General features: G+C 41.1%; 51 protein-coding genes and 4 tRNA genes (1 of these 55 running past the window's edge). 17 read left to right on the forward strand and 38 right to left on the reverse strand.

The annotated features are described in order from the left end of the window. Positions 1-244: 244 nt before the first annotated feature. The 4 genes from ACNQGS_RS22125 to ACNQGS_RS22140 all read left to right on the forward strand — a co-directional run bounded on the left by ACNQGS_RS22125 (position 245) and on the right by ACNQGS_RS22140 (position 4,336). Positions 245-1,192, forward strand: a complete 948-nt coding sequence (locus ACNQGS_RS22125; RefSeq protein WP_491489232.1) for an SDR family NAD(P)-dependent oxidoreductase — start codon at positions 245-247, stop codon at positions 1,190-1,192. A gap of 175 nt (positions 1,193-1,367) precedes the next feature. Beyond that, a complete protein-coding gene (locus ACNQGS_RS22130; RefSeq protein ID WP_491489233.1) occupies positions 1,368-2,033 on the forward strand; it encodes a hypothetical protein in 666 nt (221 codons plus the stop codon). A gap of 49 nt (positions 2,034-2,082) precedes the next feature. Further along, on the forward strand, positions 2,083-3,627 hold the full coding sequence (locus ACNQGS_RS22135) for a glycine betaine uptake BCCT transporter (protein ID WP_491489234.1): 1,545 nt from the start codon (positions 2,083-2,085) through the stop codon (positions 3,625-3,627). Between the two features lie 199 nt (positions 3,628-3,826). Continuing rightward, positions 3,827-4,336 carry a hemerythrin domain-containing protein gene (locus tag ACNQGS_RS22140; protein WP_491489235.1) on the forward strand — a complete coding sequence of 170 codons (510 nt, stop codon included), beginning with the start codon at positions 3,827-3,829 and terminating at the stop codon, positions 4,334-4,336. 108 nt (positions 4,337-4,444) lie between these two features. Here the strand turns inward: ACNQGS_RS22140 and uidA are convergent, their stop codons facing one another. After that, positions 4,445-6,256, reverse strand: coding sequence for a beta-glucuronidase (gene uidA, locus ACNQGS_RS22145; protein ID WP_491489236.1), 1,812 nt, complete (start codon positions 6,254-6,256; stop codon positions 4,445-4,447). A 229-nt stretch (positions 6,257-6,485) separates the two neighbouring features. Between uidA and ACNQGS_RS22150 the strand changes: the two genes are divergently transcribed. After that, entirely contained in the window at positions 6,486-7,727 is a 1,242-nt protein-coding gene (locus ACNQGS_RS22150; protein WP_491489237.1) for a helix-turn-helix transcriptional regulator, read from the forward strand. 90 nt (positions 7,728-7,817) lie between these two features. Here the strand turns inward: ACNQGS_RS22150 and ACNQGS_RS22155 are convergent, their stop codons facing one another. Continuing rightward, a complete protein-coding gene (locus ACNQGS_RS22155; protein WP_491489238.1) occupies positions 7,818-8,816 on the reverse strand; it encodes a MerR family transcriptional regulator in 999 nt (332 codons plus the stop codon). A 159-nt stretch (positions 8,817-8,975) separates the two neighbouring features. Between ACNQGS_RS22155 and ACNQGS_RS22160 the strand changes: the two genes are divergently transcribed. From ACNQGS_RS22160 to ACNQGS_RS22170, 3 genes are all read left to right on the forward strand, one after another. After that, positions 8,976-10,043: an ABC transporter permease gene (locus tag ACNQGS_RS22160; protein ID WP_491489239.1), complete on the forward strand. Its 1,068-nt coding sequence runs from the start codon at positions 8,976-8,978 to the stop codon at positions 10,041-10,043. Between the two features lie 3 nt (positions 10,044-10,046). Then, positions 10,047-10,754, forward strand: coding sequence for an ABC transporter ATP-binding protein (locus ACNQGS_RS22165; RefSeq protein ID WP_491489240.1), 708 nt, complete (start codon positions 10,047-10,049; stop codon positions 10,752-10,754). 355 nt (positions 10,755-11,109) lie between these two features. After that, a complete protein-coding gene (locus tag ACNQGS_RS22170; RefSeq protein ID WP_213147859.1) occupies positions 11,110-11,268 on the forward strand; it encodes a hypothetical protein in 159 nt (52 codons plus the stop codon). A 102-nt stretch (positions 11,269-11,370) separates the two neighbouring features. Here ACNQGS_RS22170 and rlmH read toward each other — a convergent pair whose 3' ends face one another. The 22 genes from rlmH to ychF form a co-directional block, all read right to left on the reverse strand. After that, on the reverse strand, positions 11,371-11,850 hold the full coding sequence (gene rlmH / locus ACNQGS_RS22175) for a 23S rRNA (pseudouridine(1915)-N(3))-methyltransferase RlmH (RefSeq protein WP_491489241.1): 480 nt from the start codon (positions 11,848-11,850) through the stop codon (positions 11,371-11,373). Positions 11,851-11,951: 101 nt separating this feature from the next. After that, on the reverse strand, positions 11,952-12,143 hold the full coding sequence (locus tag ACNQGS_RS22180) for a CxxH/CxxC protein (protein ID WP_464492179.1): 192 nt from the start codon (positions 12,141-12,143) through the stop codon (positions 11,952-11,954). A gap of 105 nt (positions 12,144-12,248) precedes the next feature. Next, complete coding sequence (locus tag ACNQGS_RS22185) at positions 12,249-13,484, reverse strand: S1C family serine protease (RefSeq protein WP_491489242.1); 1,236 nt, start codon at positions 13,482-13,484, stop codon at positions 12,249-12,251. Between the two features lie 178 nt (positions 13,485-13,662). Next, the gene (locus ACNQGS_RS22190; RefSeq protein WP_464492181.1) at positions 13,663-14,460 is read right to left on the reverse strand and encodes an MBL fold metallo-hydrolase; all 798 of its coding nucleotides are present in this window, start codon (positions 14,458-14,460) and stop codon (positions 13,663-13,665) included. 5 nt (positions 14,461-14,465) lie between these two features. After that, positions 14,466-15,263 (reverse strand): two-component system regulatory protein YycI, encoded by a 798-nt coding sequence (locus ACNQGS_RS22195; RefSeq protein WP_464492182.1) that lies wholly within the window; start codon positions 15,261-15,263, stop codon positions 14,466-14,468. Continuing rightward, positions 15,250-16,572, reverse strand: a complete 1,323-nt coding sequence (locus ACNQGS_RS22200) for a YycH family regulatory protein (RefSeq protein WP_491489243.1) — start codon at positions 16,570-16,572, stop codon at positions 15,250-15,252. The genes ACNQGS_RS22195 and ACNQGS_RS22200 overlap by 14 nt, the downstream gene beginning before the upstream one ends. After that, positions 16,569-18,398 carry a cell wall metabolism sensor histidine kinase WalK gene (gene walK / locus ACNQGS_RS22205; protein WP_491489244.1) on the reverse strand — a complete coding sequence of 610 codons (1,830 nt, stop codon included), beginning with the start codon at positions 18,396-18,398 and terminating at the stop codon, positions 16,569-16,571. The genes ACNQGS_RS22200 and walK overlap by 4 nt, the downstream gene beginning before the upstream one ends. Positions 18,399-18,404: 6 nt before the next feature. After that, positions 18,405-19,115, reverse strand: a complete 711-nt coding sequence (yycF, locus tag ACNQGS_RS22210) for a response regulator YycF (protein WP_213116976.1) — start codon at positions 19,113-19,115, stop codon at positions 18,405-18,407. A gap of 291 nt (positions 19,116-19,406) precedes the next feature. Beyond that, positions 19,407-20,861: a peptidoglycan DD-metalloendopeptidase family protein gene (locus tag ACNQGS_RS22215; protein WP_491489245.1), complete on the reverse strand. Its 1,455-nt coding sequence runs from the start codon at positions 20,859-20,861 to the stop codon at positions 19,407-19,409. 358 nt (positions 20,862-21,219) lie between these two features. Beyond that, positions 21,220-21,292, reverse strand: a tRNA-Phe gene (locus tag ACNQGS_RS22220). A gap of 159 nt (positions 21,293-21,451) precedes the next feature. Continuing rightward, positions 21,452-21,528: transfer RNA gene (locus ACNQGS_RS22225), tRNA-Asp, on the reverse strand. A gap of 68 nt (positions 21,529-21,596) precedes the next feature. Beyond that, positions 21,597-21,668 (reverse strand) — tRNA-Glu (locus tag ACNQGS_RS22230). Between the two features lie 12 nt (positions 21,669-21,680). Next, a tRNA-Lys gene (locus ACNQGS_RS22235) sits at positions 21,681-21,756 on the reverse strand. Between the two features lie 283 nt (positions 21,757-22,039). Continuing rightward, entirely contained in the window at positions 22,040-23,332 is a 1,293-nt protein-coding gene (locus ACNQGS_RS22240) for an adenylosuccinate synthase (RefSeq protein ID WP_423800250.1), read from the reverse strand. Positions 23,333-23,531: 199 nt separating this feature from the next. Then, positions 23,532-24,884, reverse strand: a complete 1,353-nt coding sequence (gene dnaB / locus ACNQGS_RS22245) for a replicative DNA helicase (protein ID WP_213147851.1) — start codon at positions 24,882-24,884, stop codon at positions 23,532-23,534. A gap of 172 nt (positions 24,885-25,056) precedes the next feature. Then, on the reverse strand, positions 25,057-25,506 hold the full coding sequence (gene rplI, locus ACNQGS_RS22250) for a 50S ribosomal protein L9 (protein ID WP_464492187.1): 450 nt from the start codon (positions 25,504-25,506) through the stop codon (positions 25,057-25,059). Beyond that, positions 25,503-27,476, reverse strand: coding sequence for a DHH family phosphoesterase (locus tag ACNQGS_RS22255; RefSeq protein ID WP_491489247.1), 1,974 nt, complete (start codon positions 27,474-27,476; stop codon positions 25,503-25,505). The genes rplI and ACNQGS_RS22255 overlap by 4 nt, the downstream gene beginning before the upstream one ends. Positions 27,477-27,501: 25 nt before the next feature. Continuing rightward, on the reverse strand, positions 27,502-28,446 hold the full coding sequence (locus ACNQGS_RS22260; RefSeq protein WP_491489248.1) for a YybS family protein: 945 nt from the start codon (positions 28,444-28,446) through the stop codon (positions 27,502-27,504). A 199-nt stretch (positions 28,447-28,645) separates the two neighbouring features. After that, entirely contained in the window at positions 28,646-28,885 is a 240-nt protein-coding gene (gene rpsR, locus ACNQGS_RS22265; protein WP_173062335.1) for a 30S ribosomal protein S18, read from the reverse strand. A 52-nt stretch (positions 28,886-28,937) separates the two neighbouring features. After that, positions 28,938-29,453, reverse strand: a complete 516-nt coding sequence (gene ssb / locus ACNQGS_RS22270; protein ID WP_213147847.1) for a single-stranded DNA-binding protein — start codon at positions 29,451-29,453, stop codon at positions 28,938-28,940. A gap of 217 nt (positions 29,454-29,670) precedes the next feature. Further along, entirely contained in the window at positions 29,671-29,958 is a 288-nt protein-coding gene (gene rpsF / locus ACNQGS_RS22275) for a 30S ribosomal protein S6 (RefSeq protein ID WP_213147846.1), read from the reverse strand. A gap of 172 nt (positions 29,959-30,130) precedes the next feature. Then, on the reverse strand, positions 30,131-31,231 hold the full coding sequence (gene ychF, locus ACNQGS_RS22280; protein ID WP_491489249.1) for a redox-regulated ATPase YchF: 1,101 nt from the start codon (positions 31,229-31,231) through the stop codon (positions 30,131-30,133). A gap of 299 nt (positions 31,232-31,530) precedes the next feature. On the opposite strand from ychF, the gene ACNQGS_RS22285 reads away from it, so the two are divergent. Then, a complete protein-coding gene (locus ACNQGS_RS22285; protein ID WP_491489250.1) occupies positions 31,531-33,807 on the forward strand; it encodes an SH3 domain-containing protein in 2,277 nt (758 codons plus the stop codon). Between the two features lie 51 nt (positions 33,808-33,858). Here ACNQGS_RS22285 and ACNQGS_RS22290 read toward each other — a convergent pair whose 3' ends face one another. The 3 genes from ACNQGS_RS22290 to ACNQGS_RS22300 form a co-directional block, all read right to left on the reverse strand. Continuing rightward, a complete protein-coding gene (locus ACNQGS_RS22290) occupies positions 33,859-35,865 on the reverse strand; it encodes a molybdopterin-dependent oxidoreductase (protein WP_491489251.1) in 2,007 nt (668 codons plus the stop codon). 86 nt (positions 35,866-35,951) lie between these two features. Continuing rightward, on the reverse strand, positions 35,952-36,149 hold the full coding sequence (locus ACNQGS_RS22295) for a DUF951 domain-containing protein (protein ID WP_213147842.1): 198 nt from the start codon (positions 36,147-36,149) through the stop codon (positions 35,952-35,954). Positions 36,150-36,164: 15 nt separating this feature from the next. Continuing rightward, positions 36,165-37,037, reverse strand: coding sequence for a mechanosensitive ion channel family protein (locus ACNQGS_RS22300; protein WP_491489252.1), 873 nt, complete (start codon positions 37,035-37,037; stop codon positions 36,165-36,167). 168 nt (positions 37,038-37,205) lie between these two features. Here ACNQGS_RS22300 and yyaC point away from each other — a divergent pair, with 168 nt between their 5' ends. Then, positions 37,206-37,820, forward strand: a complete 615-nt coding sequence (gene yyaC / locus ACNQGS_RS22305) for a spore protease YyaC (protein WP_491489253.1) — start codon at positions 37,206-37,208, stop codon at positions 37,818-37,820. 149 nt (positions 37,821-37,969) lie between these two features. On the opposite strand, the gene ACNQGS_RS22310 is transcribed toward yyaC, so the two are convergent. The 11 genes from ACNQGS_RS22310 to rpmH all read right to left on the reverse strand — a co-directional run bounded on the left by ACNQGS_RS22310 (position 37,970) and on the right by rpmH (position 48,610). Further along, the gene (locus ACNQGS_RS22310; protein WP_491489254.1) at positions 37,970-38,683 is read right to left on the reverse strand and encodes a DUF554 domain-containing protein; all 714 of its coding nucleotides are present in this window, start codon (positions 38,681-38,683) and stop codon (positions 37,970-37,972) included. Between the two features lie 68 nt (positions 38,684-38,751). After that, the gene (locus ACNQGS_RS22315) at positions 38,752-39,603 is read right to left on the reverse strand and encodes a ParB/RepB/Spo0J family partition protein (RefSeq protein WP_491489255.1); all 852 of its coding nucleotides are present in this window, start codon (positions 39,601-39,603) and stop codon (positions 38,752-38,754) included. After that, positions 39,596-40,357 (reverse strand): ParA family protein, encoded by a 762-nt coding sequence (locus ACNQGS_RS22320; RefSeq protein ID WP_213116960.1) that lies wholly within the window; start codon positions 40,355-40,357, stop codon positions 39,596-39,598. The genes ACNQGS_RS22315 and ACNQGS_RS22320 overlap by 8 nt, the downstream gene beginning before the upstream one ends. Before the next feature lie 273 nt (positions 40,358-40,630). Then, entirely contained in the window at positions 40,631-41,494 is an 864-nt protein-coding gene (gene noc / locus ACNQGS_RS22325) for a nucleoid occlusion protein (protein ID WP_491489256.1), read from the reverse strand. A gap of 139 nt (positions 41,495-41,633) precedes the next feature. Next, positions 41,634-42,350 (reverse strand): 16S rRNA (guanine(527)-N(7))-methyltransferase RsmG, encoded by a 717-nt coding sequence (gene rsmG, locus ACNQGS_RS22330; protein WP_491489257.1) that lies wholly within the window; start codon positions 42,348-42,350, stop codon positions 41,634-41,636. Between the two features lie 21 nt (positions 42,351-42,371). Beyond that, positions 42,372-44,261, reverse strand: a complete 1,890-nt coding sequence (mnmG, locus tag ACNQGS_RS22335; RefSeq protein ID WP_491489258.1) for a tRNA uridine-5-carboxymethylaminomethyl(34) synthesis enzyme MnmG — start codon at positions 44,259-44,261, stop codon at positions 42,372-42,374. Positions 44,262-44,455: 194 nt separating this feature from the next. Next, positions 44,456-45,841: a tRNA uridine-5-carboxymethylaminomethyl(34) synthesis GTPase MnmE gene (gene mnmE / locus ACNQGS_RS22340; protein ID WP_491489259.1), complete on the reverse strand. Its 1,386-nt coding sequence runs from the start codon at positions 45,839-45,841 to the stop codon at positions 44,456-44,458. A gap of 412 nt (positions 45,842-46,253) precedes the next feature. Further along, positions 46,254-46,880, reverse strand: coding sequence for an RNA-binding cell elongation regulator Jag/EloR (gene jag / locus ACNQGS_RS22345; protein ID WP_378586297.1), 627 nt, complete (start codon positions 46,878-46,880; stop codon positions 46,254-46,256). Then, positions 46,877-47,650 (reverse strand): YidC family membrane integrase SpoIIIJ, encoded by a 774-nt coding sequence (gene spoIIIJ, locus ACNQGS_RS22350; RefSeq protein ID WP_491489260.1) that lies wholly within the window; start codon positions 47,648-47,650, stop codon positions 46,877-46,879. The genes jag and spoIIIJ overlap by 4 nt, the downstream gene beginning before the upstream one ends. 156 nt (positions 47,651-47,806) lie before the next feature. After that, positions 47,807-48,154, reverse strand: a complete 348-nt coding sequence (gene rnpA, locus ACNQGS_RS22355) for a ribonuclease P protein component (RefSeq protein WP_213116953.1) — start codon at positions 48,152-48,154, stop codon at positions 47,807-47,809. Positions 48,155-48,475: 321 nt separating this feature from the next. Beyond that, the gene (gene rpmH, locus ACNQGS_RS22360) at positions 48,476-48,610 is read right to left on the reverse strand and encodes a 50S ribosomal protein L34 (RefSeq protein ID WP_066059809.1); all 135 of its coding nucleotides are present in this window, start codon (positions 48,608-48,610) and stop codon (positions 48,476-48,478) included. 668 nt (positions 48,611-49,278) lie between these two features. Between rpmH and dnaA the strand changes: the two genes are divergently transcribed. From dnaA to gyrA, 7 genes are all read left to right on the forward strand, one after another. After that, positions 49,279-50,625 carry a chromosomal replication initiator protein DnaA gene (gene dnaA, locus ACNQGS_RS22365; RefSeq protein WP_491489261.1) on the forward strand — a complete coding sequence of 449 codons (1,347 nt, stop codon included), beginning with the start codon at positions 49,279-49,281 and terminating at the stop codon, positions 50,623-50,625. 184 nt (positions 50,626-50,809) lie between these two features. Then, positions 50,810-51,946: a DNA polymerase III subunit beta gene (gene dnaN, locus ACNQGS_RS22370; protein ID WP_213147830.1), complete on the forward strand. Its 1,137-nt coding sequence runs from the start codon at positions 50,810-50,812 to the stop codon at positions 51,944-51,946. A gap of 151 nt (positions 51,947-52,097) precedes the next feature. Further along, on the forward strand, positions 52,098-52,313 hold the full coding sequence (gene yaaA / locus ACNQGS_RS22375; RefSeq protein WP_213147829.1) for a S4 domain-containing protein YaaA: 216 nt from the start codon (positions 52,098-52,100) through the stop codon (positions 52,311-52,313). A gap of 18 nt (positions 52,314-52,331) precedes the next feature. Next, positions 52,332-53,450, forward strand: coding sequence for a DNA replication/repair protein RecF (recF, locus tag ACNQGS_RS22380; protein WP_491489262.1), 1,119 nt, complete (start codon positions 52,332-52,334; stop codon positions 53,448-53,450). A gap of 8 nt (positions 53,451-53,458) precedes the next feature. Continuing rightward, positions 53,459-53,707, forward strand: coding sequence for an extracellular matrix regulator RemB (gene remB / locus ACNQGS_RS22385; protein WP_213116948.1), 249 nt, complete (start codon positions 53,459-53,461; stop codon positions 53,705-53,707). 66 nt (positions 53,708-53,773) lie between these two features. Next, positions 53,774-55,696, forward strand: coding sequence for a DNA topoisomerase (ATP-hydrolyzing) subunit B (gyrB, locus tag ACNQGS_RS22390; protein ID WP_491489263.1), 1,923 nt, complete (start codon positions 53,774-53,776; stop codon positions 55,694-55,696). A gap of 191 nt (positions 55,697-55,887) precedes the next feature. Continuing rightward, positions 55,888-57,671, forward strand: partial view of a DNA gyrase subunit A gene (gene gyrA / locus ACNQGS_RS22395; RefSeq protein ID WP_491489264.1) — the 5' portion only. It continues 739 nt past the right edge of the window; the window shows 1,784 of its 2,523 coding nt (coding positions 1-1,784); the start codon lies at positions 55,888-55,890; its stop codon lies off the right edge, out of view.

The raw sequence follows: 57,671 nt of genomic DNA on the forward strand, positions 1-57,671 counted from the left end.
ACGTTTCAACCTCTTTTTTTATTTTTCTAGCCGGCACCAATGCCTTTATACTCCCCATTATTAACCATTTAAAATAAAATACTTTTTCTCACAGAATAAACAATTGCTTTCAATCTAGGATTCGACACCTTTTACTATTACCATATGGTAATATTTTCATATTGATTATTACTTATATAAGCTCTTTTTTTGTGAATCTAGAACATGGATGGACTAAATTTGAGTGAAAAGAAGGAGGCCCGTTATGAAAGACAAAATTGTGATTATTACAGGTGCAAATTCCGGGATTGGAAAAGCGGCTGCCTATAAATTTGCATCAGAAGGCTATCATGTAATTATGGCTTGCCGCAATATGAAGATTAGTACCGCCGTACAAAGAGACATAATTGAAGCCACCAAAAATACCGATGTCGATCTGATGGAGCTTGATGTTTCTTCCTTTGATTCTATTCGCGCATTTTGCACAGTTTTTAAATCCAAATACCCGCGGTTGGACATCCTCATCCACAACGCCGCCTACTTAAATCACGGTGTAAAAGAATATAAACTTAGTACCGACAATATCGAATTATCTTTCGCTACGAATACATTTGGTCCCTTTTTAATGACTCATTTATTGGCCGATCATCTTGAAAAATCACCAGACCCGAGAATCCTCCATGCTTGTACGACAAACATCAAAAATTTCTTCGACCCGAAAAGGAAGATTGAGTTTAACAATTTGCGTGGAGAACTGAAGGACACCCGGCCTTATAGCACTTATAAGATGTATGGTGATTCAAAAATGGCACTATTAATGCTGACCTTCAAAATGGCAGAAGAATTGAAAAACAGAGGGATTAAAGTTAACGCCCTGCAAATTAATCGTGTAAAACTTTCAAAAGAGACGATTGAAAAAATGAATTCTGTTTGGAAAGTATTTGCAAGGGTACAAAATCTTACGAATCCCCTACCATCAGGCATGGCCGATACCTATTTTCACATTTGCACATCAGATGAATTTAAGGATGTGACCGGGCAGCTTATCAACCATAAGAGAGAAATTGTTAAACCAGCAATAAGCGAAAAGGGCTTTACTCAATTGAAAAACATATTCGGCTTAAGCACTTATCCCAGGTACGCAATAGATCCTCAAAATGTTGAACAGATATGGCGGTTGAGCACGACGCTTACTTCCAATCAAACATATTAAAGAAACATTCGATTTAAGGCTGAAATATACAGTTTATATCTGTATATTTCAGCCTTTTCTATTTTACATAGATAATAGTTTTTTCTAAAAAAGCCATCCTAAAGAAGAAAACGCTGCTTCCGAATTCCAATGTTTTTGAACCCTATACTACCTATAATTGAAGGGAGATTTAGCTGTGAAACTGTATCAAGTAAGAAAAGGGCAATTTGTGTACTATAACAACGAGCTACACAAGGTATATGGTGTAAAACCAATGTATAAATTCTCCGTTCATCTTATAAAGCTAAGAGATTTAACACAGCATATAACCAATGCAGCGAGTGTGGAGAGATATATACCGAAGGAAAATGACAGTTTTATTTTTGATCATAAAGTATACACACTCCGGAACAATCAAAGACCTCAGGCTGGAGACTATATTTTAATTAATAATCCCGACCCCGATACCCTGGATCATTATTCTTTAAATGAAATTGAAGTGGTTGAAACTGTTGATAACAAAGGGGTCATTACAAACGATTTGGATGGTATCAAACATAACGAATATTTATTGATGGTACCTGGCCGTGCTCCCGACAGTCATCCTATCGATTATAAAGACATTGCAAATCTTGATGAAGACTTTGATGACGCTATCCCGCAAATTGTTCATCCATATGGGGAGCTATCAGCACAGTTGGGAGACATTTATAAAAAGAAGGATAATGATGTATTAATAGAGGCTATGGTGATTGCGATTAAAGGACAAACCATTTATCTTGGCGGCGGGTTAGAGGTGCCGCATGAAGAGTTGATGAATACAGATAAGTGGGAATTTCAATACAACCCTTTTAATAACTGACCGAGCTAAATCTATTTAAATAAGTATTCATCAATTGCAGGAGGTTTCCATGGAAAAGTTTAAAGAAAATAGTGTATTTATTATCTCTTTATTGCTGACCCTCATTTTTATTATCTGGGGAGTTTTTTTTACAGATAATCTTACCAAAGTTACCAACGCCGTTTATAATGGCTCCATTGATTATCTGGGTTGGGTTTATCTTGGTGCCACTCTATTCTTTGTCTTTTTTTCTATCTACTTGTTGTTTTCAAAGTATGGGAATATCCGGCTGGGAAGGAGAACTGATAAGCCTGATTTCTCTACCGCTTCTTGGCTGGCAATGCTGTTCGGTGCTGGTATGGGGGTCGGAATTGTATACTGGAGCGTCGCTGAACCAGTAACCCATTACACAGCTCCTCCGTACGGGAAAGGTTATACGATTGACGCAGCCAACACCGCAATGAAATATACATTTTTCCATTGGGGCCTGCACCCATGGGCCATCTACACTGTTATTGGGTTAGCCCTTGCTTTTTTTCAATATAATAAAAGGCTCCCTGCAGCGATCAGTTCAGCGTTCCATCCAATTTTGGGCGACAGGATTTACGGCCCGATTGGCAAAACGATTGATATCCTGTCCATCTTTGCAACAGTCTTTGGGATTGCAACCTCCTTGGGGCTTGGGGCGATGCAGGTTACTGCAGGTATGCATGACATATTTGGCATTCCTAATACATTATTTATCCAGTTGATTGTCATTGTGGTCGCAACAGTCCTTTTTATTATTTCCATTAATACAGGCCTGGAAAGAGGAATTAAATACTTATCCAATGCAGCCATCATCTTTTCAGTGGCAATCCTTGTGCTGATTATGTTTGTCGGTCCAGCCCTAACCGTTATTAAAGTCTTTTTTAATACAACAGGCCTGTATTTAAGTGACTTTATACATATGAGTTTACGGTTAAGTCCTTTTGGAAAAGGTGAGAAATGGATTGCTTCGTGGACCTTGTTTTACTGGGCTTGGTGGATAGCCTGGGCGCCATTTGTCGGCATGTTTATCGCCCGGGTGTCCAGAGGGAGGACGATAAGGGAATTTGTTATTGGCGTTTTAATTGTTCCGACACTTGGAACCTGTCTCTGGATGTCCGTTTTTGGCGGTTCAGCACTTGAGCTTGTTCAACATTCTGGAAACCATGATTTGGCAAAACATATCGCCGAAAATGTGTCCTTGTCCATATTTATTTTCTTCGACCACCTACCATTAAGTTCCTTGTTAAGCATTTTAGGTTTCGCGGTAGTAGCTATTTATTATATAACTGTTGCCGATACCGCGACCTTTGTATTGGGGATGCTTAGTGAAGGTGGAACGTTTAATCCTTCTAACAAAATAAAAATGACATGGGGTGTCATCCAATCTGCTTTAGCTGCTGTTCTGCTGCTCGCGGGCGGTTTGGAGGTTTTACAAACTGCTTCCATTGCAGCCGCACTTCCATTTGCCATAATCATGCTCGCCATGTGCTACTCCTTGCTGACAGGCCTAAAAAAGGAAGCTGAAATGCAACAAGGCAATAAAAGAAGCACGCAGCACTATAGCCTAAAGAACGAAAATAGTTGATTAAATAATAAGTAAATTTGTTCGGCAAAAGACTCCTTCAGACCGAATTCCCCCTATGTTTTTTATGATAAATATCACAAGATTATCAGCACTTTTAGCGTATGCTTTAAGAAGTGATAATGAGATGTGACTTGAAGCCATCATGGATTTATAAGATTCTCAGATGCATGGTGAAGGAAGAATGAGGAGGGGTTTGACGATGGAGGCTTCGAAAGTTGTATTAAGTGCCCCGCTGCAACAATTAAAGGACGAGCATGTATCGCTTCGGGCAGATATGGACCTTATCTCTGAGATTTCTGAAGAGATAGAATTCAATTCAGGTTCTGCTGTGGTACATCTATTTGCGAAATTGTACGGGCGGGTTTTGTCTTTCCATGATAATCTGATGGAACATTCCAAACGTGAAGAGGAAGGATTGTTCCCTATGATGACCCGCCGCCTCGGGGAGAATGACAGAACAATCGAAACGATGGAATATGAACATGATAAGGCAGAGCAGCATCTAAAGGATTTTCTAACTGAAGCCGCCCTGACTGGCTTGGATATTAATGAAGACGATGCGCAATCGATTACAGTTTATGCTGTCCAAGCGCTTGCTATCTTAACACAACACTTTGCTAAAGAAGAAAAAATGCTGTTTCCATTGGCAGAGAATATACTGTCGGTTGGCGAGAAAGAGGAACTTGAACGACTGCTTCAGATGCGATAAGCAAGCAGCGGTTTTTGACCAAACATTAATCCACTAAATCAAAGGCCCTATCCAGTTTTAATTTGGATAGGGCCTTTGATTTTACTCTAAAAATGAAGGCGAACGCTCTTACTTTTTGTATCCTAAATTTGGAATCGCATTCCAGCGCTGACTTAAATAGCGCACCACCATTTTTGGTTCTCTGGCACGGGTAAAGATACCTTTTTTGTTACCTTGGACACGCATAATGCCAAATTTTGTTTGGAAATCGGCGAAGTTCCATAATTGTTCACCGACAAAGTTAGGAATTTCATCAAATACCTTGCTGTTCATGCGGTAATAATCTTCTTGGTATTCCTCGCTGAATGGCTCGCCAAGTGCACTATGGAACCCGGCTACCGTATCCGCACCATATTCGGTGTACATAATTGGTTTATCTGGGTATTTTTCTTGCCATTCTAGCAGCTCTTCGCGAGTCTTTTCTTCAGCCGTCTTCAAGTCGCCATGTTGTACATACCAGCCATAGTAGCGGTTTAAGGCAATTACATCAACCAATTCTGTACATTTGTCAGCCTTTGGCGTTGCCATCATGATGCCAACATACGTACACGGACGCTTTTGTGGGTCTAATTCGCGAGCCAGATTAAATAACGGTTCAAAATACTCGTAAGAACCTTTTGAATAAGTGGCTGCCTCGTTGGCAATAGACCACATGACGACACAAGCATGATTTTTATCGCGGTCGATCAGCTCGCGAATGACCTGTTGATGAGCCTCAGCAGTCCTCAACTTTTCCCAAGTATCGTCTTCAAACTCGCCTTTTTCTAAAATCGATACATCAAAAGTGAAGGATAACATTAATCCAACTGCCGGTGTTTCGTCAATCACGACAATTCCTTCACGGTCGCAAAGGCGCATCATTTCTTCGGAATATGGATAATGTGATGTCCGGAATGAGTTGGCGCCCATGGCTTTCATCAAATTAATATCGTGCACATTATAGACTTCGTCAAGGCCACGGCCGCGGACATGTGTATCTTCATGCTTTCCAAAGCCTTTGAAATAGAATGGTTCGCCATTGATTAAGAATTTGCCGCTTTTTACATCTATCTTACGGACACCAAACTGTTCTTCATAGACATCTTCCACTTCGCCATTGTTAAGCCCCTCGACTTTAGCTCTATAGAGATAAGCATTGAGCGGCTGCCATAAATGAACGTTCTCGATTACCGCATTTACATCGGTTCCGGAAGCTTGGGCGACAGTAATGCCTTGTTCATCAAGAATGGTAACCCGCACTTCATCGAAATTTCCGCCAGTTTTAATTGAAATTTGTATATCTGCTTTCTTAGCAGCTAAATCCACATTCGGTACAATCACAATATCGTCAATATAATTCACTGGGGTTGAATAAATTTTGACAGGACGATGCAGCCCTGCGTAGTTAAAGAAGTCAAAGTTTTCATCGACTTTACGGATGATCTTTCCATTTTCATCTGTCTTTTCACTATAATTTCCTACTGGCAATGCGGTATAATCCAACAAATTGCTTACACGAACAGTTAAACGGTTCGCCCCTGGAACTAAGAATTCATTAATCTCAGCTTCAAATGGAGTAAAACCGCCTTTATGTTGGGCAGCGAGTTTGCCATTCACATACACCCAAGCTTCATGGGTAGCAGAGCCAAATCGCAATACTAATCGTTCATCACGCAAGGCTTTGGCAACGGTAAATTCTCTTTCATACCATACATACCCACTATGCTGGCGAATTTCTGGTGATACCGCTTGATCATTAAAAGAAGCCGGAACTGCCATGGACTCACCTGTTGGGAGCGGTTGGTTTACATCTACTTCTTTTACTTCATCATCAATCATAAATTTCCAAATACCGCTTAGATCCATGACCACGCGGCTATCCGTAGAAATTGGATATAACATGTTCCTTCTCCTCCATTCATATACAGGAAAATTTCCCTCATACCAAATTATTTACTAATAGACAATTAAAATTCATTTTAGATAACCCCAATTATGAAAGGGCTTTAAATTGATTATAATAAATCATTTCAATTGATAATCGTAATATTTTTACTATATTAGTAATTATTTTGCTATTTCTTATATTTCAATGTACATTAAATTTGGAAGGTGATTTTTTGTGGGAACTATGAACTATCAAAATTTCATAAAAATTAGCTACGTACTTCATTCGATTACCAAAATAGATATCCGTTTATATGACCAAGATGGAAAGTCGATTTTCCAACTAATCAACCATACTATTCCATCTGTTTTGGTTCATCCTGACAATGAGATTACTCATATCCATGATATCCTGCATAGCAATGAATCCAATCGATACTATCACTATATTAGCCCGTTTGGTCTTGAGTATATTGCTGCCGGTATTTGGAGATGCCAATCTTTTTATGGAAGCATTTTAATCGGTCCGTTGATTTCGAGTATTACGGTTATCGATCGGATCAAAGATATTATTTCAAAAAACAATCTCCCTATTGGTGAACGAAGGCAATTGGAACAATTTTATCAATCTTTGCCGATTTTAAATGATACAGAATATAAAGATGTCGGGGAACTTTTGGTTCATCTTGGTGTTCAAGACTTTACCCATTCGCAGCAGATTCCCTCAGATACACTTATACCTGCCCTGAAACCAGATATTCAAAAAACAAATATCGAGGAGAGCAGGGAAATAATCGAACAAAGATACCAACAGCAGAATAAACTGATGGATGCTATTACGAAAGGAAATAAGGCTGAAGTTACCCACTTAATCAATCCGATGACAGACCTAGTGGCGTTTTCTGATAGAGTACCTGGAAGTCCCATTCGGTCCTCCAAGAATATCGGATTTGTTTTCAATACTATGTGTAGAGTGGCTGCTGAAAGAAGTGGCGTCCATCCCGTGTATCTGGATAACATTTCAGAACGATTTGCAATTTTGATTGAAAGGACGACGACGCTTTCCCATTTGACAAAGTTATTTGTGGTCATGGTGAATGAATATTGCGATCTTGTCGCTGCTTTTGCCACCGGCCATTACAGCCCAATGGTGAAAAACACAGTGGATTATATTTTGCTGAATTTAGGCAGTCCATTGACCCTTCAGCATATCGCGGACCAACTTCATGTCAATCCTTCTCACCTATCACGGAAATTTAAAAGCGAGACCGGAATGAACATTACTGAATTTATTAATCGCAAACGGGTGGATGAAGCAAAATTATATTTACAACGAGGCAATAGTTCCATCACCGATATTGCCTTTATGGTCGGATTTAATGACTTAAATTATTTTAGTAAAGTATTCAAAAAGTACACGTCGCTGACTCCATCCCAATATGCGAAAAGAAAAAACGTTTCAAATCAAAAACAACTCCTGAATTGATGGAGTTGTTTTTTGCTAGGCATTCATCCCCGTTAATATCCCCGTAGGTATGTTTAAAATAGTCAATATTTATAACTAATAAAAAGTGTTTTATTTTAATATGTCATCAATGGAATTTGTCACATGAATCGCCTGTGGTTTATAATCTGAGAGATAAGTAACTGCCCCTTGACCGCCGAGGTAAAAGGCAATGTCGGTTTGCTTTTCAGCAAATAGATCCAATCTCTGCAAAAGTTGAGGATCTGTTTCAAATGGTATCGCGGTTGTAGCGGACAACAGAACGACATCTGGCTTTAACTTGCAAACCAATGATTCAATCGCACCTGGTGCAGGAGAAGCCCCGATTAACTGAGTTTTCCATCCCTTCATCATGAAACGCAATAGGATCAGATGCAGTGGTACTTCATGTTGTTCAGATGGCAGACATGCGCCGAGGACGAATGGAGCATTTTCCCGATATTGATAGTTTCGTCGAATTTGCACCAAAAAATCTCGTACTGCCAGACTCGATACAGATTCCTGATATTCATCCCACTCATGACTCTCCCACTTTCTTCCTACCTCTTTTAAAAAAGGTACCACAATCGTGGTTAGAAAACGCTCTAGCCCTACATGATGAAGCGCTTGCTTTAAGATAAAATTTAATTCTATTTCATCACAGTGTCTGCCTTTTTCCAGCAGCTGAAGGACATACTCATTCCATTGCTCATAATGGGGGGAATTCTCCTTTTCTATCGGTACTCGATCTTCAGCAATCTCTTTTGCAAGCATGGCTGCTTGTTTTATCGAGTGGCCTTGTTCCGAAAGTAGTTTGATTTTTAAAAGCGTTTTGACATCCTGCTGGCTATATATTCGATAACCATTCTCCAATCGCTTCGGTTGAATAACCCCATAACGCTCTTCCCATTTTCTAATCACTTGTTTTGATAATCCAGTCATATCTGCAACTTGCTGAATTGCAAATAATCCTTTTTCATCGGATTGATTCATCCATTTCATCCCCTTAATACCTGGTCCGTCCCCCATAGCCATACTTAGTATAACGAATCTTCCATCTTTGTACAACGTTACCCCATAAACATTATACAAAGATGGGAGATAAAAAGTTCCCTCAGTTATTATAATTCCGGAACACCTGTATAATCTTTTGTATATTTTATTATACAAACATTTGACAAAATGGTTATCTCCGTTAATAATTAAGTAAAATTGGAAATTAATACTTTCAATGAGAAAGGGAGTGACGGGGTGTTTTTAGCCTGGCAGGAAATTAAAAAAAATAAACTTCGGTTCACTTTGATTACAGGGATTTTAATGCTCGTCTCTTATCTTGTCTTTTTTCTCTCTGGACTTGCAACTGGTCTCGCCAGTCTGAATAGGGAGGCGGTTGATAAATGGAAAGCGACAGCAATTATCCTTACCGATGAATCAGATAAAAGCTTGTACCAATCATTCATGTCAATCGATCAGCTAAACGACATTAAAGCAAAAAAAACGGCCGTAATCGGTCAGCTAAATGTAATTGCAAGCAACGGCGACAACAAGCAAAATATCTCTCTCTTTGGTATTAACAAAGATGAATTTCTAATGCCAAATGTGACGGAAGGCAGGGCTTTTGGAAAAGCAAATGAAGTGATTGCTGACGATTCACTCAAAGACAAGGGATTCAAATTAGGTAATACTTTATCCCTGTCCTCCAGTGATCAAAAGTTAACAATTGTTGGATTTACAGACCATGCCCGATTTAATGCTGCACCTGTTCTATATGCGAATCTTGCAACCTTCCATCATGTCAAGTTCGGTGAAGCTGCCGATCAGAAACAAGATCAAATTAACGGAATTGTTGTTCAGGATGCTTCTATTTCAAATCTCACCCAAAATGATGAACTGGATTCCATTGAAATTGAAACATTCATTCAAAATTTACCGGGTTACACTGAACAAAAACTCACCTTAAATTTCATGATTTACTTCCTCTTTGCTATTTCTTCCGTCATTGTAGCCATATTCTTATATGTGTTGACCGTGCAGAAGATTAGTATGTTCGGGGTCATGAAAGCTCAAGGTATTTCCAGCTCCTATTTATCTTGGTCTGTTATAGCCCAGACCCTTATTTTAGCATTCATTGGAACGGCGGCAGGGTTTGCCTTCACACTCATTTCAGGAGCCTTTTTACCGGCAGCGGTTCCTGTTTCATTTGACCTGGCCTTGATGGTCTTCTATGGCTTAATTCTAATGGTTGTTGCCACTGCTGGTGCCGTTTTCTCAGTCTTAACAATTGTTCGAATTGATCCACTGAAAGCGATAGGAGGATAAACCATGGCAGTGTTGGAGTTACATCAAGTAATGAAGAGTTTTGGAAGCGGCCATAAGAAAGTGGAAGCCTTAAAGGAAACAGACTTTCTTGCCAACCGAGGCGAGTTGATTGCAATTATTGGCCCGTCGGGGTCTGGAAAAAGTACCTTTCTTACGATTGTCGGGGGGTTATTAACCCCAACCTCAGGGGATGTAGTCATCAATGGCAAAAACCTAACCACGTTGAATGAAAAAGCACGTTCACAAATCCGACTCAAGGAAATCGGATTTGTGTTACAGGCGTCGAACCTAGTCCCATTCCTCTCCGTGGCCAATCAATTGAAACTATTAGACAAAGTGAAAAAGGGAAATATGTCAAAAATGGAGCGGAATCAACTGTACGAGGAGTTGGGAATTAGTGACTTACTCATGAAATATCCATCCGATTTATCCGGCGGGGAACGCCAGCGTGTAGCCATCGCTAAGGCTCTGTACAGCAACCCTTCGATTATTTTAGCTGACGAGCCGACAGCCTCCCTTGACTCAGATCGTGCCTATGAAGTCATGGAGCTACTGAAAAAGGTCACAAAGCAGAATCAAACGACAACCATCGTAGTGACGCACGATATTCGGCTTGTCAGCTATTGTGACAAAGTCTACCGAATGACGGATGGTGTCCTTTCAGCAGTTTCAGAGGAGTCCTCCATAATGAACAAAAGGGCAAAACTATAAGACGGACAAAGGTTTGGTTTTTACCAAGCCTTTCTTTTGAGATTATGAAATATTCCGAGTACATCTTGTTTTGAATCGTATATTACCACAAGAAGCCCTCAGTATTACCCAATCACGATAATCCACTATTTACCGCCAAATATAACTTATAAAAGTTTTTTATAACATATTATTTATTTTTTGCATTTTATTTATTTTCATTAATGCCTTATGATTGGTCTGTAGCAATTGATAATTACTTCCTTGAGCCATGGATTAAGACCTTATGAAAGCAAGGTTTAACTTAACGGAGCATATTTATAAAAGTCTCTGTCTGCAGGACAGAAATAACTTAAAAATAAGGAGAGGAATTTTTATGTGGATTATAACTCGTTATTTAGATTCAAATATTTCTATGTTTGAATTTAAAACAGAACAAGAAGCAAGAGAGACTCTCAAAAAAATGAAGGGCTATAACGTTCTTTCTGAAGTTGTATACTTCAATGATCCTTGTTTTCAGCAGGAATCAGCATAAGAGTACGGCTGGTTCATTGTAAACACATAACGAAAAGGCCAATGTTTGTGTGAACATTGGCCTTTTCGTTATTTATATTATCTCCTAAAATCCAAGCCTTATTTACTTATGATAAGGTTCCCCCCGGTTAATCCGAAACGCCCGATAAATCTGTTCAACCAATATCAACCTCATCAACTGATGGGGGAAAGTCATCCGTGAAAAGGACAGCTGCTCATTCGACCTTTTTACCACCTCGTCACTTAACCCCAATGATCCACCAATTACGAAAGCTATCTTACTTTTCCCATAAGTCGCAAGCTTATCCAAAGTGTCCGCCAGCTCTTCCGATGATTGCATTTTCCCTTGAATCGCCAACGCAATCACATATGTATCTTGGCTGATTTTCCCCAAAATCCGTTCACCTTCTTTGTGTTTCACCTGCACCATTTCCAGCTCGCTTAATTCTTCAGGGGCCTTTTCATCGGCAACCTCGACGACTTCTACCTTCGCATAGACCGATAATCTTTTTAAATACTCCTCAATTCCCTGCTTCAAATACTTTTCTTTCAGTTTACCAACCGTAATAATAGAGATATTCACAATCCACAACCCTTTAACATTTGATTACAAACAGTTTACAAACAACTTATCCACAGAAGTTATCCACATATTCACATTTTTTATCCACATCTTGTATGGAATCATTTGTTCCCCACAATATATACAGCCTGTTTTCGACAATATTCACAGGTTGTTGATAAATTATCCACACCCAATTTATTTAAAATTGGATAGGTTTCATATTCCTCCAAAATTGTATCCATTGCCTCACTCACATGTTCCTCACAACAATAAATCATTTTATTACACCATCCCGAACAATATTCAATCATCTATAGCTTTTACCAAACCAATGTGTTCAAAACAAGCTAAAAGCCTCATTTATCATAGCAAAAAGAAAAAGAGAAGTGAATTATCACTTCCCTAAATCAACAGCATTATTGAGTTTTATCACTAGCCAATGTCATCGTTACTTCTTTGAGCTTGCCGTCCCGATAGAATTTAATCATCATCTGCTCACCGATTTTCTTTACCTGATATAAATGCTTCCTTAGATCAATGACATCATTAATTTTCTGTCCGTCCATTTCAACTATGACATCCAATTCCTGTAGACCTGCAACCGCTGCTGGTGAGCCTGGAACTACCTGGCGAATCGCTACCCCATGCGTCACATCGCGCGGTAATTTTAATGCTTCCTGCTGGTAATAGGCAGGAATTTCATCAACCGATTTTAGATCTACACCCATATATGGCCGCTTGACGCTGCCGAATTGTTCTAAATCGTTAATAACCGGCTTAGCTGAATTTATCGGAATCGATAAGCCGATTCCTTCAACGGCCTCCTGGGAAATTTTCATCGAATTAATACCGATTACCTGTCCGGCCATATTAATTAAAGCACCGCCGCTGTTTCCTGGATTGATGGCAGCATCGGTTTGCAATACTTCTGATTGCCAATCAATGATGCCGTCCTGATTGATATCAACCGGAATCGTCCGCTTCAATCCAGATATAATTCCCTGTGTGACTGAACCAGAGAAGGTAGGACCAAGCGGGTTGCCGATGGCAATAACCGGTTCACCCATCTTTAAGCTGTCAGAATCACCGAATTCCGCAACCTTTTTAATCTTTCCAGCATCCACTTCAAGCACGGCCAAGTCTGTCCAAATATCGCTTCCTAATAGCTTGGCCGGTATCTTTGTACCATCCGAGAGACTAACCTCGAGCTTTGTAGCCCCTTCAACGACGTGGTGGTTTGTTACCACAAAAGCCCTGCTGCCAGCAGCCTTATAAATCACCCCTGATCCGGTTCCTGCCGGATCCTCTGTATTATTTTCTCCGTTATCCCAGAATCCTGATGACTGAATGTTATTAATTCCAACAACAGCATCAGCTGTTTTATCAATAGCATTGGTAATATTGGTGTTAACATCATACGAAATTTGCTTATGTACAACATTTTGCTTAGATGTATTATCAGTTTCTGTCACAGTACTCTGCTGCGGCTCTACATTGTAGGGAAGTACACCGCGGTTGGCAAGAGCAGGGATGGAGACAATCACCAAAATGGCTCCCAAAACGGCTCCAACCAGGCTGGCAATAAAAATTCCACTTTTATTCCCTTTTTGCTCCCGATAGCGATTTGGAGAATGATCATCATAATAGCCCAATTTACACCATTCCTCTCTTCAGAACCATTGCTAACGTTTATTTTGGCTTATATAAACAATTATACTCCAATACAAGTAATTTACTAAAAATTTGCATAATATTTCATAAAACTTCATCTTTTGTTCATACTTTTTTCATAATAAAAAAAAGAGGCGCCTTCAAATGAAAGCAACCCCTCTATACTGCAGTTAACACAGTTGGTATTTTTGGATCTGTGTCAAACAGGTCAAATTGTTCACCGACTATTAATCCGCGGCTTTCCAATGTCTGTGACACTGACATTCTCGCTAAATCCTTCATATTGTTATCTAGGCTTAAATGCGCAAGATAAATTCGTTTAGTCCGGTCACCAACGACCTCACTCATCGCAAGTGCTGCATCTTCATTGGAAACATGGCCGACATCACTTAAGATTCTTCGTTTAATGTTCCAAGGATATCTGCCCATCCGCAGCATTTGCACATCATGATTGGATTCAAAAATATATACATCGGCATCTTTGATTATGCCCTTCATCCGATCGCTTACATAACCGGTATCAGTAATTTGCACGAGCTTTTTGCCGCCGGAATGATGGAAAATATAAAACATTGGCTCAGCCGCATCGTGGGAGACCCCAAAAGATTCAATTTGAACCGAACCAAAGCTTTTTACCGATTCCATATCAAACACAAACTTTTGCTCAGTTGGGATTGCACCTACTAAACCATCCATGGCCCGCCAGGTTTTTTCATTTGCATAGACTGGCAGCTTATATTTACGCGCTAAAACGCCAATCCCTTTGATATGGTCGCTGTGCTCGTGGGTTACAAAAATGGCAGAAAGCTTGCTGATATCCCGGTCGATTTGCTGAAACAGTGCTTCCATTTGCTTTCCGCTTAAGCCTGCATCGACTAGAAAGGAGTGCTCTTCAGCCTCTACATATAGGGCGTTGCCTGTACTGCCGCTTGTAAGAATGCTATAACGTAAAGACATACATTTCACTCCACATTAGTTTTTTCATCACTTTTGAATTGGATGATTTGCCCTTCAAAAGCATTTACAAATAAATTTTCCTTATCATTGACCACAAAGTGCCAGGTTGGCGCCAACACCTGGGAGGCTGCTAATTGGATACGTGTTGAGTAGCCAAGCTCCACCTTGGTAATCTTGCTTTTTGGTTTGATGTCTCCCTTTTGGTGCAACGTTTCAATCGCTTTTAACGGCGTGAGTATTTCTTCCTTCGCCGCCATCTTTTCGAAGCCCTCAAGATAGGTCTGCTGATAAGAGACGATTTGATTTTCAGAATTATACGTAAAGGTAATCATCCCATTAATATTTTTGTATAATGGAAAGCTTTCATATTGTTGAAAATAGGTGATTGTACTCTTTTTCTCATTTTTCTCCCCAAATTGATACTGGTCTCCATACAAAATATTGTCCTTTAAAAAGGAGGCCAATTCGGCAGGTTCGAACTTATTGCTTAATGCAAACGGCTTTTCAAATTCCGCTTGAAGGGTGGTACCAGGGTCCTTTAGGGTAACGGACTGCCCTTTCAGCTTTGCCGTATCACTTTTTGTAAAAACCTTTGGTTTTGCACTTAAGTACTGCGACTTTATTTTCGCTGTCGGCAGTTCTTCGTATTTAATTTCGTCAGCCTTTAGTTTCTCTTCAAAAGTAGTTTCAGTTACGAATTCATATTTATTGGCATCACGGATTTTCATAAATTGAAATAACAGATATACATCCAGGATTAAGAATGTAACGATGAAAATTGTCTTAATTTTACTCCAATCCATGTGCCGGCCCCCCTAGGTCATCCATCGTAAGCTCTCCCCATTGTTTATCGTAGCGATAGAACCAGGCAGGCTCCAAAAGGATTAACTGGTTTTCCTCCGAATCCCGATCCATTCGATACCCTAATACTAACTCCTCGAGAAGCTCTGACTTAAAATTCCTTTTATTCTCCAAGAAATTTAACACATCATGACCGGAAGCCCGTTTCACCGTTTTCATTTCGGTTGTCAGCGGCAGCTCCAAGGAAATGTTGGGCCGTATATATTTAGTAAGTTCATTTCGGCCCCATACCTCTGTAATCTCAGAAATGCCCCGTTCACTAAAAACTGGGTAGCCATCACCGGTATAAAGACGAAAAACAACAGTGGCACTGTATTCATTTTTTGAAACATAATGATAGGAATCCGTCCAACCGCCATGTTCGTTGATTAAATCAATACTGCGCTTCACCAAGTCATAGGAATTATCGACAAAGTCATCATCTGCAGTCGGATTGACGTATGAAAGTATATTCGTATCATCACTGACTGTCATTTTACTTGAATCGCTCGTATATTCCTCCCCCGCACGAATCGGGTTCTTCTGCACATTGCTTGGGTCCCGGAACAAGGCTTCTTTAAACTTTTCCGAATTAAGCGTAACAGGCAAATACTTATACGTTTTCATCTCTGTTTCGCCTTCAGGTAAAAAGATCGTTTTATTTTCCGAGGGTTTATACGCAAAATATCGCGGTAAGCGAGGTGCATTTTTGAAAAAGTCCCGGTTAAAAGCAGTTAAATTGGCCGGTGAAATATGACTGATATAAACCTGTTGGTTTTCCGACGAAACAAAATAGACAATTCCATTCTCATTACTGGAATTCTCCACATTGATAATCATCCTATTAAAATTAAAGGAAGGAACCTTTTTCCCCTCAATGTTTAAGACACCACGATATAAAGCGATTGGGACCTCACCCGGAAAGATTAATTCTGCGTTTCCGGGACTGTGAATAAGGTCATTTATGTTTTCAACATTGTCGGTATAGTTTTTTATATCAAAGATGGACCACTTTCTAATTTCCTTGATGATATTGTCGATTTCATCTGAATTATTGGTTCCGTAATGGTCATTTTTAATATGAAACAAAATTCGGTCAGGGCGGACAATTTTCTGCAGTTCCTGCTTTTCACTCACCGAGACTTCCGCTACATTGCTGTCATTTTCCATCGTGTCGAGGTTAGGCTGGTATGTCCAGAGATTCCAAGTTAAAAAAATACTGATCGACACCAATATTGTTAAGATAATGGATTTAATATTTTCATATTTCATGACCATTCATCCTCTTCAGCACTTTCAAATGGCAAGGAAAATGAAATAGTAGTTCCTTTTCCTTCCTTACTTGATGCCCAGATATTTCCGCCATGTGCACTGACAATTTCTTTCGCAATGGCTAGTCCTAAACCTGTTCCGCCCATTTTCCGCGTTCTTGCCTTATCGACCCGATAAAAACGGTCAAATATTTTCCCGATACTCTCCTTCGGTATTCCCACTCCTTGGTCCGAAACGCTGACAATAATGGTCTCATTTTTCTCCTGAATCGAGAAAGTCACCTGTCCGCCTTCAGGGGAATACTTCAGAGCATTCGAGATAATATTGTATAAAACCTGTGTCATTTTATCTTCATCCATTTCAACAAAGATGCCATGCTTAGGGAGAATTCTTTTAAAAGTTACGTTTTGCTCCTTTGCCATTTCAAAACGGTCAATAATTCGGTCATAGAAATCAACAAAGTTTACCCATTCCATTGTCATCCGGTAGTCAGTGCTATCCATTTTTGATAATGTCAGCAAGTCATTTACAAGGCGAATCATTCGTTCCGTTTCCTTACTTGTCACTTCCAGAAAGTTCGGGGCAATTTCCTCATCACGCCACGCTCCATCTGCAAGAGCCTCAAGGTAACTCCTCATCGTGGTTAATGGGGTTCTTAGCTCATGGGAAACATTGGCGACAAACTCCCGTCTTTCAAATTCAATTTTTTCCTGTTCCGTAATATCATGCAGAACACATATCAATCCGTTTACAAATCCAGTTTCTTTTTGGATCACGGAAAAATTGGCCCTGAGGATGTATCTTTCCTGCTTAGTACTGTAATCCAGAATGAGCGAATCATTCTCCTCCAACAAATCTTCGAAGGTATTGGTGTCATCCAAATCTAATAATGACACAATCGGCTGGGAGAGCACTGTTTCACGTGAAACATCCAGCATTTCCGCTGCCGGTTCATTTATGAGGATAACCCGGCCTTTTCTATCCGTAGCAATAACGCCATCTGTCATATAGGAGAGGACAGAGGATAGCTTTCTACGTTCTCCTTCCGTCATCGCCTGGGCTTCCTGCAGCTTCTTCGTTAAATTGTTAAAGGTAATCGCCAGCGTTCCGATTTCATCGTACCCATACACCTTAACCTTACGAGAAAAGTTCCCTTTGGCCATTGCCAATGCCTGCTTTTTCATATCGGCAATCGGCCTTGTAATGGTCTGGGCTAACAAGATCCCTAATACAGCTGTGATTGACATGGCAATGGCTGTCCCTGTAGCAAAAATTTTATTAATAGTTTTCATTTGTTCAAAAACACTCTCAATTTTTGCGACAAGATAAATGGCCCCGATGACCTTCTTGCCGGATTTAATCGGAGTAGAAAGGACCCAGATCCGGTTTCCCGTCTTCTTATCAATTAACAGGGCACTTTGGTCTTCTTCCAAAACCATTGATTGTTTAATGCGAAGTTCAGTTGTTCTTTGGCCCACTACCCCTTGATTGTCTGAATCAGAGGTTCCGAGAATCTTTAGTGACCTGTTTTCAATCACCCGCACCTCTGAGATATCACCGGCATTATCAAAATCCCTAAGGATTTTATTGATATCTTCCTCAAGCGTCGGGTCTTCCGAAGTTCTTTGTTTCTCTATTTCCTCGCGGATATTATATCCTAGTAAATTCACACGCTCTTTTAAGGCCGTTTGGAAATTTGTCCTCAATGTTTCCTCCAGCTGCCGGACAAAATAAACACCGATAATCTGCATCGCAACTAAAAGGAGGAGCACATAGATAATTACAAATTTAACATGTATCGAGCGAAAGAAGCCTACTTTTTTCACCAGTCACTACTCCTGTTCAGGATTCCGTAAGTAATAACCTACCCCGCGTCGCGTCACAATCCAGGCAGGATGACTCGGACTATCTTCAATTTTTTCACGAAGGCGGCGTACCGTAACATCGACTGTCCGAACATCGCCATAATAATCATAGCCCCAGACCGTTTGTAGTAAATGCTCACGTGTCATAACCTGCCCAATATGCTGTGCCAAGTAATAAAGCAATTCAAATTCACGATGGGTAAGCTCAATGGTTTCCCCACGTTTAGACACGACATAGGCATCCGGATGGATGACAAGAGCGCCCACGACTATTTCATTCGTTTCATTTTCGGCATCAGGCTGTGCAATGATTTGCTGATGGCGGCGCAAATTCGCCTTCACACGGGCGATTAACTCTCTAGTACTGAACGGCTTCGTCACGTAATCATCAGCACCAAGCTCAAGTCCCAGGACTTTATCAATTTCTGAATCCTTGGCTGTCAGCATGATAATTGGCATTTCGTACTTTTTTCGTACTTCGCGGCAAACCTCCATTCCATCTCTTTGCGGAAGCATAATATCTAACAGGATTAAATCTGGTTGGATTTCTTCAACTAATTGAAGTGCTTGGTTTCCATCATAGGCGCAATAGACATCATATCCTTCCTTTTTCAGGTTAAATTGAAGGATATCAGCAATCGGTTTTTCATCATCAACAACGAGAATTTTCTTTTCCATACCATTGCTCCTTTTTGTTTTTATTGTCTATATTTTTCTTTTTAAAGTCATAACTACTCCATTTTACTTTACCACTGTTTCGCCTGAAATTCACCTATAACAAGTATTTGGAAGACTCCTTCCAGTTAACTACTAAGGTTTCTAAAGAAAACTCGCCGATTGGCGAGCCCCTAAGGGCGGTTCATGAGGCGTAGTTGCACTTATGCGTTAAGAAAGTATAAAGCTTTCGGCAGAAAGTTTATACTTTCTTATTAGCCAAAAGAAAAAGCCTCTAGTTAAAACTAGAGACTGTTATCTGCTTAGATAAGAAAGTGGGTTTACCAAGCCGCCATTTTTGTATACTTCGAAATGGAGGTGGACACCAGTTGCATCTCCGGTTGCTCCCATAACACCAATGCTCGTTCCTTTGGAAACTGTCTGACCGGCTTTTACATTAATGGAGGACATATGTCCATAGAGGGTACGCATTCCATTTTGGTGGTCAATGATGACTTTATTTCCATAGCCGCCGCTGTCCCAGCCTGCTGAAACAACTACACCATTATCGGCTGCTTTGATTGTTAAATTGCTTGGTCTGGCAATATCGATTCCTTTATGCTTTTTGCCCCAGCGGAAGCCCATTTCACTGGATACATACCCGCCGACAGTCGGCCAAGCAAGTGTGCCCTCACCACGGGAAGGAATGGCCTTTGTTCCTTTAACGATAATATTATTTACAGGCTGCTGCAGAACTTGCTCACTAGTAACGTCCTTTTGGGCAGCAACGCCATTTTGTTCTGAAATATGGTAGGTTACTGAACGAGATCCGTTTTGTCCTTCTTGTTGTACTTTCTGTTCTCCCTTAGGAAGATTTGCGTCTTCTTCGATTTGCGTTTCAAATGGAATGGTTTCGTTTTGGTTTACTTCTTTTTCAACGATTACATCCACGTATGGCTTTAAGGCCGTAATATTGATTTCCTGGCCGATTTTTATTAATGAATCTGCTGTTAATCCAGGATTTAGGGCTAGCAATTCCGGCACTGTCAATCCATTTTGATGGGCAATTGATTCAAGTGCGTCGCCATCTTGAACAGCGTACTTCTTTTCTTCCAAAGTGCCTTTTTGTAAAAGGGTAACAGCTTCAGCAGGGGTTACAATTTTTTGCAGCTCTACATTTTTCGTTTCCACAGATACATTTTTTGAAAGACTTACATTTAAAATACGTGTTTCATTTTCATTTAAAGCGGGTAATGTACTAGGGTCAGCCGACTTAAGCGCTTCAAGATCTTGCAGCTGCTGTTCAGTAACATACTGCAATTTAAGATTCTTGATTACGTCTTCTGCCGCACTCTTATTTTCCAAATAAACAACTGGTGCTCCATCGATCACAATGGCAGCCGCTTCTGCTTGAACTTGGAATGTATTTCTTAAATTTTGAAGAGTTTCTTGATTGTTTGCATTGGCGCTGAAAACTTGTTCAGGTACATATTGAACCTGTTCGCCAAGCTTTATGTTAAGATCTTTGATGGATTCCTTCATGGAATCCAGTTTCTCTGCAACAATTTTATCGACAATTGCTTTATCCGTTACATTACCTATGTATGTACCATTGAGATAAACATGATAAACAGTGCTTAAATTTGATGAAGTAGCCAATGCCACCGGTCCGCTGCTAAACGCAATAACAGATGCGGCTACTGCTGATGCTATGGTTGTTTTTATTAATAATAGTTTTTTAGAATTATTTTTTTTATTTAATGAAAACATTATTTCCTCCTAAACCACGGTAAAACACAATGAAAGGGTTTCCCAGAATTTTAGCCACTCTTACTTTACCATAGTTTTATAGAGAAGAGATTAATAGTCTCCATAATGTAACACAATTGTATAATTACTGACATTATCCTACGTCTTTTGAAATATGTTGGTCATTTTTTCCTGTTTTTTTGTGCGGGTAATAGGTGGAAATCCCTATTATATCAAGGGTTTGTCCAATATCGGGATAATTTTACAAAATAAGACAAATTTCTATGCGTTTTGTAAAAAATAGGTCCATTTATTACATTTATGTAACAAATGTAATAAGAAAAAGAAGTCCGCAATGTGTGCGAACTTCTTTTTGGGATGGCTCAGGACGGAATCGAACCGCCGACACAAGGATTTTCAGTCCTTTGCTCTACCGACTGAGCTACTGAGCCATATTTAGATGATTTCCTACAACTAATATGAGGTAAGTCCTTTGCAGACATCTCAGAAGGCTTATTCAAGGAGCGTCTCGATGTCTGCCCTGAAGTATTTCAAGGAAGCTTATTCGATCGTGCTCTACCGACTGAGCTACTGAGCCATACTATTTTTAGTGGCGGTCTGGACGGGACTCGAACCCGCGACCTCCTGCGTGACAGGCAGGCATTCTAACCAACTGAACTACCAGACCAATTTATAATATGGTCAGCCAGCAAGGAGACCGTCCTTGCCAGTCATTTACCGGCCGACCAATGCCGATGACCCCTACGGGATTCGAACCCGTGTTACCGCCGTGAAAGGGCGGTGTCTTAACCGCTTGACCAAGGGGCCATTCATAAAGAATGGTGAGCCATGAAGGACTCGAACCTTCGACCCTCTGATTAAAAGTCAGATGCTCTACCGACTGAGCTAATGGCTCGTTATTAAGATGCTTCCCTAATCTTTTCATTCCGTCGTCAGATGCAACCACCTCAGTAAGCTTATTCAAGCAGCGGCTCGGCGATTGCCCTGAAGCAATTCCGCTGAAGCTTATTCGGTCGTGCTCTACCGACTGAGCTAATGGCTCGTACTTAGATGCCGTTTGTGACGACGCTTTTTATAATATCATGGTGGCGTTTATTAGGCAATAGTTTTTTTAAAAAATTTTAAAAAAAGGGACGGTTCTTCTGTTTCTGATGCAGAAGAACCGTCCCCATGCTTCATTAAACTTGTCTCCACGGGTTGCTGACGACGTTTGTTTGGGTGCGGTCAGGCCCTACTGAGAAGGTGGATAATGGGATGCCTGTTAATTGGGAAACACGCGCTACATAGTGACGGGCGTTTTCAGGCAGTTCATCTAAGGATTTGCAGCCGGTAATATCTTCTGTCCAGCCTGGCAATTCTTCGTAAATTGGTTGACATTGAGAAAGAATCTTTAGGTTAGCAGGATATTCTGTAATGACTTCTCCATTATATTGGTAAGCTGTACAAATCTTTAATGTCTCGATTCCTGATAGAACATCAATGGAATTCAACGAAAGATCTGTCAAACCGCTAACACGGCGAGCATGGCGGACCACAACGCTGTCAAACCAGCCAACACGGCGTGGACGTCCTGTTGTTGTACCATATTCACGGCCGACTTCGCGGATTTGGTGGCCGATTTCATCATGTAACTCAGTTGGGAATGGACCATCACCAACACGGGAAGTATACGCTTTACATACACCAACAACATGAGTGATCTTAGTTGGACCTACACCAGAACCAATCGTTACACCACCGGCAACCGGGTTGGAAGACGTAACAAATGGATAGGTTCCTTGGTCGATATCAAGCATGACACCCTGGGCGCCTTCGAACAATACACGACGGCCTTCATCCAAAGCATCATTTAGAACGACGGATGTATCACAGACATATTTCTTAACCTGCTGGCCGTACTCATAGTATTCATCAAGAATATCTTCGACTTTGAAGCCGCTTGTTTCATAAATGCGTTCAAATAAACGGTTTTTTTCCTCTAGATTGCGAACTAATTTTTCTTCAAAAATTTCACGGTCAAGCAAATCAGCAATGCGAATCCCGTTCCGGGCTGCCTTATCCATATATGCTGGACCAATACCCTTTTTAGTTGTACCAATTTTATTAGCGCCTTTGCGATCCTCTTCCACTTCATCCAATTTTATATGATAAGGAAGGATGACATGGGCACGATTACTGATGCGCAGGTTATCGGTTGTAATTCCTTTTTCATGTAAATAAGCAAGTTCTTGAATAAGTGCCTTTGGATCGACGACCATGCCATTTCCGATGACACAAATTTTTTCCTTATAGAAAATTCCTGAAGGAATCAAATGCAGCTTATAGGTCTCGCCATTAAACTTGATGGTATGACCTGCATTATTTCCCCCTTGATAACGGGCAATTACTTCTGCATTTTCTGAAAGGAAATCAGTGATTTTCCCTTTTCCTTCGTCTCCCCATTGCGTACCAACAACCACTACTGATGACATGTAAGGCACCTCCGAATTTTTAGCTTTCATTAAATTAATTAATTCCCTTACATAGTTTATCAATTTTTTATGAAAAAAGTCAATTAAACACGAACGATTTATATTAAAATAGTAAAATATGTTCGTAAACTAAAAATCTACTAAAAAGGGGTCTGACCCCGCTGCAGTACAACCTTAAAGCAGCGGGAATCAGGCCCCCTTACGCCCCTGGAGATTCATATCTTGTCTCCAGATTTACGAATTTATTATATTCTTTCACGAATGCCAGCGAAACCGTACCCGTCGGGCCATTACGTTGCTTAGCAATGATAATTTCGATAATATTTTTGTTTTCCGATTCCTTATCATAGTAATCATCACGGTAAAGAAAGGCAACAATATCAGCATCCTGCTCGATCGACCCAGATTCACGGATATCTGACATCATCGGCCGCTTATCCTGACGCTGCTCCACACCACGGGATAGCTGTGATAAGGCAATAACAGGCACTTGCAGCTCACGGGCTAATTGCTTGAGGGAGCGGGAAATTTCCGATACTTCCTGCTGACGGTTTTCTCCAGAGCGGCCGCTTCCTAGAATAAGCTGCAAATAGTCAATTAAAATCATTCCCAAGCCGTGCTCTTGCTTTAAACGGCGACATTTGGAACGAATATCACCTACTCTTACCCCAGGCGTATCATCAATATAGATTCCTGTGTTTGACAAGCTGCCCATTGCCATCGTCAACTTACCCCAGTCTTCCTCTGTCAGCGACCCAGTACGAAGCCTTTGGGCATCAATGTTCCCTTCGGCGCATAAAAGACGCATGACCAGCTGCTCAGCACCCATCTCTAGACTAAAGATGGCAATATTTTCGCCCGTTTTTTTCGCGACATTTTGCGCAATATTTAAGGCAAAGGCTGTTTTACCAACAGAAGGACGGGCACCGACAATAATTAAATCATTGCGCTGAAAGCCTGCTGTCATCTTGTCAAGTTCAACAAATCCCGTCTCAAGGCCGGTAATCTCCCCAACACGTTTATGCATTTCCTCAATATTGTCATACGTCCGAACAAGGACATCTTTAATGTCATGGAAGGCTCCGGCATTCTTTCGCTGGGCTACTTCCATGATGCTTTTTTCAGCTTCGCTTAATAGCGATTCAACTTCATCTTCACGAGTATAACCATCTGTGGCGATATTAGTCGCCGTGCGGATCAATCTTCTAAGAAGGGATTTCTCTTCTACGATTCTCGCATAATATTCAATATTGGCAGCCGTCGGCACAGCGCCTGCTAGTTCACTTAAATAGCTGACACCGCCTATATCCTCGATTAATTTAGCTGCAGCCAGTTCCTCCGTAACAGTTACCAAGTCAACTGCTTTGCCTTCGTCATTCAGCTTCAGCATCACATTAAAGACTTTTTGGTGGGCAGCTCGATAGAAATCCTCCGGAATCAAGATTTCTGAAGCCATCGTTAAAGAAGAAGGCTCTAGAAAAATTGCACCTAATACCGCCTGTTCTGCCTCTATATTTTGTGGAGGCATGCGGTCAGCAAACAAATCATTCATCTATTAAAACCCCTCCTAACTAGAGAGTGATTATTAATCTTATAAAAATAATCATATCTTAAAAAGAAAAAAGTGACCAGATAAACCGATCACGTCTCTAAGCTTGCTTTTTTATTTTATCATGATTCATCTAAATTTGAACTGGCAAATTTTATTCTCAACAGGCTGTCTTTTATTTTCCTTCCTTCACGTGAACGGTCAAGGTGGCTGTTACGTCATGATGGAGCTTAACTGGAACCTTCGTATGTCCTAACGTCCTGATCGCATCATCGAGCTCCATTTTCCGTTTGTCGATTTTAATGCCGTGCTTCTTTTGCAGTTCCTCAGCGATTTGTTTTGAGGTGATCGAACCAAATAGACGTCCGCCCTCACCAGCCTTTGCTGTCAGCTCAACTGTAATCTTATCCAATGTTTCTTTGAGCTTTTTTGCCTCAGCAAGCTCTTCAGCCGCTTCCTTTTCCTGCTTTTTCTTTTGCGCATCCATCGTGCTGACGTTAGCGGAGTTTGCTTCAACAGCAAGCCCCTGCTTAATTAAAAAGTTATGGGCATAACCGTCCGCTACATTTTTAATTTCACCCTTTTTTCCTTTTCCTTTTACATCCTTAAGAAAAATTACCTTCATTCCTTTGTACTCCCTTCTAAATAATCCTCGATTACTTGCTTCAACTGGTCCTCTGCTTGTTCGATGGTAAGTCCTGTCAGTTGGGTGGCTGCATTTGTCAAGTGGCCGCCGCCTTTCATCCCTTCCATAATGACCTGTACATTTATGTTTCCTAGTGAACGAGCGCTGATTCCAATCAGTTCCTCACTTCTTTTTGAAATAACGAATGAGGCCGTCACTCCATTCATCGTTAGAAGCGTGTCTGCTGCTTGGGCGATAATCACTTGGTCATTGAAATCCTGCTCTGTACCCTTGGCAATGGCGATTCCCTCATGATAGAAATAGACGGATTCAATGAGCTTCGACCTTTTGATGTATGTACCAACGTCTTCTTTCAGGAACTTTTGCACAAGGATCGTGTCCGCCCCGTGAGCCCGCAGGTAGGATGCAGCATCAAATGTCCTTGATCCCGTCCTTAGCGAAAAACTTTTGGTATCGACAATAATTCCCGCCAACAGCGCTGTTGCTTCAATTACTTCAATTTTACCTCGTTTTGGCTGATATTCCAAAAATTCCGTTACAAGCTCTGAAGTAGAAGAGGCATACGGCTCCATATAAACGAGCAATGGGTTGGAGATAAAATCCTCACCGCGGCGGTGATGATCGATAACTACCACATTATCGATTCTATTGAGCAGCCGTTCCTCCATAACAAGGGAAGGTTTGTGGGTATCGACCACAACAAGCAGTGTTTTATCAGTGGCAATTTCTAAGGCCTCTTCCGGCCCTATAAAGCGGGAATATAGCTTCTCCTGATGGCGGATTTCCTCCATCATCCGTTTAACGCCGCTCTCCATTTCCTGCATGTTGACAACAATATAAGCATCCTTTTGATTGAGTTGTGCCACTTTATAAATCCCAATGCTTGAACCAATGGAATCCATATCCGGATTTTTATGTCCCATAATAATGACCTTGTCGCTGGCTATAATCAAATCTCTTAATGCGTGGGAGATAACCCGTGCCCTCACACGCGTACGCTTTTCAATTGGATTTGTTTTTCCGCCGAAAAATTTCACCTTGCCGTTTGGAAGTTTAATTGCCACCTGATCACCGCCGCGGCCTAACGCTAAATCGAGGCTCGATTGTGCTAATAATCCTAATTCCGGCAGCGAAGATACACCTGTTCCAACACCAATACTTAGGGTGAAAGAGGTATTTTGCTTCGAGGTCATTTCTCTTAATTCGTCTAAAATGGAAAACTTCCCCTTTTCAAGGCTGTGAAGAATTTCCTCATTGAAAACAGCAATAAACCGTTCTGACGATATTCTTTTTAAAAAAATCCCATTATCATTTGCCCATTTATTTAAAATGGAGGTAACCAAATTATTAAGACTACCGCGCATTTGATCGTCCATTCCTTGTGTCAGGTCATCATAATTATCTAAGAAGATGATGGCAATAGCCGTTCGTTCATTCTGATATAACTTTTCAATTTCAGCTTGTTCAGTTACATCAAAAAAGTACAAGAGCCGTTCTTCAGGTTTATGAATGACACGGAATTTCTTATCATGAAGGGTGATAACTTCTGTTTTGGCCTCCTGTTTTATCAATGGAATCAAGCTGTCAGCGACATCGTAAAGCGACTTGCCTAGCAAGGTATCCTCATCAAAACACGAGGATAAATAAGGGTTTGCCCACTCGATCGTATATTCTTCATTGATCAGCATAATCCCGATTGGCAGCTCGAGCAGCGCTTCCTCGCCAACTTTTTTAACTCGGTAAGAGAGGGTTGCAATATACTCTTCCATTTCCTTTCGCTGGCGCCGATCAACCACAAACATATAGTAAAGAGGGATAAACATGGCGAAGAACCCAGCCAAGCTTAATATCCAATTGTATAATAGCAGGACAATGAGCAGTACCACTGTAACGCCGATTAACCCATAAAAAGGATAACGTATCGATCGTTTTTCTAAAAATGTAGGCAAAGTTTTCAGCTCCCAATCACAGTAGTCATGACTCTTTTTTAAACCTTTTCCGTAAATCAAAGCCTAAATCAATTATACCTAATATCCCTATAATATAAAGAAAAATCGGAATAATGAAGGAGAAAACAGCCAGGATAACTGCTACTGATTTAGAGATTCCTTTCGCATCAAGATAATAAAACATAAAGGTATAGCCTTGAAAAATCATCAAAAATTGCAGTACATATGTAAGGTTTAATAATACAGCAAATAAATATGTCCCTTCCTGAGGGTTTAGCACCATATTTGCAAACAAGGTAATCAGAAGATACCACAGCAGACTTCTCGGCAGGATGAGGTCTTTAAACGGCTTCCACTTTTTAACCTCAACTCCAAACCTTTTTACGATTGGATAGGATACCAGTTGAATCATCAATGTCAGAATAAACGAGGTTAATACAAACAGTGTTGGAATCAAGGTTCTAACCATTTCTAATCCTCTAGTGAATTGTTTCACTGTATTTTCTGCTTGTTTTTCCTGACCTAAATTCTTCAGCATGTCGGTTGACATTTTAATGGAATCCTTCATGGTATTAATCATTTCATTGATGATGTCCATGTTAAAAAAGACAATACTAACGGCATACATCCCAATGATATTAATCAATAAAACAAATGAACTGGCAATGAAAATTGTCATTCGCTCTTTTTTCTTTTGTATTAAATACCCCATTACTGCTCCTGTTGTTCCAAATGACAAGGCTAATGGAAGGGAGAGGAACGACCCGACAATAATGGAAAGAAGTATAGAGGCAACAACAAATACAATAGTCCATTTTCCTTCATTTTTAGCCGCAAACATAATAAAGGGAACGGCTAAAAATAAACTTGAAACCATTCCGACAAATGGTAAATACATTGATATTAGAAACAAAACTGTAAAGGCCGCTAAAAGCATGGCGCCTTCTGTTAACTTACGAACATTTTTCACTTCTTCACCTCGAAACTAAACCTTCTACTTCTTAATTTTAGCTAGATATAGCAGGCTATTCAATTTTTTTGCAAATGAAAATTTGCCGATTGGCGAGTCCGATTGGACGATTCATGAGGGGTAATTGAATTTATACTTCCTATTAGCTAATAAAAAGACAGCCAGGGCTCTCGCCTTGGCTGTCTTTTATGCAGCTTTATTATTCACCTGCAACGAATGGTAATAAAGCCATTTGACGTGCACGTTTGATTGCAACAGTCAATTTGCGTTGGTATTTAGCGCTAGTACCAGTCACACGACGTGGTAAAATTTTACCGCGTTCAGAGATGAATTTTTTTAGTAAATCTACATCTTTGTAATCGATGTTAGTGATACCGTTTGCTGTAAAGTAACAAACTTTACGGCGTTTTGCGCGTCCGCCTTTGCGTCCTCCTGCCATGGAAATTCCCTCCTTCACTTTTTAAAAATTAATCCGATCTATTAAGGCTACATTAGAATGGCAGATCATCGTCAGAAATGTCGATTTGACCGCTTCCTGCAAATGGATCATCATTTACTTTTGTAAAACCTTGGTTAGAATTTTGTCGTTGATTCTGATTGCCGCCGCCAAATGGATTTCCTTGCGGTTCCATTGGAGGTGCACCGTAGAAATCGTTGCCTCTTCCGCCGCCACCGCCGCCTGATGCGCCTTTCGGTTCTAAGAACTGAACACTTTCTGCTACAATCTCTGTAACATATACGCGTTTGCCATCTTGTCCTTCATAGTTGCGGGTTTGAATCCGGCCGTCAACACCAGCTAAACTTCCCTTTTTTAAGAAGTTTGCCACATTTTCTGCCGGCTTCCGCCATACGACACAGTTAATAAAATCTGCTTCGCGTTCCCCCTGCTGATTCGAAAATGCCCGATTTACAGCTAAAGTAAAGGTAGCAACTGCAACGCCGCTTGGTGTATAGCGAAGGTCAGGATCTTTAGTTAAACGGCCAACAAGAACGACACGATTCATCATCAGAATCAACTCCTTTTCTCCCGGAAATGTTTCATGTGAAACATTTTTTGCCAGAAATTTTTATATTTGTCTAGCTCCAGCTCCCATCGGCTAGTGCCCTTCGCTCTTCTCCCTACGATAAGTCAACATCGAATCGCTATCGCTCTTCGTGTTTCCTTTATCTCAGTCGAAGCGCTCCAGGTCATACGCCGATAAACGGTCGCTTCCGCTTTTCTATCTACTCTTCTTCTTTAATTACGATATGACGAATGATATCTTCGTTGATCTTTGCAAGACGTGCAAATTCTTGAACTGCAGCAGACGAAGATGTTGTCTTAACGATTTGGTAGTATCCGTCACGGAAATCATTGATTTCGTAAGCAAGACGGCGTTTACCCCAATCCTTCGATTCAGCAGCTTCCGCGCCATTTTCAAGAAGAATGTTGTTGAAACGCTCTACAAGAGCTTTTTTTGCTTCATCTTCAATGTTTGGACGGATGATGTACATGATTTCGTACTTGTTCATCACAGTCACCTCCTTTTGGTCTAAAACGGCCCAATATGGGCAAGGAGCAATTATTCATTACTCACAAGTTGAAATTATAGCACAGAGCGACACGAATTGCAATTCCCTTCACTGGAATGCCATAATCTTCATTAAAAATGATGAAAGGCTGACACCTGTCAGCCTCAATAAATTATACGTTAAATCGGAAGTGCATGACGTCTCCGTCTTTTACTTCGTATTCTTTACCTTCCAAACGGACTTTGCCTGCTTCTTTAGCGGCATTATAACTACCAGCAGTCACTAGGTCATCAAATGAAACTGTTTCTGCACGGATAAAGCCACGCTCAAAATCAGAGTGGATGACACCTGCACACTGAGGAGCCTTCATTCCTTTTCTAAAGGTCCAGGCGCGAACCTCCTGCACACCGGCAGTAAAATACGTAGCTAAACCAAGCAAACTGTAGGCAGCACGGATTAATTGATCAAGCCCGGATTCTTCTATTCCAAGCTCCTCGAGGAACATTTGCTTTTCTTCGCCTTCAAGCTCGGCGATTTCCTCTTCAATTTTAGCACAGACAACAATTACTTCAGCATTTTCTTTAGCCGCATATTCCCGGACCTTTTGAACATATTCATTTCCGGACGGGTCAGCAACATCATCTTCACTGACGTTGGCCACGTAAAGGACTGGTTTAATAGTCAGAAGATGAAGGTGTTTTACTACTTTTAATTGCTCTTCTGTAAATTCGACGGACCTTGCAGGTTTTTCTGATTCAAAAGCGTCGCGGAGCATTGCTAGCACTTCAAACTCTGCTGCAGAATCTTTATCTTTTTGCTTGGCCAATTTTTCTGCACGGCCGATACGTTTTTCCACCGATTCCATATCAGCAAGGATTAATTCCAAGTTGATGGTTTCAATATCAGAAATCGGGTCAACCTTACCGGATACATGGGTAATATTTTCGTCGGCAAAGCAGCGTACCACTTGGCAGATTGCATCCACTTCACGAATGTGAGAAAGGAATTTGTTCCCTAATCCTTCCCCCTTGCTGGCACCTTTAACAATCCCGGCAATATCGGTAAATTCAAACGCTGTCGGAACTGTCTTTTTTGGCTGAACAAGCTCCGTTAATTTTTGCAAACGATAATCCGGTACCTCTACAATCCCAACGTTAGGGTCAATTGTGCAGAAGGGATAGTTTGCCGATTCCGCTCCTGCCTGGGTAATTGCATTAAATAATGTGGACTTTCCCACGTTTGGAAGCCCCACAATACCCGCTGTTAAAGCCATTCACGTTCACTCCTCAAGATAAAATATCTATTTCAATTTTATTCGTCCTAAAAATTACAAGCCTTTCACCATTATAGGCATTTGTTTATAAAAAGACAAGAATGGACCTTTCCTGACTAAAGTACACGACATAAAACCTCATAATCTAAGAAAATTAGAAAAAAACACCGTTTTATTGCAACAATTTCCCTTAAATTCCTCTACTAAATTAGCAAATATGGTAAAATTTAATATAAATCTATTACTTTTTCCTTAACGTTAGGAAAAAAATACATATTTATGAGTTATAGGGAGGAGAAATGGAAAAACAAGAGTTATTACCAAGCAGAGTAGAAAAGTACAAAAATTCCCGTCCCCAACCTAGTGTTGTAAAAAAGGCCATATTGCCGACGTTTTGTTTTGCGGTTCTGTCAGCGGCTGCCTTCGAAGAAGCCGCCTTTGCTGAATCCAATTCGACACAAACAAGCAATGTCCAATCAGCCATTACAAAGTATGTAAATGTTGATAGCGGCTCACTTAATTTGCGAAAAAGTGCTTCGACAAGTTCAGCTGTACTTGCCGCTTTACCAAAAGGAACGGCTGTAACAGTTTATTCCGAAGTGAACGGCTGGGCAAGAGTCGCAACAAACGGAAAAAGCGGATATGTCAGCTCAAAATTTTTATCAAATCAAAATCCAGCTGCCCCTGCTGTACCGCCAACAACAGCAACAACATTAAAATATGTGAATGTAGTCAGCGGCTCACTTAATATGAGAAATAGTGCATCAACAAGTGCCCCCATTATGGCAAAACTCGCTAAGGGCACAGAGGTGACATTTATTTCCGTAACAAACGGCTGGGCTAAAATTGAGGTGAATGGAAAAACTGGCTTTGTCAGTTCAGCCTATTTGGCAGACAAGCCTTCAGCAAGCAGCAGCGTTACAGCACCGGCTCCACAACCAGCAGTAACGAAATATGTGAATATCGATTCCCGTTCCAAATTGAATGTACGAAAAAGCCCTTCCACTGGTTCTGCTGTTATTACAAAACTGACAAATGAAACAGAAGTAACTGTCTATTCTGAAGCAAATGGCTGGGCAAAGATTAACGTAAATGGCCAGGAAGGTTATGTCAGCGCTGAATATCTGGCCCCAGCAAAAGCAAACACAAATACTGAAGTCAAAAAGGAAGAACCCGTATCTGTAACCAAGTATGTAAACGTCGGTTATGACTCCTCCTTAAATATGCGAAAAGGTGCCGCGGCAGATGCTTCGGTATTGGTTAAGCTGGCACGCGGAACAACGGTGACAGTTTTATCAGAAGAAAATGGCTGGGCAAAGATTGAAGCATATGGACAAACAGGCTATGTCGATCCGCAGTTTTTATCGGAAACAAAACCGGCTGCCGGTGTGGTGCCCGCTCCAGAAAACAATCCAACACAAGAAGATAATGCAGTAGTGGAGAAATATGTAAGTGTCGTCTATGGCTCTAGCTTAAATATGCGTGCCGAGGCTTCAACAACAGGTGCTGTCTTGACAAAGCTTGCTAGAGGCACGATTGTAACCGTCAACTCTGAAGAAAACGGCTGGGCAAAGGTTACCGCAAATGGACAAACAGGTTATGTTAGTGCACAGTACTTATCTGCTTCAGAACCATTTAATCCAAATGTAACCAACAACAACATAGATAAAGTTTACGAAAACTATAATATCAGTCTGACTGACATGGTAAAGCTAGAAATCGGTGTGGGTCCGCAGACAGATAAAAAATACTCAGCCTTCATCCGCGCTGATGCCTTAACGTTAAAAGGCCCTGCAAACGGAACTGTAAATGGTGCCGTCTGGAATGTAAGGGGCGGCGCCGGCACAGACTATTGGTCAATCGGTCAGGTGAAGGCACAGGAACAGCTGCAAATACTTGGTACAGTAAAAGGGACAGACGGATATGACTGGTACCAAATCGCCTACAATAAAACATGGGTAAATGCGAGTCCAGAAGATGTCACCTATTATGTTAATCCAAAGAATTTCCTAAGTACGACGGTTGATTCCCTGCAATTTTTAAAACTTTCGGCAACAGCCAATCTTAATTCGGATGAGGTAAACCAAAGAATCCTTTCCGGAAAAGGGATTTTGCAAGGAACAGCATCATCCTTTATAACAGCTGGCCAAACATACGGAATCAATGAAATTTATTTAATTTCCCACGCCCTATTAGAAACAAGTAACGGCACATCCAAGTTAGCTACCGGCGTAGAGGTTAATGGGAAAACAGTTTACAATATGTATGGAATTGGTGCTTACGATAATACCGCTTTAGAAAGCGGCGCCCAATTTGCCTTTAATGCCGGATGGTTTACACCTGAGGCAGCGATTATTGGCGGTGCCCAATTTATTGCCAACGGCTATATTAATGCAGGTCAGGATACTCTTTATAAAATGAGGTGGAATCCAGGTTCTGCTGCGGCAAAGGGTTCCGCAACACATCAGTATGCTTCTGATATCGGCTGGGCGGCAAAGCAAGTTTTCCAGATTCATAACTTATATAGTTTACTAGACTCATATAAACTCATTCTGGAGATTCCTGAGTATAAATAACTATTGCAAAAAAGGGGCTGCCATCTTTTTATGGGAGCCCCTCTTTGCTGATTATATTTTTTCAATCGCAACTAGACAATCGTATAAAGTACTTCCGAGCCCATTGTCAGACTCTCTGCTGGAGGTTAGGTTATTGACTGACCCGCCAAATTCTCTCCAAATTCCTTCATCGATATTAATCGTATTCGGATGGGCCGTTACCAAAATGGACACATAACCCTTTACTTCACCACGGTCATTCCAAACCCTTACATAATCATCGGGTTGCAAGCCATGAGCGTCAGCGATATTTTGCGCTACTTCCACTTTCAATTTAATTTTTCCACCCAATAAATGATAGTTCTGTGAGTGGTTTGACCGCAGTGGGTGAATCGTTAGCAGACTGTAAGGAAATTTTCCTGCCAAGCTTGGATTAGACCATTTAGACTCATCCGGTACGGCCAGCTTCAGCAATCCGCCAGCCCCTTTTTGTTTCCCTGTCAGAGAGGTAAATTCGAATTTTCCCGACGGTGTTTGAAACTTCCGGTCCTGCCAAGGAATTTTCTGTACGGGTAACTCTAACGCATGCTGTTCTTTTAACCTTTCCAGCGTAAATCCTTTGCCTGCTAATGTTTTTAAAGTCAGCTTCAGCCATTCATCCCTTGAAAAATCAAAATCCTCACCAAACCCAAGCCGGTCAGCTAACCACGCCCATATCCATAAATCCGGTTTGGCCTCCCCTGGGGCCTCAACTAGTTTTGGTCCGTAATTGACATAATGATGGTACATCGATGAATAGTAGAGATCTTCTTCTTCAAAGACGGTTGTTACAGGAAGAATATAGTCAGCCAGCTTCGCCGTGTCGGTCATATATTGCTCCATCACAACAAGCGTTTCAACAGATGAAAATGCTTTTGTCACTATGTTTGAATCAGGGACTTGGGTCAACGGATTCCCGCATGTAACGAAAATCATTTTAATCTCTGGGTTCACAGCCGATAAAATTCCTTCTGCCTGTTTCATGATTGAAAATAAGCGGTGCTTTTGCCTGCGGCTTGGCATGGTTAATTCTGCAAAATCAAAGCTTTGTCCAACTTGAAGATTGGCATAGTTGGCACCGCCGCCTTGAATTCCGATATTCCCGCTTACTGCAGCAAGGGCGTCAATCAAGCGAATCGTATTGCCGCCATTTTGGTACCGCTGCAGGCCAAGACCCATAAAAGTAGCTGTTGGTTTATCAGCATAAAGATATGCTAGCTCTGTTATGTTTTCTTGGGAAACTTCCGTCATTTCACTGATGGTTTCTATAGAGACTCCATCAAGAAGTTTCATTAAATCAGCAAAACCAAACGTAAAGTCCTCGATAAAACTTCGGTCTTCCAGCCCTAAACGAAGCATTTCCTTGATAATTCCAGCGGCTAATATACCGTCCATCCCCGGTTTTATCGTTATATGTTTATCAGCAATTTTTGCTGTTGCGTTAAAGAGCGGGTCAATCACATATAGCTTGGTGCCCTGCTTTTTCACTTCCAAAAGCTTTTCGTAAAAATGCATATTAGTCCGGGCAGCATTTCTCCCCCAAATAATGATATTTTTACTGTTAATAATATCATTGGGTTCATGGCTCCAGGCATTGCCGAAGTCCCATTTCTGCGCTTCGATTCCAGAGCCCCAGCACAAGGAACCATAAAGTTCGGTAACGCCGCCATAACAATTAAAAAAGCGCTGGTCGAGATTTTTCAAAATGCCGTTATTAGCGTAGTCATGGCTGTGAAGCACAGCCGTTGTTCCAAAACGTTCCTTTATATCTTGCAATTTGGCTGCTATTTCATCCAGAGCCTGCCCCCAGGAAATCTGCTCAAATTTTCCATTTATCTTTTTTAAAGGGTGCAAGAGCCTTTCTGGTGAATTCGTTCTTGTTTCAAGCATCCGGCCTCGGCCGCAAATCTTCCCCTTAGTGATCGGATGGTCAGGATCTCCTTCCACCTTTACCACTCGGTCATTTTCCAAAGTAACCTTTAAACCGCAGCTATCCCAGCAGTTCAATGGACACGCAGCCTTGACAACTGTTTGAGCCAATCTCTCCACCCCCAAACTGTGAATCTACTATTTCAACTTTAATATTAAGGATAATACACGTTAATAAAAAAAAGAAGCATGAAATATTATCCTTCATGCTTCACAAGAATCTTCTTCATTTTCCGGGAAAATTCCCTTCTTGGGATGAGAACACTATGCCCGCAGCCTTCGCACTTAATCCGGATATCCATTCCCATCCGAATGATTTTCCAGCGATTGGTTCCGCATGGGTGCTGCTTCTTCATCTCAACAATATCATTAATCCCATATTCCTTTTCTTCCATTTCTATCACCATCCTTTAAACTCCAGTTACTGGATCCTTTGATAGCATCACAACACGTGGATAGGAAATATCAATTCCATTCTGGTCTAATTCCAGCTTAATATCTTTCCGCATGTTCCTTGCAAGTGCCGCGTGTTGCATCGGTTGTGTTTCAGCAACAATCCGTAAGGTGACTTCTGTTGGGCCAAGATTTTGTACGCCAAGAAGTTCGGGGCGCTTCACTAATTCACCATACCTTTCCGGCATTGTTTCCAAGAGACCTTCAATGACCCGCTGTGCCTTTTCTATATCCTCTTTATAAGGAATGGCAATATCTACAACAGCGACACTATTATTTATCGAGAAGTTCGTTACTTCTAAAATGCTTCCATTAGGGATAATATGAACTTCGCCTGTCCAACTTTTAATTTTTGTTGTCCTTAATCCAATTGTTTCGACATTTCCTTCAAACTGGCCAATCCTCACATGATCTCCTACCGAAAACTGATCTTCAAAAATAATAAAGAAGCCGGTAATAACATCTTTCACCAAACTTTGCGCACCAAACCCTACCGCTAAACCAACAATTCCTGCACCTGCAAGCAGAGCCTTGACATCAATGTTCATAACCGAAAGAATTGTTAAGAAAGCAATAAAATAAACCACATAAGATAGAATATTATCCAGAAGCTTGGACAATGTTTCTTCGCGCCGGACATTTGTTCTTAGCGGGGAGATGTTTCTAATTTTAAAGATATTATGAATCATTACTTTCCCAAACCGAATTAATAATTGTGCCACAATAATAATAGCAATGATTTTAAGAATGCCTTCGCCAAAGGTCAGCCATGTATCTTCATTTTGCAATTTGGCAATAATTTTTTTTAATCCTTTTTCTGTAATACTCATTAAGACACCTTCCTTTAAGCTAACAACTGCCATTACTATTTTAACAATTTTTCAAAAGAGTTAATAGCCATCTGAATTTTTCTTTTTCTGTTTGAATATGTATAGTTTCTCTAAATTTTCCGTATACTGTTAAGGCAGATGAGCGAAAAGATTTAGGGAGTGGACTTAATGAATCTGAAAGCTTTCATGTTTGATAGGAAGGCTAAGACGCAGTTCATGCATGATGACCTGCATGCCGATGAAAGTTTAGCTGATGAACTGCTTCAACATATTCCGTCAGTAACAAGCCGTCCCATTGTTTTTGTTTGCATTGGTACTGACCGCTCAACAGGAGATTCATTAGGGCCACTTGTTGGGACGTTATTGGAGGAGAAGAAGCTTGAATCCTTTTATGTGTATGGAACTTTAGATGAGCCAGTTCATGCTGTTAATTTAGCAGATAGACTGGAGGAAATAAAAACCTTGTATTCAGACCCCTATATTATCGGTATAGATGCCTGCCTTGGCCGCAATAAAAATGTTGGTGCTATTCAGGTGGGTCAAGGTCCTGTTAAACCAGGGGCAGGGGTGAATAAGGAACTGCCGCCGGTTGGCGAGCTTCATATAACCGGAATTGTGAATGTCAGCGGGTTTATGGAGTTTTATGTATTGCAAAATACCCGTCTAAATTTAGTTATGAAAATGGCAAAAACCATTGCAAATGGAATTTACCAGGCTGGCCTGCTGTACAATAAACAAAGCTGGACGAACCTGGAATGGATAGAGGAAGAGAAAACAAATTAAGAGCAACGGATCATTTTCCATTGCTCTTTTTATTTTTAGCTAATAAGAAAGTATAAACTTTCTGTCGAAAGCTTTATACTTTCTTAACGCATAAGTGCAACTACGCCTCTGTCTTCGCCCTTAAAGGCTCGCCAATCGGCGAGTTTTCTTTATAAATATTGATGGTAGTTATATAAAATCGTCACAATCGCTCCGGTCACCAGTATGGCAGGGAGGAGGTTGGCGACTTTGATTTTGGTTATGCCTGTAAGATTTAATCCGATAGCAAAAATCATGATACCGCCAACTGCAGTCATTTCAACAATAAACTGGTCCATCAAGACCTTCGGGACAAACCGGTCGATTTGAGTGGCGAATAGCGCAATCAACCCTTGATACAACACGACTGGAATAGCAGAAAAAATAACGCCTATTCCCAATGTCGTAGTTAAAATTAAGGCGGTAAAACCGTCGATTAAGGCCTTTGTATAAAGAACATCATGGTCGCCGCGGATCCCGCTGTCAAGTGCCCCGATAATGGCCATGGCGCCAATTACAAAAATTAACGTAGCTGTGACAAAGCCTTCAGCAATACTACCCTTTCCGTTTGAACCAACCTTATTTTCCAGCCAGCCGCCAAGGTCATTTAATTTTTCTTCAAGCTTTAGAAGCTCGCCAAACACCGCCCCTACAACAAGACTGATAATCACAATTAGGAAATTTTCACTTTTTAAACCCATCTGTAAGCCTAGAACCATGACAGATAAGCCAATTGCATACATGACGGTTGTTTTCATGCTTTCCGGAATGCGGTTTAACAACTTACCCAGAAGGGTACCAACAACAATTAACAATCCATTTACTAGTGTGCCTAACAAAAACATGCTGTCCTCACCTTTTTTCTCTATTATGAAAAGGGATCTCTAAAAAAATAAACCATCCCGAAGATGGCTTAATCTGTATCATCCGGTCCCAAAAGCGATAGAATTCGTTCCAAATCCTCCTGGGAGAAAAATTCAATTTCAATTTTCCCTTTATTCTTGTTTTGTTTAATGTGCACTGATGTTCCAAACCGTTCCCTTAATGAATGTTCCCGTTCTTTGATAAAGACATCCTTTTTCTTATCCGGATTTTTTGTTTCACGTGGAACATTTTCATTTAGCTGCTGAATCAGTTTTTCAAGCTGCCTTACGTTTAATGATTCCTTAACCACCTTATCGACTACTGCTGAAAGCTTTGCCTTTTGGCGAAGACCAAGCAAGGCACGGCCATGTCCCATCGTTATTTTCCCTTCAGAAATCAACGCTTGAATGTTTGCTGGCAGGGACAATAGACGGATATGGTTAGCTACATGCGGCCGGCTTTTTCCAAGACGTTTGGCTACTTCTTCCTGGGTCAATTTCAGCTTGTCCATCAGGTTGTTGTAGGCTTGTCCTTCTTCAATTGGATTTAAATCCTCCCGCTGAAGGTTTTCAAGGACGGCTAATTCCATCATTTGCTGCTCAGAAAGCTCTCGCACTACAGCTGGGACGGTTTCAAGCTTTGCTTCTTTTGCAGCCCTAAACCTGCGTTCCCCTACGACAATTTCAAAGCCCTTTATACTTTTTCTTACAATAATCGGCTGCAGGATTCCATGTTCTAAGATGGAAGCTTTCAATTCTTCAATGGCTTCTGGTTGGAAATGCTTGCGAGGCTGGTAGGGGTTTGGACGTAAATCCTTTAGTTTAATTTCTTGGATTGTCTCCTCTTTGCCAGCTTCCATTGTAAAAAATGCATTCAGGCCCTTTCCTAAGCCCTTAGCCATGCGAGACCACTTCCTTTGCTAAATCTAAATATACTTCAGCGCCCCGGGACCTGGCATCATAATTAATGATTGGTTCCCCATGGCTTGGAGCCTCACTTAGACGAACGTTTCTTGGAATAATGGTTTTATACACTTTATCCTGGAAGTACTTCTTCACTTCCTCAATGACCTGGATGCCAAGATTAGTTCTTGCATCTAGCATTGTTAATAATACTCCTTCGATTTTTAGATCTTGATTCAAGTGCTTTTGCACCAGTCTTACCGTGTTCAATAATTGACTTAATCCCTCCAAGGCATAATATTCACACTGTACAGGGATTAGCACGGCATCAGATGCTGTTAAAGCATTAATCGTCAATAAACCTAATGATGGCGGACAATCGATGATTACATAATCAAATTGATCTTTCACCTCTTCCAAAGCTCGTTTTAAACGAACCTCTCTGGAAATGGTCGGCACCAACTCAATTTCAGCCCCTGCCAGCTGGATCGTGGCCGGGATAGCGTATAAATTTTCCACGGCTGTCGGCTTAATGACTTCCTTCGCTTCCACATCATCTACTAAAACATCGTATATACACTGGTCGACTTCTGCTTTTTCAATACCGATTCCGCTAGTTGCATTTCCTTGAGGGTCAATATCTACTAATAAGACCCGTTTTCCTATATGTGCTAAGCAGGCGCCCAGGTTGACAGAAGTAGTCGTTTTACCGACTCCGCCTTTCTGATTCGCGATTGCAAGGATTTTACCCACGATGTCACCTACCCTTTAATTCTTCCAAAATTTCAATCTCATATTCTATTAAAATACCCTTATTTTGACATTATCCACCAAATGATATGGAAAGTCCATTCCTTTATTTTATCATGAATTTCGGCAGATTTTGTTTTTTTTCAAAAAATAATACACCCAAGATAAATACATATTTTTTCCTTAATGGGATATTTCTAGGAGCTAATGGAGATTATTGTAAAAACAAAAAGAACCAAACAAAAAATTGTCTGGTTCTTACCATTTTAGTTTATATTATTTCTTCTTGGGAATGCGAATTGTAAATTGATAGAAATCCTCAAATTCCTCTTCTTCAGAATTCAGGTTAATTCCGCTGTCAGAAACCATTGATAACGATTGGCGGATGGTATTGACAGCAATTCGCATATCTTTGCTGAATGCCTTCCGCTTCGCTTTCGGCTTTTCATTTTTTTCCTCTAGCAGTTTGAATACCCGGTCTTCCGTCTGTTTAACGTTCAAGTTTCTCTCGATAATTTCTGTAAGCAGAGCCACTTGCTTTTCTGGATCCTTAAGCGGAATAAGGGCGCGGGCATGGCGCTCGGTAATCGTCTTATTTAATAATGCATCCTGAATAGGCTGAGATAATTTAAGAAGACGCAGCTTGTTGGCAACGGTTGACTGCCCCTTGCCAAGGCGTTGAGCCAAAGCCTCCTGTGTGAGGTTGTGAAGCTCAAGCAGCTTGCTATAAGCAATTGCCTCTTCGATCGGCGATAGCTCTTCCCGTTGAAGGTTTTCAATAAGAGCAACGGAAGCGGTTTGCGAATCGTTAAAATTTTTTACAATAGCCGGTGCTTCATCCCAACCTAATTTCTTCATCGCCCGCCAGCGGCGTTCCCCCGCGATAATTTCATATTGGCCTGAAGCAAACTCTCTTACAACAATCGGCTGTATAATACCATGTGTATGAATGGTTCTGGATAATTCCTCAATTTTCTCTTCATCAAAAACTGTTCGCGGCTGAAATCGGTTAGGAACAATTTGGTCTATCGGTATTTTCTTAATTTCTTCGTTTCTCTCTATATTCAGCTCTTCTTCAAGCTCAACAGTTTGTTCTCCCTTATCAGCAAAGCCAAAAAAGCGTGTAAATGAACTTTTCATCCCCGACACCACCTTTACGAAAAACTCCCTTTTACTTTATTCTCTATGTCGATATATTCTTCCTGCCTAGGATATCATTTTTATCGCAAAATTGTCAGCCCTAAGAAATATCCAATCCCATATGAACTTTCAAATTCATCTATTCAATTGGGGTTTTTCCAGGAACACCCGGCTTACGCGGGTATTTTTTTGGCGTTTGTTTTTCTTTTTTTATGATGATGATTGTTCTGTCGAATTCCTCAATCGGCAGGTTAAAGGTATGAGAGTTGAGGAGTTTGCCGCCAAGTGCTGCAATTGCCTTTTGGCCCGTTTTTAATTCTTCCTCCGCATTGACTGCTTTTAATGCCAGGAAGTGGCCGCCGACTTTGACAAGCGGAAGGCAAAGCTCACTTAACACAGACATTCTGGCAACCGCCCTCGCTGTCACCACATCAAAGCTTTCCCGATAGTTTGGATTGACACCAAACGTTTCCGCACGGTCATGGACGAATTGAACCTTTTCTAAATTTAATGTAGCTGCCAGGTGATTTAAAAATGTGATCCGCTTATTTAGCGAGTCAACAATCGTTACATCAATATGAGGAAAGGCAATTTTTAACGGAATGCTCGGAAATCCAGCGCCTGCCCCAACATCACAAAGGAGAAATGGTTTGGTAAAGTCGAAATAAAACGCTGCTGAAATGGAATCATAAAAATGCTTTAAATAGACTTCGCTTTTCTCCGTTATTGCTGTTAAGTTCATTTTTTCATTCCACTCAACCAGCGTCTCATAATACTTTTCAAACTGGCCAAGCTGGGTGCTGTTTAGAGCAATTCCTTTTTCCTTTAAACTTGTTTCGAATTGTTCGATATTCATAAAAGTTCCTTCCTCACTCCATTATTCATTGGCGATTCTGGCAATCCGTCCTTGTTCCAAATAAACAAGCAAAATAGAAATATCCGCCGGATTTACCCCGGAAATTCTGGAAGCCTGAGCAAGTGTTAACGGCCTGATTTTCTTCAGCTTTTGCTTTGCTTCTGTTGCTACCCCACTAATGGCATCGTAGTCGATATTTTCTGGTATCTTCTTATCTTCCATTTTCTTTAACCGCTCAACCTGCTGCAATGACTTTTCAATATAGCCTTCGTACTTAATTTGGATTTCCACCTGTTCCTTGACTTCATCATCTACAGGAACTTCTGACTTCGTCAATGTCTCAAGCAGTTCATACGTCATTTCCGGTCTTTTCAATAAATCGGAGGCTCTGATTCCATCTTTTAATTCGCTGCCGCCTGTGTTTCTGATTAATTCTTGGACTTCCGCAGAAGGTTTTAAAATAACAGAACGCAATCTTTCCTTTTCCGCTTCAACAGCTGCCTTTTTAGCTAAAAATGCTTGATACCGTTCATCGCGAATCATGCCAATTTTGTGCCCTATTTCGGTTAATCGCAAATCGGCATTATCATGACGAAGTAAGAGGCGATATTCTGCCCGTGATGTTAACAGGCGGTATGGTTCATTGGTACCCTTTGTAATTAAGTCATCAATCAGTACACCAATATATGCTTCGGATCTGCTTAGTACAAGCTCTTCGCGGCCAAGTGCATTTAATCCAGCATTAATTCCCGCCATTAAACCTTGTCCTGCTGCTTCCTCATAGCCTGATGTTCCATTAATTTGCCCGGCAGTATAAAGATTTTTAACCACTTTTGTCTCTAAAGTCGGCCACAGCTGTGTTGGAACGATGGCATCGTACTCAATTGCGTAACCAGCCCGCATCATTTGAGCGTTTTCAAGTCCTGGGACGGTTTTAATGATTTGCTGCTGTACATCTTCAGGAAGACTTGTCGATAATCCCTGGACATACACTTCCTTTGTATTTCTTCCTTCCGGCTCCAGGAAAATTTGATGGCGCGGCTTGTCGTTAAAGCGAACCACTTTGTCCTCAATGGATGGGCAATAACGCGGACCTGTACCTTTGATCATCCCTGAGAACATCGGTGAACGATGAAGGTTTTGGTCAATGATGGAATGTGTTTGATCATTTGTATAGGTTAACCAGCATGGAAGCTGATCGGTAATGTATTTTGTTGTTTCATAAGAGAATGCCCTCGGCTCTTCATCGCCAGGCTGAATCTCTGTTTTGCTGTAATCAATGGTGTTGCTGTTTACCCTTGGTGGTGTTCCTGTTTTAAAGCGGACCAGCTCAAAGCCAAGCTGTTCTAAATGCTCTGACAGCTTGATGGATGGCTGCTGGTTGTTCGGGCCGCTGGAATATTTTAATTCGCCAATGATGATCTCACCGCGAAGGAATGTCCCTGTTGTAATAACAACGGTTTTCGAACGGTATACTGCACCCGTTTTGGTAACTACACCTGTGCAAATTCCGTCTTCGACAATCAATTGCTCAACCATACCTTGAATTAACGTTAAGTTGGTTTCCTCTTCCAAGGTCTTTTTCATTTCATGCTGGTAGGCAAATTTATCGGCCTGGGCCCTGAGTGCACGGACGGCTGGACCTTTACCTGTGTTCAGCATTCTGATTTGAATAAGGGTTTTATCGATATTTTTGGCCATTTCCCCGCCAAGTGCATCAATTTCCCGGACCACTATACCTTTTGCCGGCCCTCCGACTGAAGGGTTACATGGCATGAATGCCACCATATCCAGATTGATGGTAATCATTAAGGTTTTCGCACCCAGTCTTGCCGCCGCAAGGCCCGCCTCACAGCCGGCGTGACCGGCCCCAACGACAATGACGTCGTAATTTCCTGCTTCGTATTGCATGGTTTTCCTCCTTTTCCGTTTTTCAAACGGAAAAATTACTCTATATTGTGTATCCATATTAATCGACGTTTTTATATCCGCCAAATACTGCTAAATATCCGCGGAATTCCATCGTATATCCGCCAAACCGCTATAAACAATGATAGCTGAAGCCTCATCTTACCCCTGGCAGGCCGCATCGCCGCACTGCGGTCTTACTTTCCTAAGCAGAACTGCGAGAATAACTGGTCAATTAGACTTTCATGGACGCTGTCGCCGATAATTTCCCCGAGCAGCTCCCATGTTCTTGTTAAATCAATTTGAACTATATCAATAGGTGTTCCGATTTCCACACCTTCAATTGCCTCCTCTATGGCACGAAGACTTTGATTCAACAGCGCAATATGGCGAGTGTTAGAAACGTAAGTGGCATCCTTCGCTTCAATTGAACCGGCAAAGAATAAAGCAGCAATTGCTTCCTCCAGTTCATCAACGCCGCGGTCTTCCAAAAGAGATGTCGTGACAATCCTATGGTTTTTTGCCAATTCCTCAACCCGGTTCATATCAATTCGTTGCGTGAGGTCAGTTTTGTTGACAATCACAATTACATCCATTCCGTTTACTGCTTCAAAAAGATTTTCATCCTCTTTTGTCAGTTGATCGGAATAGTTTAACACCAGCAATATAAGGTCCGCCTCTTTTAAAACTTGGCGGGAACGCTCGACGCCGATCCGTTCAACGATATCTTCCGTTTCCCTGATACCAGCTGTATCCAATAACCTTAGCGGCACACCGCGGACATTCACATACTCTTCGATAACGTCCCGTGTTGTCCCTGGAATATCTGTGACAATCGCTTTATTCTCCTGAACAAGACTATTCAATAATGAGGATTTTCCAACATTAGGCCGGCCGACAATTACTGTCGACAACCCTTCACGTAAAATCTTTCCCTGCTGGGAGGTTTGCAACAGTTTATTTATTTCATCCCTTACATAATGAGCCTTCGGCAAAAGCATTGTATGTGTCATCTCTTCTACGTCATCATATTCCGGGTAGTCAATATTAACTTCAATGTGGGCTAGAATTTCAAGAATCTCCTGTCTTAACCGGCGAATTAGCTTGGAAAGACGACCTTCCATTTGTCCTAAGGCGACATTCATCGCCCGGTCAGTTTTTGCCCGGATTAAATCAATGACTGCTTCCGCCTGGGATAAATCAATCCGTCCATTTAGGAAAGCACGTTTCGTGAATTCCCCTGGCTCGGCAAGTCTTGCGCCGCTATTTAAGACAAGCTGCAGCACCCGATTGACGGACACGAGTCCACCGTGACAGTTAATTTCCACTACATCCTCTTTTGTAAAAGTTTTCGGGCCCTTCATCAAGGAGATCATAACCTCTTCAGCCACTTGGCCGCTTTTCGGGTCAATGATATGACCATAATGAATCGTATGGGAGGACATTTCCGCCAATTTCTTTCCGCTGACACTTCTAAATAGCTTATCCGAAATTGGAACGGCTTCATTTCCGCTCAATCGGACAATCGCAATGGCTCCCTCCCCCATCGGTGTCGATATGGCCGCAATTGTATCAAACTCCATTTTTTTCACCTCGCAAGCATTACAATATTTATATAAAGTTTCGGTTTCGATACAAAATAATAGAATACCACAAAAAAGCCAGCCTTTGCAGTTAACTGGCTGGAATTATCCACACTTGATAATACCTTGTATTATTTTAACTTATCCACATGTGAATAACAATAAAACACATTTTACTCAATAAAAAGTTATTCACAGGTTTTTTTTTAAAACCTGCAAAAAAGTCTGTTGATTTCCGCTCCAGTGGCTCGCTTTCCGCGGGCGGTACGGGGAGCCTCCTCGTCGCTAAAGCTCCTGCGGGGTCTCCCCAGTCCCGTACTCCCGCAGGAGTCTCGCCACTTCCGCTCCAATCAACAGGTGTTTTATATTTTTCTTTTCCTAATAAAAAAACACCCTGCCTTTAGGCAGGATGTTATCTTGTTCTCACTGGTGAAATTACAATATGGCGATGGGGTTCTGTTCCATCGGAAGAGGTTTTGACCCGTTTATTTTCGGATAAGGCAGTATGAATAACCTTACGCTCGTAGGATGGCATTGGTTCAAGAGCGACGTCTTTTCCTGTTTGAACGGCTTTTTGCGCCAGGCGGTTGGCCAGCTGGATGAGTGTTTCATTTCGTCTATTTCGATAATCCTCAGCATCCAGAATCACGGTAAAATATTGCTCCGAATGGCGGTTTATCACTAATTGCGTCAAATATTGAAGAGAGTTCAGTGTTTGTCCCCGCTTCCCAATAAGCAGCGCAATTTTCTCGCCTGTCATAACAAAGAGCACCTGCTTACCATCGCGCTTCACATCAATACTTACAGGTGCACCCATTTGTTCGCCGACTTGCATCAGAAATTTCTTAGCTTCTTCAATCGGGTCATGGATTACGGTCACCTTTACTACCGCCGGCCGTGATCCGAAAATGCCAAAAATCCCTTTCTTACCTTCATCAATGATGTTTATTTCAGTGCGGTCCTTTGAAGTCTTTAATTGAGCTAAAGCTGATTCTACTGCTTCTTCGACGGTTTGTCCTGTAGCAGTTACCTGTTTCACTTTTTTGCTCCTCCCGCATTACCGGATGTCTGCGCCTTTAAATCCGGTCCTTTAATAAAATAGGTTTGCACAATCATGAAAATATTTCCGACAACCCAATACAAGGAAAGAGCTGCTGGGAAATTGAAAGCAAAAATTACAATCATAATTGGCATCATCCAAAGCATCATCGCCATTTGCGGATTCTGCTCCTGGCCTGCCATCATGATTTTTTGCTGAATAAATGTAGTGATCCCTGCAACAATCGGCAAGATATAATATGGATCCTTTTCACCAAGGTCAAACCAAAGGAAATTATCCTGGGCAATTTCTCTTGTTCTCGAAATCGCATGATAGAACCCAATTAAAATCGGCATTTGAATAATTAGTGGGAAACAGCCCGCCATAGGGTTAACCCCATGCTTTTGGAAAAGGGCCATCGTCTCCTGCTGGAGCTTTTGCTGTGTTTTTGCATCTTTTGAACTGTATTTCTCACGAAGCTTTTTCATCTCCGGCTGCAAAGCCTGCATTGCTTTTGAGCTTTTTGTCTGTTTAATCATCAACGGCAGGATCACCAGGCGGATTAGAATAGTAACAACGATAATCGATAATCCAAAGTTTCCACCAAGTAAATGAGCCATTTCTTTAATCAGCCATGATAATGGATAAACAATGTATTCATTCCAAAAACCTGTGCTCTCTTCTGTAATCGGTTTATTGAATTCACTGCAGCCAGTCAGCAGCAGGAATACAGAAAGCAATCCGAATAACAATAATATTCGTTTGTTCAACCAGTTTTTCCTCCTTGTTTCTTTATAATAGATAATTGCTTGTCCTCTTTATGTATTTCCCCCGATGCTCTGTTTCAAAGGTTATTTTATCATTTTTTTACAGGTTATGTCTGCTCAGTTTGTGCTGAAAGTGGCTAATTCCTTAACAATTATCACCTAATCATTTTTTCTTAAAACCTTACCAACTTTTAATACATGGGTTAGACTGCTTTTGATCTCAAAAAAGTCCATTTCGCTGGCAGGCTTCCTGGCGATAATCACATAATCATTTCCTGGCGTTAATTGTTCTTTCAGCTCGAAAATTGCTTGCCTGACATATCTTTTAATTTGATTTCTTGTTACGGCATTGCCTAGCTTTTTGCTGACAGACAATCCAATTCGAAAATGGCTCTGTCCCTCTTTTTCTAATGAATAGACTACAAATTGCCGGTTGGCAAAAGAACGACCCTTTTGAAAAACCACTTGAAAGTCCTGATTCTTTTTAATTCGGAGCTCCTTTTTCATAAAATCGAACAGTCCTCCTTATTCTAAAGGCCCTGTTAAACAGGTCTGTTGATTTCCGCTCCAGGCGCAAGCAGTTCAAGGGTTGAAAGGGAGCCCTCCTCGTCGGTTTGCACCTGGGGGTCTCCCCTATCCCATACTCCCGCAGGAGTCTTCGCGCCTTCCGCTCCAATCAACGTTGTTCTGAATCAAAAAGCGTTTTTTTAGCTAATAAGAAAGTATAAATTCAACTACGCCTCATGAACCGTCCTATCGGACTTGCCAATCGGCGAGTTTCCATTTATAAAGTGATTTAAAAAAAGACCACTGAGACGTTTCAGTGGTCTAAGCTGATAATACTTTTCTTCCTTTACGGCGACGGCGAGCAAGAACTTTACGTCCGTTTGCTGAACTCATGCGGCTGCGGAAACCGTGAACTTTGCTGTGCTTACGCTTATTTGGTTGATACGTTCTTTTCATTATATTACACCTCCCAGAGGATAAGCCTATAAATTTAAAACGACAGTCTTACTTATTATAAGGATGTTAACTTTAAATTGTCAACTACTGTCCTAATATTGTTACCTTTTCCCAGATCCCTTTGATTCGGTTTGGTAAGAATTATTTTGCCCGTTTAGATAAAAAATAGCCTGAAGGCTTCTCTCAATCCTCTGTGGATAAAAAATCGACAAATTTCGGACTATCCACACAAGATATTGACAGGATTTTCACAAATTATCAACCTGTGGACAATTTTAATGCACAGCCTGCTGAGGTTGTGGATAAATCTCGAAAAACCATTGCAAACCTTGATTTTATTTGTTATTATATTTGTGTTTTCACTCTGAATAACTTTGTCACCCTTAATCTTTATCCACAAACTGTGGATAACATGTGGATAGTTTATTCAACGGTTCTGTAAAAACTTGTCCACAAGAGGTGGATATTGTCGAAACTCCACATTATTTCCTTATTATATGTTTTCCACAAGCACTGTTCATATTTTAATAAATTAATAGGTTGTACTCACGGATGAAAAAATTTTTCATACCAAATATTGCACCGAATGAGAGATGAATAATTCAAATAGATTACGTTTCTTAGGAGTTTAACGTCATCGGAGTATTTATAAAAAAGGAGGGAAACTAGTGGAAAATATTGCGGATCTTTGGCATGCGGCCCTTGCCAATATAGAGAAAAAAATCAGCAAACCAAGCTTTGATACTTGGCTAAAATCAACAAAGGCTCATTCCCTTCAGGGCGATTTGCTTGTCATCACAGCGCCAAATGAGTTTGCCCGCGATTGGCTGGAGGAACGCTATTCTCAGCTGATTTCAGGAATTCTTTACGATATTACAGGGGAAGAATTAGCCGTAAAGTTTATCATTCCGCAAAATCAGAGGGAAGAGGAGCTTGAAATCCCGACACCGCCAAAAAAGGCGAAAAAGGATGATGATCATAACGATTTTCCTTCCAATATTTTAAATTCAAAATATACATTTGATACTTTTGTAATTGGATCCGGAAACCGCTTTGCCCATGCTGCTTCGCTTGCCGTTGCGGAAGCCCCGGCCAAAGCATACAATCCCTTATTTATTTACGGAGGCGTCGGATTAGGAAAAACGCACTTAATGCATGCGATCGGCCATTATGTTTTAGACCATAATCCTTCAGCTAAAGTAGTTTATTTATCATCAGAAAAATTTACAAATGAATTTATTAACTCGATTCGTGACAACAAGGCTGAGAATTTCCGCAATAAATATCGAAACGTGGATGTCCTCCTAATAGATGATATTCAGTTTTTGGCTGGAAAAGAATCAACCCAGGAGGAATTTTTCCATACCTTTAACAGCCTTCATGAAGAAAGTAAGCAAATCGTCATTTCCAGTGACCGGCCGCCAAGAGAAATTCCAACCTTGGAGGACCGCTTGCGTTCACGCTTTGAGTGGGGCTTAATCACAGATATCACCCCTCCAGATTTGGAAACGAGAATTGCCATTTTGCGAAAGAAAGCGAAGGCAGAGGGCCTCGATATTCCTAATGAAGTGATGCTGTATATTGCGAATCAAATTGATTCCAACATTCGTGAGCTTGAGGGGGCACTGATCCGAGTTGTCGCTTATTCTTCGTTAATCAATAAGGATATCAATGCTGATCTGGCAGCGGAGGCATTGAAGGATATTATTCCTTCCTCTAAGCCAAAGGTAATTACCATTCATGATATTCAAAAGATTGTTGGCGAACATTTTAGCATTAAGCTTGAAGACTTTAAGGCGAAAAAGCGGACAAAGTCAATTGCCTTCCCTAGGCAGATTGCCATGTACTTATCTCGTGAATTAACCGATTATTCTTTGCCAAAAATAGGAGAAGAATTCGGCGGCCGTGACCACACCACCGTTATTCATGCTCATGAAAAAATCTCAAAGCTGCTGCTAACTGATTCTCAACTGCAACGGCAAATTAAAGAACTAAATGACCTGTTGAAAATTTAGACCTATTGTGAATAACTTCGAAGAATGTATACACAGTCTGTCCACATGTGGATAGGCTGTCTTTCCTTTGAAAAAGTTAGTTATCCACATGTTAACAAGCCCTACTAGTACTTTTACTAATTTTTTTAAAAAAATATTATATGTAATTGCATTAAAAAATATTCCTAAAACGGAGGATTTAAACATGAAATTTATAATCCAACGCGACCGCTTAGTTCAAAGTGTCCAGGATGTAATGAAGGCTGTCACATCGAGAACAACCATTCCAATCTTAACGGGGATTAAAATCACCACAACGGACGAGGGAGTAACCTTAACTGGAAGTGATTCTGATATTTCCATTGAATCCTTTATCCCTAAAGAAGACGCCGGCGATGAGATTGTCGAAATTAAACAAACAGGCTCCATTGTTTTACAGGCGAAGTTTTTTAGCGAAATTGTGAAAAAGCTGCCAACAGATTCTGTCGAAATTGAGGTATTAAACCACCTGCAAACCGTTATTCGTTCCGGTAAATCAGAATTTAACCTGATTGGTTTGGATGCAGAGGAATATCCACACCTGCCACAGATTGAAGAAAATAATAAATTCCATATTGCGACTGACCTATTGAAGGCAATGATCAGACAAACTCATTTTGCGGTGTCCACATCTGAAACACGGCCAATCTTGACAGGTGTAAACTGGCGAATTGAGAATGGCGAATTAACCTGTATTGCAACAGATAGCCATCGCCTTGCACTCCGCAAAGCTAAAGTAGAGATGGAAACGAGTGATAGCTACAACGTTGTCATTCCAGGAAAAAGCTTGAATGAGCTTAGCAAAATTATTGATGACTCGAATGAGCAAATTGATATTGTCATTACCGAGAATCAAATTTTGTTTAAAGCAAAGCACCTTTTATTTTTCTCAAGATTATTGGAAGGAAACTATCCTGATACATCAAGATTGATTCCGAATGAAAGCAAAACAGATGTCACTGTCAACACAAAGGAATTTTTACATGCTATTGATCGTGCTTCCCTTTTAGCACGCGAAGGCAGAAATAATGTGGTTAAGCTATCTACCATTGAGGGAGGAATCATTGAAATCTCCTCCAATACCCCAGAAATCGGGAAGGTTGTCGAAGAAATCCAAAGTGAATCGATTGAGGGAGAAGATTTAAAAATTTCTTTCAGTGCTAAATACATGATGGATGCATTGAAGGCTCTTGAAGGAACGGACATTAGAGTGAGCTTCACTGGGGCGATGCGTCCATTCCTGATCCGCCCTCTTCATGATGAAACGATTTTACAGCTTATCTTGCCGGTAAGAACGTACTAAACATATATAAAGCTATTATTCATAGGCCGCCTTTCTTCCACTGGCGGTCTTCTTTTTGACAAACATAAGTTTATTTTTGGTTTCCTTTGTAACTGTTCCGTTTTTTTAGTAAAATAAAGTATTGAGACTTTTTAAGAATTAGGTGATGAGGATGCCTGAAAAAATAAAGCTCGAAGCAGAATTTATAACATTGGGACAGTTTTTGCAGATTGCCGATGTTATTTCTACTGGTGGAATGGCCAAGTGGTTTTTAAGTGAGCATGAAGTGTTTATAAATGGCGAACAGGATCAAAGAAGAGGAAGGAAACTTCGCGCCGGTGACAAGGTCCAAATTCCCGGTATTGGAGAATTTGTGATTACCGAATAGGTAAAGGACGAGAAGTCAATGTATATTGAAGCATTATCGTTAAAAAACTATCGCAATTATGAAGAGTTATTTATTCAATTTGAAAATAAAGTTAATGTCATATTGGGTGAAAATGCCCAAGGTAAAACTAATGTGATGGAATCCATTTATGTTTTGGCCATGGCTAAGTCCCACCGGACCTCTAATGATAAAGAACTTATTCGCTGGGACGAGGAGTATGCTAAAATAGAGGGTAGGGTTCAAAAACAGTACAGCTCATTGCCTTTACAATTAGTTATTTCAAAAAAGGGAAAAAAAGCACGACTTAATCATATTGAGCAGCAGAAATTAAGCCAGTATGTCGGGAATATGAATGTTGTCATGTTTGCTCCTGAGGATCTTAATTTGGTAAAAGGAAGTCCGCAGGTGCGCAGGCGATTTATTGATATGGAAATTGGCCAGATATCCCCTATTTACTTACATGATATGAGCCAATATCAAAAAATACTTCAACAGCGAAATCATTATCTGAAAATGCTTCAGATAAAAAAACAAACGGACCAAACAATGCTCGAGATCTTAACAGAGCAGTTTATTCAAGTTGCTGTAAAGATTATTGCGAAGAGATTTGAATTCCTTCACTTGCTTGCAAAATGGGCCGGTCCGATTCATAAAGGGATATCAAGGGGCCTGGAAACACTTGAAATCAACTATAAACCTTCCGTAGAGGTATTAGAAGAACAAGAGTTGTCGAAAATGGTAACATGCTTTGAAGAAAAGTTCGGAAAGGTGAAGACAAAAGAAATCGAACGAGGTACTACCTTATTTGGCCCACATCGGGACGATTTATTGTTTTTCGTAAACGGAAGAGATGTGCAAACGTTCGGATCACAAGGACAGCAGCGGACGACTGCACTGTCGGTAAAGCTCGCTGAAATTGAATTAATTCAGGCGGAAATTGGTGAGTACCCTATTTTACTATTGGATGATGTGTTGTCGGAATTGGATGATTATCGGCAATCGCATTTATTAAATACCATTCAGGGTAAAGTTCAAACCTTTGTTACCACAACCAGTGTTGATGGCATAGACCACCAGACATTAAAGGAAGCCTCAACCTTCCAGGTTTCGTCCGGTATTATTCAGAAAGTAGATTGAGGTGGAACATGTATATTCATATCGGGGAAGATCTCAATATTAGGGCAAAGGATATTATCTCCATATTGGACAAAGATAGTGTGAAAAATTCTGAGTTGGCTGGGGAATTCCTGCAGCGGCATCAGGATAAGGTCATCAACCTCTCAAAAAATCCTTTTAAATCAGTTGTGATTACATTTGACAAAGTGTATTTGTCCCCGATAGCCTCCGGAACGTTAAAAAGACGTTCCAGCCAAATGCATTTACAAGAATTTTAATAGCATAATAATTTTTCAAAAAAATAAGGATTTATTTGGCAGAAAGTGCAGGTGAATCAAGTGACAATGGATCAAAAAGCAGTTCAGGAGCAGGCATATGATGCCAATCAGATACAAGTGTTGGAGGGACTGGAGGCTGTAAGGAAAAGACCGGGTATGTACATCGGTTCAACAAGCGGCAAAGGGCTTCACCATCTTGTTTGGGAAATCGTTGATAATAGTATTGACGAGGCACTTGCAGGTTACTGTGACGAAATCAATGTCACGATTGAAGAAGATAACAGCATTACGGTAACGGATAACGGGCGCGGTATTCCAGTCGACATCCAAGAAAAAATGGGCAGACCTGCCGTTGAGGTCATTATGACAGTTCTCCATGCCGGAGGAAAGTTTGGCGGCGGAGGTTATAAGGTTTCAGGCGGACTGCACGGTGTTGGTGCATCGGTTGTTAATGCCCTATCTACTGAGCTTGAAGTCTATGTACATCGCGACGGCAAAATTCACGAAATAAAATTTGAACGCGGCAATGTCGCTTCTGAACTAAAGGTGGTCGGAACAACCGACAAAACCGGAACCATCACCCATTTTAGGCCGGACGGAGAAATTTTCACAGAAACACTTGAGTATGAATTTGACATTCTGGCAACACGCCTTCGTGAACTTGCATTCCTTAACCGAGGAATCAAAATCACCATAGAAGATAAGCGTGTCGAAAATAAACGCAATGAGTATCATTATGAGGGCGGAATTAAATCCTATGTGGAGCATTTAAACCGGACAAAAGAGGTCATTCTTGAAGAGCCTATCTATATGGAGGGCGAAAAGGATGGAATAAGCGTTGAGGTTGCCCTGCAATACAATGAAGGCTATACAGATAACATCTACTCATTCGCCAATAATATTCATACGTACGAAGGCGGAACCCATGAATCTGGTTTTAAAACGGCTTTAACGAGGGTTATTAACGATTATGCCAGGAAAAACAATCTGATTAAAGAAAGCGATGCGAACCTTTCCGGTGAGGATGTTCGCGAAGGCCTGACAGCGATTGTTTCGATTAAGCATCCGGACCCGCAATTTGAGGGACAAACGAAAACGAAACTCGGAAATTCTGAAGTCAGGGCGATAACAGATACCGTTTTTGCTCAGCATTTTGAAAAGTTCTTGTTAGAAAATCCGATGGTTGCTAAAAAGATTGTCGATAAAGGTCTAATGGCGGCAAGAGCAAGGCTCGCTGCCAAAAAGGCAAGGGAATTGACCCGCCGCAAGAGTGCACTAGAAGTATCTAGTTTACCCGGGAAATTGGCAGACTGTTCCTCAAAAGACCCATCAGAAAGCGAATTGTATATCGTTGAGGGTGACTCAGCGGGTGGTTCGGCGAAACAAGGACGCGACCGTCATTTCCAAGCAATCCTGCCGCTTCGCGGTAAGATTCTGAACGTTGAAAAGGCTCGTCTTGATCGGATTCTTTCCAATAATGAAGTCCGGGCAATGATTACAGCCATTGGCACTGGGATTGGTGAAGATTTTGATATTGGAAAAGCCCGCTATCATAAAGTCATCATCATGACAGATGCGGACGTCGATGGTGCCCATATTCGTACGCTGCTGCTGACCTTCTTTTACCGCTATATGAGGAAAATTATCGAAGCGGGTTATGTGTATATCGCCCAGCCGCCGCTTTATAAAGTGCAGCAGGGGAAACGGATAGAATATGCCTATAACGACAAGGAACTTGACAGGATTTTTGCTGAGCTGCCAAGCCAGCCTAAGCCTAATATTCAGCGCTATAAAGGTTTGGGAGAAATGAATCCTGAACAGTTATGGGAAACAACCATGGATCCTGGTACGAGAACGATGCTTCAGGTAAGTCTAGAAGATGCAATCGAAGCGGATGACACCTTCGATATGCTGATGGGTGAAAAGGTCGAACCACGCCGGAACTTTATCGAAGAAAACGCTCAATACGTGAAAAACTTAGATATATAACATAAATGAAAACTCGCCGATTGGCGGGTCCGATAGGACGAAGATAGAGGTGTAGTTGAATTTATGCGTTAGGAAATTATAATTTGTGGAAATTTATAATTTCCTATTAGCTAAAAAAAGGGAAAAAGGGTAGAGGTGTCCACTATCCTCCTTTTTTATTTTAGGTGACACCCTAATAGGAGGTACCAATTATGGCTGAAACACCAAATTCTCAAGTAAAAGAAATTAATATTAGCCAAGAAATGAAATCTTCGTTTCTTGACTATGCAATGAGTGTTATCGTTTCACGTGCCCTTCCGGATGTTCGTGATGGCCTGAAGCCGGTTCACCGCCGTATTCTTTATGCTATGCACGATCTAGGAATTCATGCGGACAAACCATATAAAAAGTCAGCCCGTATTGTCGGAGATGTTATTGGTAAGTATCACCCGCATGGTGACTCCGCCGTTTATGAGACAATGGTCCGGATGGCGCAGGATTTCAACTATCGCTATATGCTTGTCGATGGCCACGGGAACTTCGGGTCGGTTGACGGTGATGCAGCTGCGGCGATGCGTTACACTGAATCAAGAATGTCGAAAATCTCAATGGAATTATTAAGAGATATTAACAAAGACACGATTGATTATCAAGATAACTATGATGGTGAGGAAAGAGAACCGGTTGTCTTGCCAGCGCGGTTCCCTAACCTATTAGTGAACGGCACAACCGGAATTGCCGTTGGGATGGCAACCAACATCCCGCCTCATCAGCTTGGCGAGACGATCGATGCGGTCTTGGCTGTCAGCCATGACCCTGACATTACCACTCAGGAGCTGATGGAGATCATCCCGGGGCCTGATTTCCCTACTGGAGGGATCATCTTAGGCCGAAGCGGCATCCGCAAGGCTTATGAAACCGGACGGGGCTCCATTACAATAAGGGCTAAAGTGGAAATTGAGCAGAAGTCTAATGGTAAAGAGGTCATTATTGTTAATGAGCTTCCCTACCAGGTAAATAAGGCAAAACTAATAGAAAAAATAGCAGAGTTGGTCCGTGATAAAAAGATTGATGGCATCACTGACTTGCGCGATGAATCAGACCGCCGCGGAATGCGGATTGTCATTGAAGTTCGTAAGGATGCCAACGCCAATGTGCTGCTGAATAATTTATACAAACAGACTGCCCTGCAAACTAGCTTTGGAATTAACACCCTAGCACTTGTGAATGGGCAGCCAAAGGTGCTAAGCCTAAAGCAATGTTTAGTCTATTATTTAGAGCATCAAAAGGTAGTCATTCGCCGCCGTACTGCATTTGAATTGCGTAAGGCCGAAGCAAGGGCACATATTTTAGAAGGTCTGCGGATCGCACTTGACCATATTGACGCTATCATTACGTTAATCCGCAACTCGCAAACGACAGATATCGCCCGTGAAGGGTTAATGACCCAATTTAATCTTTCAGAAAAACAAGCCCAGGCCATCCTTGATATGCGCTTGCAGCGTTTAACAGGCTTGGAAAGAGAAAAGATTGAAGATGAATATCAAGAGCTTGTAAAACTCATTGCAGAGTTAAAAGCCATTTTAGCGGACGAGGAAAAAGTCCTTGAAATTATCCGCGAAGAACTTCTTGAAATAAAAGAACGTTTCAATGATAAACGCCGCACTGAGATTGCAGCAGGCGGAATTGAAAACATTGAGGATGAGGATTTGATTCCACGCGAAAACATCGTCATCTCATTAACCCATAACGGTTATATCAAGCGTCTCCCTGTCTCCACGTACCGCGCACAAAAACGCGGCGGCCGCGGAATCCAAGGTATGGGCACCAATGAAGATGATTTTGTCGAGCATTTGATCACAACTTCAACCCATGATACGATTCTCTTCTTTACTAATAAGGGGAAGGTTTATCGTTCCAAGGGTTACGAAATTCCGGAGTACGGCCGCACGGCGAAAGGCATTCCGATTATCAATCTGCTGGGTATCGAAAAAGG

This window comes from Neobacillus sp. PVCKKU3 (assembly GCF_058323225.1).

Coding starts and splice junctions, on each gene's coding strand:
- dnaB (WP_213147851.1), bottom strand. CDS start 24,884: ATGAATGATTTGTTTGCTGACCGCATGCCTCCACAAAATATAGAGGCA.
- ACNQGS_RS22215 (WP_491489245.1), bottom strand. CDS start 20,861: ATGTTTTCATTAAATAAAAAAAATAATTCTAAAAAACTATTATTAATA.
- gyrB (WP_491489263.1), top strand. CDS start 53,774: ATGGATCAAAAAGCAGTTCAGGAGCAGGCATATGATGCCAATCAGATA.
- rsmG (WP_491489257.1), bottom strand. CDS start 42,350: ATGAATATCGAACAATTCGAAACAAGTTTAAAGGAAAAAGGAATTGCT.
- ychF (WP_491489249.1), bottom strand. CDS start 31,231: ATGGCTTTAACAGCGGGTATTGTGGGGCTTCCAAACGTGGGAAAGTCC.
- ACNQGS_RS22240 (WP_423800250.1), bottom strand. CDS start 23,332: ATGTCATCAGTAGTGGTTGTTGGTACGCAATGGGGAGACGAAGGAAAA.
- ACNQGS_RS22190 (WP_464492181.1), bottom strand. CDS start 14,460: ATGTCTTTACGTTATAGCATTCTTACAAGCGGCAGTACAGGCAACGCC.
- dnaN (WP_213147830.1), top strand. CDS start 50,810: ATGAAATTTATAATCCAACGCGACCGCTTAGTTCAAAGTGTCCAGGAT.
- uidA (WP_491489236.1), bottom strand. CDS start 6,256: ATGTTATATCCAATTTCTACGGATAGCCGCGTGGTCATGGATCTAAGC.
- ACNQGS_RS22285 (WP_491489250.1), top strand. CDS start 31,531: ATGGAAAAACAAGAGTTATTACCAAGCAGAGTAGAAAAGTACAAAAAT.
- rpmH (WP_066059809.1), bottom strand. CDS start 48,610: ATGAAAAGAACGTATCAACCAAATAAGCGTAAGCACAGCAAAGTTCAC.
- yaaA (WP_213147829.1), top strand. CDS start 52,098: ATGCCTGAAAAAATAAAGCTCGAAGCAGAATTTATAACATTGGGACAG.
- recF (WP_491489262.1), top strand. CDS start 52,332: ATGTATATTGAAGCATTATCGTTAAAAAACTATCGCAATTATGAAGAG.
- ACNQGS_RS22295 (WP_213147842.1), bottom strand. CDS start 36,149: ATGGAAGAAAAGGAATATGGGATTAATGATATTGTTGAGATGAAGAAG.
- yycF (WP_213116976.1), bottom strand. CDS start 19,115: ATGGAAAAGAAAATTCTCGTTGTTGATGATGAAAAACCGATTGCTGAT.
- rplI (WP_464492187.1), bottom strand. CDS start 25,506: ATGAAGGTAATTTTTCTTAAGGATGTAAAAGGAAAAGGAAAAAAGGGT.
- mnmE (WP_491489259.1), bottom strand. CDS start 45,841: ATGGAGTTTGATACAATTGCGGCCATATCGACACCGATGGGGGAGGGA.
- ACNQGS_RS22135 (WP_491489234.1), top strand. CDS start 2,083: ATGGAAAAGTTTAAAGAAAATAGTGTATTTATTATCTCTTTATTGCTG.
- ACNQGS_RS22140 (WP_491489235.1), top strand. CDS start 3,827: ATGGAGGCTTCGAAAGTTGTATTAAGTGCCCCGCTGCAACAATTAAAG.
- ACNQGS_RS22300 (WP_491489252.1), bottom strand. CDS start 37,037: ATGAGTATTACAGAAAAAGGATTAAAAAAAATTATTGCCAAATTGCAA.
- ACNQGS_RS22125 (WP_491489232.1), top strand. CDS start 245: ATGAAAGACAAAATTGTGATTATTACAGGTGCAAATTCCGGGATTGGA.
- rpsF (WP_213147846.1), bottom strand. CDS start 29,958: ATGAACAAGTACGAAATCATGTACATCATCCGTCCAAACATTGAAGAT.
- ACNQGS_RS22310 (WP_491489254.1), bottom strand. CDS start 38,683: ATGTTTTTGTTAGGCACACTAGTAAATGGATTGTTAATTGTTGTTGGT.
- rnpA (WP_213116953.1), bottom strand. CDS start 48,154: ATGAAAAAGGAGCTCCGAATTAAAAAGAATCAGGACTTTCAAGTGGTT.
- ACNQGS_RS22200 (WP_491489243.1), bottom strand. CDS start 16,572: ATGAAATATGAAAATATTAAATCCATTATCTTAACAATATTGGTGTCG.
- ACNQGS_RS22150 (WP_491489237.1), top strand. CDS start 6,486: ATGAACTATCAAAATTTCATAAAAATTAGCTACGTACTTCATTCGATT.
- ACNQGS_RS22180 (WP_464492179.1), bottom strand. CDS start 12,143: ATGATTGAATATTGTTCGGGATGGTGTAATAAAATGATTTATTGTTGT.
- rpsR (WP_173062335.1), bottom strand. CDS start 28,885: ATGGCAGGAGGACGCAAAGGCGGACGCGCAAAACGCCGTAAAGTTTGT.
- mnmG (WP_491489258.1), bottom strand. CDS start 44,261: ATGCAATACGAAGCAGGAAATTACGACGTCATTGTCGTTGGGGCCGGT.
- ACNQGS_RS22195 (WP_464492182.1), bottom strand. CDS start 15,263: ATGGATTGGAGTAAAATTAAGACAATTTTCATCGTTACATTCTTAATC.
- noc (WP_491489256.1), bottom strand. CDS start 41,494: ATGAAAAGTTCATTTACACGCTTTTTTGGCTTTGCTGATAAGGGAGAA.
- ACNQGS_RS22315 (WP_491489255.1), bottom strand. CDS start 39,603: ATGGCTAAGGGCTTAGGAAAGGGCCTGAATGCATTTTTTACAATGGAA.
- yyaC (WP_491489253.1), top strand. CDS start 37,206: ATGAATCTGAAAGCTTTCATGTTTGATAGGAAGGCTAAGACGCAGTTC.
- ssb (WP_213147847.1), bottom strand. CDS start 29,453: ATGATGAATCGTGTCGTTCTTGTTGGCCGTTTAACTAAAGATCCTGAC.
- ACNQGS_RS22170 (WP_213147859.1), top strand. CDS start 11,110: ATGTGGATTATAACTCGTTATTTAGATTCAAATATTTCTATGTTTGAA.
- ACNQGS_RS22165 (WP_491489240.1), top strand. CDS start 10,047: ATGGCAGTGTTGGAGTTACATCAAGTAATGAAGAGTTTTGGAAGCGGC.
- remB (WP_213116948.1), top strand. CDS start 53,459: ATGTATATTCATATCGGGGAAGATCTCAATATTAGGGCAAAGGATATT.